Annotated in this window: 56 protein-coding genes (1 of these 56 only partly in view); 23 read left to right on the forward strand and 33 right to left on the reverse strand. The window is 61.6% G+C overall.

Features of this window, described 5'->3' with window-relative positions; all coding sequences use genetic code 11:
- From VFO93_RS13385 to VFO93_RS13410, 6 genes are all read right to left on the reverse strand, one after another.
- The coding region (locus VFO93_RS13385; RefSeq protein WP_325134883.1) for a DUF4249 family protein at positions 1-240 on the reverse strand (240 nt) is incomplete at its 3' end.
- Positions 241-242: 2 nt separating this feature from the next.
- Positions 243-3,014 carry a TonB-dependent receptor gene (locus tag VFO93_RS13390; protein ID WP_325134884.1) on the reverse strand — a complete coding sequence of 924 codons (2,772 nt, stop codon included), beginning with the start codon at positions 3,012-3,014 and terminating at the stop codon, positions 243-245.
- Positions 3,015-3,064: 50 nt separating this feature from the next.
- Positions 3,065-3,814, reverse strand: coding sequence for a hypothetical protein (locus tag VFO93_RS13395; RefSeq protein ID WP_325134885.1), 750 nt, complete (start codon positions 3,812-3,814; stop codon positions 3,065-3,067).
- 142 nt (positions 3,815-3,956) lie between these two features.
- Positions 3,957-4,664, reverse strand: coding sequence for an endonuclease III (nth, locus tag VFO93_RS13400; RefSeq protein ID WP_325134886.1), 708 nt, complete (start codon positions 4,662-4,664; stop codon positions 3,957-3,959).
- Between the two features lie 110 nt (positions 4,665-4,774).
- A complete protein-coding gene (locus VFO93_RS13405; protein WP_325134887.1) occupies positions 4,775-4,999 on the reverse strand; it encodes a hypothetical protein in 225 nt (74 codons plus the stop codon).
- Positions 4,938-5,573, reverse strand: coding sequence for an RNA polymerase sigma factor (locus VFO93_RS13410; RefSeq protein WP_325134888.1), 636 nt, complete (start codon positions 5,571-5,573; stop codon positions 4,938-4,940). Before VFO93_RS13410 ends, VFO93_RS13405 begins: the two co-directional genes overlap by 62 nt.
- Before the next feature lie 477 nt (positions 5,574-6,050).
- Here VFO93_RS13410 and VFO93_RS13415 point away from each other — a divergent pair, with 477 nt between their 5' ends.
- Together VFO93_RS13415 and VFO93_RS13420 are read left to right on the forward strand one after the other, a co-directional pair.
- Positions 6,051-6,767 (forward strand): alpha/beta hydrolase, encoded by a 717-nt coding sequence (locus VFO93_RS13415; protein ID WP_325134889.1) that lies wholly within the window; start codon positions 6,051-6,053, stop codon positions 6,765-6,767.
- A gap of 52 nt (positions 6,768-6,819) precedes the next feature.
- The gene (locus VFO93_RS13420; RefSeq protein WP_325134890.1) at positions 6,820-7,761 is read left to right on the forward strand and encodes a glycoside hydrolase family 43 protein; all 942 of its coding nucleotides are present in this window, start codon (positions 6,820-6,822) and stop codon (positions 7,759-7,761) included.
- Positions 7,762-7,858: 97 nt separating this feature from the next.
- On the opposite strand, the gene VFO93_RS13425 is transcribed toward VFO93_RS13420, so the two are convergent.
- Positions 7,859-10,171: a patatin-like phospholipase family protein gene (locus VFO93_RS13425; protein ID WP_325134891.1), complete on the reverse strand. Its 2,313-nt coding sequence runs from the start codon at positions 10,169-10,171 to the stop codon at positions 7,859-7,861.
- A gap of 226 nt (positions 10,172-10,397) precedes the next feature.
- Between VFO93_RS13425 and VFO93_RS13430 the strand changes: the two genes are divergently transcribed.
- Complete coding sequence (locus VFO93_RS13430) at positions 10,398-10,706, forward strand: hypothetical protein (RefSeq protein WP_325134892.1); 309 nt, start codon at positions 10,398-10,400, stop codon at positions 10,704-10,706.
- Positions 10,707-10,797: 91 nt separating this feature from the next.
- Here the strand turns inward: VFO93_RS13430 and VFO93_RS13435 are convergent, their stop codons facing one another.
- The 6 genes from VFO93_RS13435 to VFO93_RS13460 form a co-directional block, all read right to left on the reverse strand.
- Complete coding sequence (locus VFO93_RS13435; protein ID WP_325134893.1) at positions 10,798-12,066, reverse strand: NAD(P)/FAD-dependent oxidoreductase; 1,269 nt, start codon at positions 12,064-12,066, stop codon at positions 10,798-10,800.
- Between the two features lie 10 nt (positions 12,067-12,076).
- On the reverse strand, positions 12,077-12,769 hold the full coding sequence (locus VFO93_RS13440) for a c-type heme family protein (protein ID WP_325134894.1): 693 nt from the start codon (positions 12,767-12,769) through the stop codon (positions 12,077-12,079).
- Positions 12,770-12,828: 59 nt separating this feature from the next.
- A complete protein-coding gene (gene thrC / locus VFO93_RS13445; protein WP_325134895.1) occupies positions 12,829-14,121 on the reverse strand; it encodes a threonine synthase in 1,293 nt (430 codons plus the stop codon).
- Between the two features lie 81 nt (positions 14,122-14,202).
- Positions 14,203-15,138 carry a homoserine kinase gene (locus tag VFO93_RS13450; protein ID WP_325134896.1) on the reverse strand — a complete coding sequence of 312 codons (936 nt, stop codon included), beginning with the start codon at positions 15,136-15,138 and terminating at the stop codon, positions 14,203-14,205.
- 383 nt (positions 15,139-15,521) lie between these two features.
- Positions 15,522-16,706 carry an argininosuccinate synthase gene (gene argG, locus VFO93_RS13455; RefSeq protein WP_325134897.1) on the reverse strand — a complete coding sequence of 395 codons (1,185 nt, stop codon included), beginning with the start codon at positions 16,704-16,706 and terminating at the stop codon, positions 15,522-15,524.
- 120 nt (positions 16,707-16,826) lie between these two features.
- Positions 16,827-17,405: a GNAT family N-acetyltransferase gene (locus VFO93_RS13460; RefSeq protein ID WP_325134898.1), complete on the reverse strand. Its 579-nt coding sequence runs from the start codon at positions 17,403-17,405 to the stop codon at positions 16,827-16,829.
- 428 nt (positions 17,406-17,833) lie between these two features.
- On the opposite strand from VFO93_RS13460, the gene argB reads away from it, so the two are divergent.
- From argB to argH, 3 genes are all read left to right on the forward strand, one after another.
- Positions 17,834-18,619, forward strand: coding sequence for an acetylglutamate kinase (argB, locus tag VFO93_RS13465; RefSeq protein WP_325134899.1), 786 nt, complete (start codon positions 17,834-17,836; stop codon positions 18,617-18,619).
- Entirely contained in the window at positions 18,607-19,671 is a 1,065-nt protein-coding gene (locus VFO93_RS13470) for a M20 family metallo-hydrolase (RefSeq protein ID WP_325134900.1), read from the forward strand. Before argB ends, VFO93_RS13470 begins: the two co-directional genes overlap by 13 nt.
- Positions 19,672-19,756: 85 nt before the next feature.
- Positions 19,757-21,058: an argininosuccinate lyase gene (gene argH / locus VFO93_RS13475; RefSeq protein ID WP_325134901.1), complete on the forward strand. Its 1,302-nt coding sequence runs from the start codon at positions 19,757-19,759 to the stop codon at positions 21,056-21,058.
- A 244-nt stretch (positions 21,059-21,302) separates the two neighbouring features.
- Here argH and VFO93_RS13480 read toward each other — a convergent pair whose 3' ends face one another.
- The 6 genes from VFO93_RS13480 to VFO93_RS13505 all read right to left on the reverse strand — a co-directional run bounded on the left by VFO93_RS13480 (position 21,303) and on the right by VFO93_RS13505 (position 26,825).
- On the reverse strand, positions 21,303-21,779 hold the full coding sequence (locus VFO93_RS13480) for an META domain-containing protein (RefSeq protein WP_325134902.1): 477 nt from the start codon (positions 21,777-21,779) through the stop codon (positions 21,303-21,305).
- A 222-nt stretch (positions 21,780-22,001) separates the two neighbouring features.
- Positions 22,002-22,850, reverse strand: a complete 849-nt coding sequence (locus VFO93_RS13485) for a transporter (RefSeq protein WP_325134903.1) — start codon at positions 22,848-22,850, stop codon at positions 22,002-22,004.
- Positions 22,851-23,103: 253 nt separating this feature from the next.
- Positions 23,104-25,608, reverse strand: a complete 2,505-nt coding sequence (locus VFO93_RS13490) for a M1 family aminopeptidase (RefSeq protein WP_325134904.1) — start codon at positions 25,606-25,608, stop codon at positions 23,104-23,106.
- A 147-nt stretch (positions 25,609-25,755) separates the two neighbouring features.
- Positions 25,756-26,199, reverse strand: coding sequence for a CHRD domain-containing protein (locus tag VFO93_RS13495; protein ID WP_325134905.1), 444 nt, complete (start codon positions 26,197-26,199; stop codon positions 25,756-25,758).
- 198 nt (positions 26,200-26,397) lie between these two features.
- Complete coding sequence (locus tag VFO93_RS13500) at positions 26,398-26,640, reverse strand: CHRD domain-containing protein (protein ID WP_414653580.1); 243 nt, start codon at positions 26,638-26,640, stop codon at positions 26,398-26,400.
- A gap of 14 nt (positions 26,641-26,654) precedes the next feature.
- Positions 26,655-26,825 carry a hypothetical protein gene (locus VFO93_RS13505; protein WP_325134906.1) on the reverse strand — a complete coding sequence of 57 codons (171 nt, stop codon included), beginning with the start codon at positions 26,823-26,825 and terminating at the stop codon, positions 26,655-26,657.
- A 296-nt stretch (positions 26,826-27,121) separates the two neighbouring features.
- On the opposite strand from VFO93_RS13505, the gene dnaK reads away from it, so the two are divergent.
- Positions 27,122-29,056, forward strand: a complete 1,935-nt coding sequence (gene dnaK / locus VFO93_RS13510; protein WP_325134907.1) for a molecular chaperone DnaK — start codon at positions 27,122-27,124, stop codon at positions 29,054-29,056.
- Here the strand turns inward: dnaK and VFO93_RS13515 are convergent.
- The gene (locus VFO93_RS13515) at positions 29,032-29,331 is read right to left on the reverse strand and encodes a hypothetical protein (protein WP_325134908.1); all 300 of its coding nucleotides are present in this window, start codon (positions 29,329-29,331) and stop codon (positions 29,032-29,034) included. The two genes, dnaK and VFO93_RS13515, sit on opposite strands and share 25 nt — an antisense overlap.
- Positions 29,332-29,365: 34 nt before the next feature.
- Here VFO93_RS13515 and VFO93_RS13520 point away from each other — a divergent pair, with 34 nt between their 5' ends.
- On the forward strand, positions 29,366-29,968 hold the full coding sequence (locus VFO93_RS13520) for a hypothetical protein (RefSeq protein ID WP_325134909.1): 603 nt from the start codon (positions 29,366-29,368) through the stop codon (positions 29,966-29,968).
- Between the two features lie 136 nt (positions 29,969-30,104).
- Positions 30,105-30,755 (forward strand): LEA type 2 family protein, encoded by a 651-nt coding sequence (locus VFO93_RS13525; protein ID WP_325134910.1) that lies wholly within the window; start codon positions 30,105-30,107, stop codon positions 30,753-30,755.
- Between the two features lie 100 nt (positions 30,756-30,855).
- Here VFO93_RS13525 and VFO93_RS13530 read toward each other — a convergent pair whose 3' ends face one another.
- Complete coding sequence (locus VFO93_RS13530; protein ID WP_325134911.1) at positions 30,856-31,899, reverse strand: endonuclease/exonuclease/phosphatase family protein; 1,044 nt, start codon at positions 31,897-31,899, stop codon at positions 30,856-30,858.
- Positions 31,900-32,083: 184 nt separating this feature from the next.
- Here VFO93_RS13530 and VFO93_RS13535 point away from each other — a divergent pair, with 184 nt between their 5' ends.
- From VFO93_RS13535 to VFO93_RS13560, 6 genes are read left to right on the forward strand one after another with little or no spacing between them, the layout of a single operon-like run.
- On the forward strand, positions 32,084-32,704 hold the full coding sequence (locus tag VFO93_RS13535) for a MarC family protein (protein WP_325134912.1): 621 nt from the start codon (positions 32,084-32,086) through the stop codon (positions 32,702-32,704).
- A 33-nt stretch (positions 32,705-32,737) separates the two neighbouring features.
- Positions 32,738-33,763: a uroporphyrinogen decarboxylase gene (hemE, locus tag VFO93_RS13540; protein ID WP_325134913.1), complete on the forward strand. Its 1,026-nt coding sequence runs from the start codon at positions 32,738-32,740 to the stop codon at positions 33,761-33,763.
- A gap of 31 nt (positions 33,764-33,794) precedes the next feature.
- Positions 33,795-34,448: a class I SAM-dependent methyltransferase gene (locus tag VFO93_RS13545; protein ID WP_325134914.1), complete on the forward strand. Its 654-nt coding sequence runs from the start codon at positions 33,795-33,797 to the stop codon at positions 34,446-34,448.
- A 30-nt stretch (positions 34,449-34,478) separates the two neighbouring features.
- A complete protein-coding gene (locus VFO93_RS13550) occupies positions 34,479-34,688 on the forward strand; it encodes a zinc ribbon domain-containing protein YjdM (RefSeq protein WP_325134915.1) in 210 nt (69 codons plus the stop codon).
- A gap of 5 nt (positions 34,689-34,693) precedes the next feature.
- Entirely contained in the window at positions 34,694-34,906 is a 213-nt protein-coding gene (locus VFO93_RS13555) for a hypothetical protein (protein ID WP_325134916.1), read from the forward strand.
- Positions 34,907-34,921: 15 nt separating this feature from the next.
- Entirely contained in the window at positions 34,922-35,476 is a 555-nt protein-coding gene (locus VFO93_RS13560) for a sugar O-acetyltransferase (protein ID WP_325134917.1), read from the forward strand.
- 104 nt (positions 35,477-35,580) lie between these two features.
- Here the strand turns inward: VFO93_RS13560 and VFO93_RS13565 are convergent, their stop codons facing one another.
- From VFO93_RS13565 to VFO93_RS13590, 6 genes are all read right to left on the reverse strand, one after another.
- Positions 35,581-36,579: a bifunctional ADP-heptose synthase gene (locus tag VFO93_RS13565; RefSeq protein WP_325134918.1), complete on the reverse strand. Its 999-nt coding sequence runs from the start codon at positions 36,577-36,579 to the stop codon at positions 35,581-35,583.
- 63 nt (positions 36,580-36,642) lie between these two features.
- Positions 36,643-36,972, reverse strand: coding sequence for a hypothetical protein (locus VFO93_RS13570; protein ID WP_325134919.1), 330 nt, complete (start codon positions 36,970-36,972; stop codon positions 36,643-36,645).
- On the reverse strand, positions 36,956-37,195 hold the full coding sequence (locus tag VFO93_RS13575) for a DUF433 domain-containing protein (protein WP_325134920.1): 240 nt from the start codon (positions 37,193-37,195) through the stop codon (positions 36,956-36,958). The genes VFO93_RS13570 and VFO93_RS13575 overlap by 17 nt, the downstream gene beginning before the upstream one ends.
- A 63-nt stretch (positions 37,196-37,258) precedes the next feature.
- Positions 37,259-37,636, reverse strand: a complete 378-nt coding sequence (locus tag VFO93_RS13580; RefSeq protein WP_325134921.1) for a hypothetical protein — start codon at positions 37,634-37,636, stop codon at positions 37,259-37,261.
- A 99-nt stretch (positions 37,637-37,735) separates the two neighbouring features.
- A complete protein-coding gene (locus tag VFO93_RS13585; RefSeq protein WP_325134922.1) occupies positions 37,736-40,273 on the reverse strand; it encodes an ABC transporter permease in 2,538 nt (845 codons plus the stop codon).
- Positions 40,270-40,641: a hypothetical protein gene (locus VFO93_RS13590; protein ID WP_325134923.1), complete on the reverse strand. Its 372-nt coding sequence runs from the start codon at positions 40,639-40,641 to the stop codon at positions 40,270-40,272. The genes VFO93_RS13585 and VFO93_RS13590 overlap by 4 nt, the downstream gene beginning before the upstream one ends.
- Before the next feature lie 191 nt (positions 40,642-40,832).
- Between VFO93_RS13590 and VFO93_RS13595 the strand changes: the two genes are divergently transcribed.
- Positions 40,833-41,321 carry a hypothetical protein gene (locus tag VFO93_RS13595; protein ID WP_325134924.1) on the forward strand — a complete coding sequence of 163 codons (489 nt, stop codon included), beginning with the start codon at positions 40,833-40,835 and terminating at the stop codon, positions 41,319-41,321.
- Positions 41,322-41,464: 143 nt separating this feature from the next.
- Here the strand turns inward: VFO93_RS13595 and VFO93_RS13600 are convergent, their stop codons facing one another.
- Positions 41,465-42,157, reverse strand: a complete 693-nt coding sequence (locus VFO93_RS13600; protein WP_325134925.1) for an ABC transporter ATP-binding protein — start codon at positions 42,155-42,157, stop codon at positions 41,465-41,467.
- Positions 42,158-42,362: 205 nt separating this feature from the next.
- Between VFO93_RS13600 and VFO93_RS13605 the strand changes: the two genes are divergently transcribed.
- The 4 genes from VFO93_RS13605 (at position 42,363) to VFO93_RS13620 (ending at position 47,778) form a co-directional block, all read left to right on the forward strand.
- Positions 42,363-43,040, forward strand: coding sequence for an arylesterase (locus VFO93_RS13605; RefSeq protein WP_325134926.1), 678 nt, complete (start codon positions 42,363-42,365; stop codon positions 43,038-43,040).
- Positions 43,041-43,049: 9 nt separating this feature from the next.
- Positions 43,050-43,580: a GNAT family N-acetyltransferase gene (locus VFO93_RS13610; RefSeq protein ID WP_325134927.1), complete on the forward strand. Its 531-nt coding sequence runs from the start codon at positions 43,050-43,052 to the stop codon at positions 43,578-43,580.
- Positions 43,581-43,680: 100 nt separating this feature from the next.
- A complete protein-coding gene (murI, locus tag VFO93_RS13615; RefSeq protein WP_325134929.1) occupies positions 43,681-44,511 on the forward strand; it encodes a glutamate racemase in 831 nt (276 codons plus the stop codon).
- A gap of 396 nt (positions 44,512-44,907) precedes the next feature.
- Positions 44,908-47,778 (forward strand): T9SS type A sorting domain-containing protein, encoded by a 2,871-nt coding sequence (locus tag VFO93_RS13620; RefSeq protein WP_325134930.1) that lies wholly within the window; start codon positions 44,908-44,910, stop codon positions 47,776-47,778.
- Between the two features lie 150 nt (positions 47,779-47,928).
- Here the strand turns inward: VFO93_RS13620 and VFO93_RS13625 are convergent, their stop codons facing one another.
- From VFO93_RS13625 to VFO93_RS13635, 3 genes are all read right to left on the reverse strand, one after another.
- Positions 47,929-48,255: an iron-sulfur cluster assembly accessory protein gene (locus VFO93_RS13625; protein WP_325134931.1), complete on the reverse strand. Its 327-nt coding sequence runs from the start codon at positions 48,253-48,255 to the stop codon at positions 47,929-47,931.
- Positions 48,256-48,476: 221 nt separating this feature from the next.
- Positions 48,477-48,893, reverse strand: coding sequence for a Fe-S cluster assembly scaffold IscU (gene iscU, locus VFO93_RS13630; RefSeq protein WP_144845427.1), 417 nt, complete (start codon positions 48,891-48,893; stop codon positions 48,477-48,479).
- 109 nt (positions 48,894-49,002) lie between these two features.
- Positions 49,003-50,217, reverse strand: coding sequence for an IscS subfamily cysteine desulfurase (locus VFO93_RS13635; RefSeq protein ID WP_325134933.1), 1,215 nt, complete (start codon positions 50,215-50,217; stop codon positions 49,003-49,005).
- A 185-nt stretch (positions 50,218-50,402) separates the two neighbouring features.
- Here VFO93_RS13635 and mce point away from each other — a divergent pair, with 185 nt between their 5' ends.
- Both mce and VFO93_RS13645 read left to right on the forward strand, forming a co-directional pair.
- A complete protein-coding gene (mce, locus tag VFO93_RS13640) occupies positions 50,403-50,822 on the forward strand; it encodes a methylmalonyl-CoA epimerase (RefSeq protein ID WP_325134934.1) in 420 nt (139 codons plus the stop codon).
- A 156-nt stretch (positions 50,823-50,978) separates the two neighbouring features.
- On the forward strand, positions 50,979-51,557 hold the full coding sequence (locus VFO93_RS13645) for an L-threonylcarbamoyladenylate synthase (protein WP_325134935.1): 579 nt from the start codon (positions 50,979-50,981) through the stop codon (positions 51,555-51,557).
- A gap of 29 nt (positions 51,558-51,586) precedes the next feature.
- Here the strand turns inward: VFO93_RS13645 and VFO93_RS13650 are convergent, their stop codons facing one another.
- On the reverse strand, positions 51,587-52,291 hold the full coding sequence (locus tag VFO93_RS13650) for a VIT1/CCC1 transporter family protein (protein WP_325134936.1): 705 nt from the start codon (positions 52,289-52,291) through the stop codon (positions 51,587-51,589).
- Positions 52,292-52,403: 112 nt separating this feature from the next.
- On the reverse strand, positions 52,404-54,596 hold the full coding sequence (locus VFO93_RS13655; RefSeq protein ID WP_325134937.1) for a catalase: 2,193 nt from the start codon (positions 54,594-54,596) through the stop codon (positions 52,404-52,406).
- A gap of 270 nt (positions 54,597-54,866) precedes the next feature.
- On the opposite strand from VFO93_RS13655, the gene VFO93_RS13660 reads away from it, so the two are divergent.
- Positions 54,867-55,188, forward strand: partial view of a CCA tRNA nucleotidyltransferase gene (locus VFO93_RS13660; RefSeq protein ID WP_325134938.1) — the 5' end (the start) only. 1,139 nt of this gene lie beyond the right edge of the window; only the first 322 of its 1,461 coding nucleotides appear in the window; it begins with the start codon at positions 54,867-54,869; its stop codon lies off the right edge, out of view.

Genomic DNA, 55,188 nt, shown 5'->3' on the forward strand with positions numbered 1-55,188 from the left:
GTCCACGATAGTCAGCCGGGCCCCCTTCTCCGCGGGCGGGGGGCTGGTGCTGGCCGTGTTGGTGGTGCGCGAGAGCTGGATGCGCGTGCGCCCGGCCCCGTTGATAAAGCCATCCACCACCAGGTAGTTGGCGTTGGCATCCAGCACCTCGGGCATGTAGGGGTCTACGCACCCAGCCAGCGCTAGTAGCCCGCCCGATATACCCCAGCGCAGCGCTGGGGAAGCAGAAAAAGGGCGCATGGCTAAAACTTGAAATTGTACGTGAGCGTCGGAATCGGCTGCCCGAAAATTGAGAGCTGGTAGCCTTTAATCTGCCCGCTTTGCGACTGAAAATAAACCGAGTACGGGTTGCGCCGCCCGGTCAGGTTGTACACGGCCAGCGTCCACGAGCTGTGGGCCAGCTTCTTGACTTTATGGCTGCCCTCAAAGTTGACGGCCAAGTCGACGCGGTAGTAGTCGGGCACCCGGTAGGCGTTGCGGTCCGAGTAGTACACCCGGTAGGCGTTGTCGATGTAGTACTTGGCCAGCGGCAGCGTGATGGGCCGGCCGGTGCTGTAGTTGAAGTTCAGCGCCGCGTTGAAGCGCTTCGAGAAGCGGTAGTTGCCCACCAGCGTCACGTCGTGGGGCTTGTCGTAGTTGCTGGGGTACCAGCTGCCGCCGTTCACCACATCGGTAGCCGTATTCACCTGCACCAGCGAGCGGGCGTAAGTGTAGCTCAGCCAGCCGTTTATCTTGCCCACGTTTTTGCGCAGCAGCACCTCCACGCCGTAGGCGCGGCCCTCGGCGTTCACCACGTCGGTTTCGAGGTTGGGGTTGAGCAGCAGCACCGCGCCGCTCTTGTAGTCCAGAAAGTCGTGGATGCGCTTGTAGTAGCCTTCCACCGAAAACTCGACGGTGTTCTGCTTGAAATTGTGGTAGTAGCCCAGCGCGTACTGGTCGCCCACCTGCGGGCGGATGTATTTGTCGCTCAGCTTCCAGCTGTCGGTGGGTGACACTACCGTAGTGTTGGTGAGCTGGTGAATGTACTGGCGCGTGCGGTTGTAGCTGGCCTTCACCGACGAGTTGGCCGTGAGCTCGTACTTGGCGCTCAGCCGCCATTCGGGGCCACCGTAGTTGGCGATAACCTGCCCGCCCGAGTAGTCGGTAGTGCCCGTAGCGGTGCTGGCGCTGCGCGAAATACCCGGCAAATACTCCGTAACCTGGCGCGGCCCCAGCGCCTGAAAAAACGAGTAGCGCAGCCCCAGCACCACCGCCAGGCGCGGGCTGATGTCGATGCGGTCGGCCAGGTACACGGCGCTTTCCACGGCCCGCTCGTGCTGAATGAGTGTAGGCAGCAGCAGCGACTTGTCACCCAGCGGCTGCTGGTTGCCGGGCGCGGTGTTGTACAGCAGCGAGCTGGCCCCGAAGTCGAGCGTGTGCTTATTGTTCAGCAGGTAGTTACCATCGGCCTGCAACGCCGCCTGGCTGATGCTGTAGTCGAAGGTCGAGGCCGAAAACTCGTTGCGCGTCGTTTTCAGGTTGAAGCCGTAGCGGCTGTAGGTGCCCGTGAGCGAGCCGGCCAGCTTCTGGCCGAAGGTGTGCTTCCAGCGCAGGCTGGCCGCCGCGTTGCGGTACTCGTAAATGGTATCGCTGGCCAGCCGGAAGCGGTCGTGGCTAAGGTAGCCGGTGGCAGCCAGCGAGTTATTAGGACTTAGGTCGTAGGTAAGGTAAGCGCTGAGGTCATAGAACGAGGCCGCGCTGTTTTTGAGCGTGGGGCTGGGCACTTTGTGCAGCAGCCAGTCGGAGTACGAGGTGCGCCCGCTCACCAAGTACGAGCCCTTGCCGCCGGGCAGCGGCCCCTCCAGCGCCAGCCGGCTCGTGAGCAGCCCGATGCCGCCCGAGCCACCAAATTTCTTGCGGCTGCCCTCGCGCCCCTCTATCTCCAGCACCGAGGCCAGCCGCCCGCCATAGCGCACCGGAATGGCGCTCTTGTAAAGCTCCACCGACTGCACCGCGTCGGGGTTAAAGGCCGAAAAGAAGCCGAACAAGTGGGCCGGGTTATAAATCGTGGCCCCGTTGAAGAGCACCAGGTTTTGGTCGGTGCCGCCGCCGCGCACGCTAAAGCCCGTGCTGCCCTCGCCGATGGTTTTCACGCCCGGCAGGGCCGTGACCACCCGCAGCAAGTCAGCCTCGCCAAACACGGTCGGCACCTGCTTGATAAGCTTGATATCCAGCTTCTGCACGCCCATCTGCATGCCGCGCACGTTGCTTTGCTTATCACCCTTCACCACTACCTCGCGCAGCGAAGTCACGTCGGACAGCACTTCCAAATCGAGGCGGCCGTTGCCGCGCACCCACAGCTGCCGCCGTGTGGCCCGCACGCCCAGGCCCCGCACGTTGAGGTTGTAGCGCCCCACCGGCAAGGTCAACGAGTAGGCGCCCTGCTTATCAGTAGTAGTGCCGATGTTGGGCGACTGCACAAACACGGCCACCCCCACGGCCGGCTCCTGGCCCACGCGCACCACCCCCGACAGCGTGGCCCGGCCGCCGGCCGGCACCGCCTGCCGCGCCCCAATCTCGTAGAGCCGAAACTCGGAAGTGCCCACCAGCGTCGGTTGGCTTAGCGGGTTGCCGCCCGCAGCTGGCTCGTCGGGCGGCGCGGCCCCGCCAGCCGGCGCATCGGCAAACAGGCCGCCTGGCAGCTGCGTTTGCAGCGGGTATTCATAGGTAATAAAAACGTGGTAGCTAGCCTCATCCACGGCGTAGCGCAGCGGCGAGTGCTCAAATACCTGCCGCAGCACCGCCACCAGCGGCTGGCCGCTGGGCTGCACGCGCACCGTCACGCTGTCGAGCAGGGCCGGGCTGAAAAAGAAGCGGTAGGGCGTCTGGGCCTCCACGCGCCGCGCAAATTCCTCAAAGCGCAGGTTGCGAAAATCGCCGCTGATGGGGGGGGCGGGGGCTTGCTGCGCCCAGGCAGGCGCACTGCCCACCAGCAGCCCGGCCAGCAGCCAGGTAAACGGGTAGAAACGAGGCATAAAAAGGCGGAAAAGGCAGAGGCAGAAACAGCCAGCCCGGCACAGCCGGGCTACTGGGGTAGCGTGTAGTAGTAGCGCAGGGCGCTCAGGGCCGAGGCCGCGCGCTGGTCGGCCCCGAAGCGCAGTTTTTGCTCGCGGGCGTAGCGCTGCACTTCGGCCTGGTGGGCGGGCAGCAGGGCCAGCAGGGTTTTTAGGTTGGTTACTTCGCTGGCCGCGCCGGCGGTGCGTATCAGTAGCCGGTCGACCTGGTCGAGCCGGACGCGCAGGTTTTGCTGCACGGTCGTTTGCTGGGCGCGCTTGCGGTGGTGGGCCAGCAGGCGCACCGGGCCGGGTTGCAGTAGCTCATAAAAGCCGGTGGGCAGCACGCCGCGCGTGGCCGAGTCGGCCACTACCCGCACAAACTGGTGGCTGCCCAGCGAAAAAGCCGCGAGCTTTTCCGGCACTAGCACGATGGTAACGGCCTGGTTGGGGTAAGTCATCACGACCTGGTCGAGCACCAGGTCGTAGCTCAGCGGCACGCCCTCAAAATGCGCGCCCTGGTACGTGACGGCGCCCAGCTGCGGCTCGGCCTGCTCAAAAAACGGGTGCCCAATGGTGCCCGGCGTCGTGCGGTTCACGTATTCCGGTCCGTTGAAGAGCAGCGACTCGGGGCGCACGTCCTTGTCATACTGATGCGTGGCTACGGCCACGGCGGTGGCTACGGCGGCCGAGTCGGCGCGGGCCGAGGCCTGGGCCGCCGCCGGGCGAGGCAAGAGTAGTACCAGCCCAAGCGCCAGCCCACCGAGTAGTTGTTGCACCATTACGAAAGCCGAAAAGAACTAGTGGTACCGCGCCAAACGTGCTGATTGGTAGCGGGTACGGGAGCATTAGCGCCAGCCGCCGCGCAATATATTCACGAAGTGCCCAGCTACCATATTCGGGCGGCCGGCGGTGGCCAACTTTCTACTGGGTCGGCTTTGTGCGCTTAGCCCCGAGCTTGGGCGTGGCCACGCTCGCAATGGCCGGGTTGGCCGCTATTTTTTCATAGTAAGCGCAAAAGCCCGTGAGCGGGCACGCGCTGCACTTGGGCGTGCGCGCCACGCAGATGTAGCGCCCGTGCAAAATCAGCCAGTGGTGGGCTTTCGGAATCAGCTCCTGCGGCGTGTATTTCACCAGCGCCTTTTCCACGGCCAGCGGGGTAGTGGCCGTTTTGGGCACCAGCCCCAGCCGGTGCGACACCCGAAATACGTGCGTGTCCACGGCCATCGCAGGCTGATTATAAATGACCGACACCACCACGTTGGCCGTTTTGCGGCCCACGCCGGGCAGGCGTTGCAGCTCCTCGATGGTACTCGGCACCTCGCCCCCAAACTCGCTGAGTAGCAGGCGGCCCAGGCCGGCCAGGTGCTTGGCCTTATTGTTAGGATACGATACGCTGCGGATAAACGGAAAAATATCCTCGGCCGAGGCCGCGCCCAGCTCGGCAGCGGTCGGAAACTGCGCCAGCAGCGCGGGCATCACCTGGTTTACGCGCTTGTCGGTGCACTGCGCGCTCAGCACCACGGCCACGATTAGCTCGTAGGGGTTGCGGTAGGCGAGCTCGGTGCGCGGCTCGGGGTAGTTATCGAGGAAGTAGGCCAGAAACTGGCGAAACCGTTCGGGGCGGGTCATAAAAATAAGCTGTTAGCCACTGGCTATCAGCTGTTAGCTTTTTGAAGTCAAAACCAGAGCGTAAACTCTCCTCTTTCAAAGCTAGCAGCTAGTAGCCAATGGCTAACAGCTTATTTCATAAACGTGCGCGAGTATTGCAAGATATTGGCCGTGGTGCGGGCGCTGGGGCCGGCCACCAGGCCATCGAGGGTGCGCTGGGCCAGTAGTAGGTCGGCACAGGCGGCGGCTAGCTCGGGGTCGTGTAGCAGGGCGTCTTCTACGTCGTGTTGTTCGTCAGCTGGCAATTCGTTGTACACGTAGCGCAGCAGCGTTGGGTAGGGTAACGTTTGTATCATACAAAAGCGAATGTGCGGCCATTTTCTTCCGCAAGTTGATGAGCGCGTAGCGCATCCGGCCCAGGGCCGTGTTGATGCTGACGCCGGTTGCGTCGGCTATTTCCTGGAAGCTCATATCGCCGTAGTGGCGCATGAGCAGCACTTCTTTTTGGGCCGCCGGCAGCTCCTGGATGAGCAGGCGCAGCTGGGCGTGGCTTTCCTCGCGGCCGAGGGCATCGTCCGCAGGTTCTTCCGAAAGGTGTAACGAGTTGGCCAGCCCGATGTTGTCATCGAGGCTGGTTTGGGGAGCCCTTTTTGCGCGCCGAAAGGCGTCGATGGCCAGGTTGTGGGCAATGCGGCACAGCCACGAGGCAAACTTGCCTTCGTCCTGGTAGCGCCCGCTCTGGAGGGTGTGGATGGCCTTGATGAAGGTATCCTGGGTGAGGTCGTCGGCCAGGTCCTGGTCGCGCACCACGAGGTGAATAGTCGTAAACACCCGCGCCTGGTGGCGCTGGAGCAGCTGGGCAAATGCCGACTCGTGGCCGGCCAGGTAAAGGGCGATGAGCGCGGAATCGCTCGGCTGCAAGGGTTCCATAAAAGGACTACGGGTTAAGGAAACGTAGAGCTTTAATCGATAGTATGCAGCTTAAAGTAAAAAAGTTGAGAGCGAATGTGCGGCAGATGAACTTTTCTGGCTCGGGGCCAAATGTAGCGGGCGGCCTGCGGGTTATGCAAGGCTTAGTACCTGTTAATAGAAATTATTATTTCTACCATGTTTGGCTTGCGGGGCGGGCGGCCATTTTCTGGCCCCGCGCAGAGTCAAACGGCCGGCCAATGGTTGCACGCCGCCAAACAGGTTTTGGCGCAAGCCAAAAATAAAGTTTGCCCGCGGGGCAATACCACAGCAAGATAAGCAGCCGGCCCCGGATTATGGCTAGCGCGTGAGGCCAAAATTATATACGCTGCCCTTCGCCCTGGCCGCCCCGGCACGGCCGGGCTTAGCCAACCTCGGCGGTAGCGCGTATAAGCTGGCCAGCAGCGCGGCACTAAGGCCGGCGCTAGCCCGCCGATTTTGCTTACCTACCTCGCGCTACACTACTGGGCCGGTGCCGGCCACGAATACGACACCTTGCGCAGCCGGCTGCCCGCCGGCACGCAGCTGCTGGCGCCCGACCTGCCGGGCTTTGGCAACGAGCCCGTTCCGGCGGGCTTCGACTACTCGGTGGATAGCTACGCCGACTGGGTAGCCGCCTACGGCCGCGAGCACCAAGTGGAAGAGTATGTGCTGGTGGGCCACAGCATGGGCGGCAAAATCGCCTTGGCCCTGGCCGCCCGGCAGCCCACCGGGCTGCGCGGGCTGGTGCTGCTGTCGCCCTCGCCGCCCTCGCCCGAGCCCATCAGCGACGAAGACCGCGCGAACTGCCTGGCCGCCTATGGCAAACTCGAAGAAGCCGAAAAAACGCTGGCCAACATCACCGACCGCCCGCTGCGGCCCGAGGTGTGCGCCCAGATAGTAGCCGACAACCTGCGCACCACCCAGGCCGCCTGGGATGCCTGGCTAAAGCATGGCTCGAAAGAAGACATTTCGAGCCGGATGCCCGCCATCGCAGTGCCGTGCCGGCTGCTGGTGGGCGAGGCCGACATGGCCATCTCGCCCGAGGCTCAGCGCCGCCAAACGCTGTCGCTGCTGCCGGGCGGCACGCCCTTCACGGTGGTGCCCGGTGCCGGGCATCTGCTACCCTACGAAGCGGTAGAGGAGTGTAGGGTAAGCTTTAGCTTGCCTTTCTAAGCGCAGAATCCGTAGCATACGACGGGCAAGCTCAAGCTTACCCTACACTCCTATGCTCGTTCTCGATTCCGACTTTCCCGACCCCAGCGTGCTGCTGGCTCCCGATGGCTACTACTACGCCTACGCCACCCAAACCAAGCGCAACGGCCAAGTACTCAACTTCCAGGTAGCACGCTCGCACAACCTGAAAAGCTGGGAGCACCTCGGCGAGGCCCTCCCCGACAAGCCGGCCTGGGCGGCCACCAGTCAGCGCTTTTGGGCGCCCGATGTGAGCCGCCACCCCGACGGCCGCTACCTCATGTACTACTCGGCGCAGCCCAACGACCCCACCGCCGGCCTGTGTCTGGGCGTGGCCGTGGCCGAGCGCCCCGAAGGCCCCTTCCGCGACAGCGGGCAGCCGCTGCTGGCCGGCGGCCCCGGCTTCGAAAACATCGACCCCATGCGCTTCGTGGACCCCGCCGACGGGCGGCCGTGGCTCTTTTGGGGCTCGGGCTTCGGGCCGCTGCGGGTGCGCGAGCTGGCAGCCGACGGGCTGGGCTTTGCCGAAGGCTCGGAGGCAAAAATCATCGTCGAAACCCGGCAGGCCGGCGACCCCGCGCCCTACGGCCACCTCATCGAGGGTAGCTGGGTGCACTACCGCCGGGGCTGGTACTACCTCTTTTACTCGGGCGACAACTGCTGCGGCCCCGATGCCCGCTACGCCGTGCTGGTGGCCCGCGCCCGCCACGCCACCGGCCCCTACCAAACGCTGGCCCAGGCCACTGGCACGGCCGGCACCATCCTTACCGAAACCGCCCGCTGGCAGGCCCCCGGCCACAACAGCCTCATCACCGACGCCCACGGCCAGGACTGGCTGCTCTACCACGCCATCGACCGCCAGCAGCCCACCTTCAACGCCATCAACGACGAGCAGAGCTACTCGCGCCGCGTGCTGCTGCTGAGTAAGGTAGACTATAATGAGGAGGGCTGGCCGGTAGTATCCATTGGTGAATGAATGAGGTGTAAAGAAAGTGTTTGGCAGCGCGAGTAAGGCAATCGTATCTGTTCAGCCGTGCCGCTCGGATGCGATTGCCTCGCGCGCTCATTCACCGCTACTCCAGCGCCCGGCTCCGAAACAAAATGTACCCCAGGTGCCCGTACACCGCGAAGCGGTGCTGCGGGTCGTCGTAGTAGGTAGCGTGCACGGCCAGCGGCCCCACGGGTGTGGTAAAGATGAGCCCCGTCGAGCCCGTGAGGTAGGGCCGGCTGAGCTTGGCCGTGATGGCGGCCAGCTGGTTTTCTTCGCGCAGGGGGTTAAAATTCAGATGGGTATAAATTTCTGAGCGCCACTCGAAGCTGCCAAATACCTGCTGCGTGTAGCGCAAGCCCACGGCCGCGTAGCGCGGCGCGCGGTAGTGGTCGAGAAAGAGCGTGCGCGAATCGACGAGCGGCGCGAACACCGGCGCGCTCGTGAGCGACGAGCGGTAGTTGAAAAACTGGCCCTGCCCGCTCAGCACCAGCTCGCCAAAGTAGCCCCAGGCCTGCTTGTCTTTTTTGAGGGGCACGAAGCGCTCGTAGGCCGCCCGCAGCTGCAGCCACTGGTGGTGGCGGCTGGCCGCATCGCGCAGCAGCGAGGTAGTGCCGGGCGTGTAGGCCTCGGTGCCCACCACGCCGCGCAAGCTCAGCACGTAGCGCCGGCCGTTGGTGGCGTACTGCTTGCGGTTGAGCGAGTTGCGGGCAAAGCGAATGGCCGCCGTGCCGCCCTTGAAGGAGGTGCGCGCCAGCAGGTCGGCCGAGTTTATCTCCGACGTGTTAGAGTAGTTGTCCAGGTTATAAAACGCGCCCAAATCGAGCACTACGCGGGCGCGGTAGCGGGGCGAAATCCCGATTTGGCCGCCGATTTTGGTGTCCTGCTGCCGCACCTGCGTGTTCAGCACGTCGCGCCCTAGCACGCCGCCCGTGTTCTGGTAGTCCCACTGGTTGTATGTAATCTGGGGCTGAATGAAAAACGGCACCCGCCCCGGCACATTCACCCGGAAGCTGCCCTGCGCGCCGTTGTAGAAGCGGCCCAGGCTCACGTTGGCCTCCACGGTGTAGAGCAGGCTGCGCAGGTAGCGGTATTCGAGGCCAACGTACAGGTTATCAATGGGCCGCGAGCTGAGCGCGAAGCCTACCTCGGCCGCCACGTTGTTGTTTTGCTGGGCATCCACCGTGAACACGTAGCCCTGCTGCGCCGCGTCGTAGCGAATGCGCGGGTAAATGTTGCGGAAGTAGTCGTCGGCCGCCAGGCGGTAGTAGCCTTCCTCCAGGTCGCCGAGGTTGTAGGTTTTGCCATCGCGCCGAAAAAAGCTCTCGGCGTAGGCGTTCTGGTCTTGGCGCAGGCCCTGCACCCGCACCTGCACAAAGCGCGGCGTGGGCGCGGCCTGCTGAAACGCCAGCCGCCGCCGCTGCAAATCCAGCGTATCGACGCGCCGCCCGATGCGCTGCCGAATGAGCGCCATTTTGCGCTGCGTGGCCGTGTCGCCCTGCCCGATTAGCTGGCGCACCTTGTCGAAGTCGGCCGCCCCCAGGCCCTGCAAGTTGGGCTGGATGTAGATGCCCTTTTGGGCAATGGTGACGGTATCGGCCACGCTGGTGCCCAGAAAGGCCAGCGTGCTGGTCATCAGCTCGTCAGCCTTTTTGTACGGGTATTTCTGAAAGGCCACGTCGCCTACGTTCACCCCGATAATGATATCGGGATTGAACTCGCGGCGCATGACATCGACCGGAAAATTATTGAATACCGCTCCGTCGAAGAGGTAGCGCCCGTCGGGGTTGCGGATGGGCCGGAACGCCAGCGGAAACGTCATGGAATTGCGCACCGCGTCGGCCAGGTTGCCCGCCTTCTGCGTGACCTCGGTGCGCGTAAACACCTCGGCCGCCATGCACCGGAAGGGCACAAAGAGGCGGTTGAAATCGCCGCCCGCGATGGCCCCGGCCGGGGCCAGCAGCCGGGCCAGCGCCAGGTTCAGGTTCAGGTCATTCACGAGCTTGGGTGATACCCGTGCCCGAAACGAGGAGTCGAGGGCCACGCCCAGGCGCAGGGCCGAGGGGTCGGGCTCGGCCGTGAGGTAGTTGAAGGTCTTGTCTTGCAGCTGCTTGCCCGAAGCCCAGTACTGAAATTCCTCCGAGAGCACAATCTGCTCAATCTCGCGGGGCGAGTAGCCCGCCGAATACATGGCCCCGATAATGGCCCCCATGCTGGTGCCGATGATGTAGTCGATGGGGATGCGGTTGGCTTCCAGCTGCTTGAGCACGCCCACGTGGGCCAGGCCCTTGGCCCCGCCGCCGCTGAGCACAACGCCTACCTTCTGGGCCTGGGCCGGCCGCAAAAGACCAAGGGCCAGTAGCCCCAGCAGCAGGCGGTAAAGTAATTTTTTTTGCATAAGGTGATAAAGGAGGTAATAAGTACAGCTATTGCGCGCCATACGCGGGTTAGCGGCTGGCAGTTATGGCAGGTGCAATAGGTTGTGAAAGGTGGCTGCCGGGTGAAGTTATTTGTTTAATGAATTGACTACTAATGTTGAACAAGCTGAAAATAAAATTCAATTGGGTGCAACCGTATTGTTTTTTTTGTGTTGCTTTGCTGTCCTACTAACATGGCCTCCCCTGATGAAGACTATAATTCCTGCCGACGACGCCAGTAGCACTCCTACCCGAAAACGGACCAAGACCCGCCCCGCCGCCCGTCGTCGCACCCTCGAAAATACGTACTCGGACCCCGCCATGCGCGAGCGTCTGAAAAATGAAATCCGCGCCGCTGCCAAAGGTGGCGAGCCCGGCACCTGGAGCGCCCGCAAGTCGCAGCTGCTCACGCTGGCCTACCAAAAGGCCGGCGGTGGCTACATCAACAGCCACCCCAACTCCAAGCAGAAGGGCTCGAAAGACGTTGCCAAGCCGTCGCGCAAGAAAGCAGAGTAAGTATTCAGCGCCGTGCGCCAGTGCCCCATCGCCCCGGCGAAGTAGCTGCTAGGCTACCTCGCCGGGCCTTGGCGTTTAGCCTGCTAATCAGCTATTTGCCTAGCAGCAACTCGGCTACCTGGCGGCCGGTGCCCAGCGCCGCGTTCAGCGACGGGTACGCTACCCAGTCGCCGCAGCGAAATAGGGCGTCGCCCACTTGCAGCGGCTGCTGCACCGGCTGGCCCGGCCCATACACCGGCAGCGCCTGCGCAATGCGGTAGGTGCGCAGATGCCACCACTGCGCCACCGCCGGCCCAAACCACGCTGCCAGCTCGGGGCGCAGGCGCTCCGTCAGGGCGTCGTCGGTGAGGCTGTGCGCGCCGTGCGTGCTCACCGATATCAGCCCCTGCCCGGCCGGGGCCACCGCCGCGCTCACCTCGGCCGGGAAAGCGACATTGTGCGCAAAGGCCTCGGGTTGGGCGTTGAGGTGCAGCAGCTTATGGCCGTGGCTGGGTGCCGCGCCGGGCGTGGCAAAATAGGTGCAGGTAGTGGGCCGCGCCGCCAAATTGGCCGTAGTAGCCGCCTCGGCCCCGAGCAAGCGAGCGGCGGCCGGGCCGTCGGTAGCCACCACGGTAGCGGCGGCGGCCAGCGTTTCGCCGGAGGCCAGGCGCACGGTGCGGCCGGCGTCGAGCACGGCCGCCACGGGCGTGTTCAGCCTGATGCTGCCAGCGGGCAGCCGCGCGGCTATCTGCTCGGGTAGCTGCTGCATACCAAGGGCCGGCACGGCGGCATCGCCCTTAATAAACTGCTGAAAAACAAATTGGAAGAAATTACTGGCCGTGCTCAACTCTCGGTCGAGGTACACGCCGCCGAAAAACGGGCGGAAGAAATTAGTGATAATCTGCTCGCTCCAGCCGTAGCGCCGCAGGTAGGCCAGCGTGGTTTCGGCGGGTTGCGCCAGTAGCGTCTCCGGGGCTTGACCTTGCAGCTCGGTCGCTAGCCTGGCAATCAGTAGCTTATCCTTGAGCGTGCCGATGGGCGAGGCCAGCGCCGAAAACGCGGCCAGCGGCTGCTGCAAGGGGTTTTCGAGGGTGGTTTCGCGCCCGTCGGGCAGTTGCACCACCGCGCCCGACTGGTATTTCTTCAAATCCAGCGCGCCGTAGTCGAACATGCGCCGCGCCTCGGGGTAGTCGGTGAGCAGTATCTGAAAGCCCCGGTCGAGCCGGAAGCCCTCGGGCGTGATGTCGGTGCGCACGCGGCCGCCCACGGCGTCGGCGGCATCGAGCACCAGCACGGGGCGGCCGGCGCGGTGCAGCCAGTTGGCGCACGCCAGCCCGGCCATGCCCGCGCCGATGATGATAATGGGTTGTTGCTGGCTCATTAGTAGGGGGTTAAAATAGCTTGGGCATCTTGTGCTCCTTCCACTTCTTGCGCGTTTTCAGGGTGTAAAACTCGGCCACCCCGTCGCGCTCCAGCGTCAGCTGCCACGCGCCCAGCACCTGCCCGCGCTGCCGCCCCACGGCTTGCAACTGTGGGTGCTGCGCTTGCAGCAGCTGGGCCTCGGCGGCCGTGAGGTCGCGCCCCGGCTGGCCGTGGCAGCGCAAACACAGGCTATTGCGCAGCACGATGGGCCGCTGATAATAAAACGTGTCGGCGGCCGGCCGGCCGATGAGGCGCACGGTGTCGGGCTGCAAGCCAGCGGCCGTGATGGCGGCCGTAGCGCCGCTGCCCGCCGGCCGCCACTCCACGCGGCGCGGGCGCAGGTGCCACTTGCGGGCCATCGAGTCGGTGGCGGGGTAGGTTTGGGGGCGGCAAAAATTAGCCGCGTTGGCGAGCCCGCCTTTGGCCAGCTCGCGGGCCAGCGTGCGGCGCAGCAGCGTGTCGGCGTAGGCGGTGAGCGAGTCGCCGGCCCAGCGCGTAGCGTGCAGCAAGTCGTTGGGCGTTATGTGCTTGACCTCCCAGTTGGCGGTTTCTTCGGCTATTTGCTTGGTACCCGGTAAGTGCTTGATTTGGTCGGGGCGGCAGGCGGCTAGCGCTAGTAGCGCCGCCAGGGCGTGTGTGGGCTTGAGAGAAGGCAAAAGCATAGTGCGGCAACTGGTTTACGGCTACGAAGGTTGCAGTAGCGCCAAGCCGGAGCTTGGCGCTACGCCAGCAGCCACGCCCGTAGCGCCTCGTAGCTCGGGGCCAGCGGCACGCTGTGCTTAGGCTTTGCCAATAGATAATGTAGCGCGGCCGGCAGCTCCACCGGGCGGCCTATGAGCGGCTCAACTACTTCGGGAAACTTGACCGGGTGGGCCGTGGCCAGCAAAAAGCCCGCTGCGGCCGGGTTATCGGCCATGTACTTTTCCAGCGCAAAAAACGCCACCGCCCCGTGCGGGTCGAGCAAATACCCGCGCTCGGCGTCCACGCGCCGGATGGTGGCGCTGGTGTCGGCGTCGCTCACCGAGTAGCCGCTCAGCAGCTGGCTGATGGTGGCGTGCTCGTGCTTGAAGAGCTCCAGGATGCGAACGAAGTTGCTCGGGTGGCCCACGTCCATCGCATTAGAGATGGTGGCCACCGCCGTTTTAGGCGCGAAAATGGCCGTGCGCAAATACTCCGCGCCCGCGTCGTTGGCGTTGCAGGCCGCGAGGAAATGGCCCACCGGCAGCCCCGAGGCGTGGGCCAGCAGCCCGGCGCAGAGGTTGCCAAAGTTGCCGCTGGGCACCGAAATGACGGGCGGCGCGGCCCCGCGCCACTGTTGCAGGGCAAACAGGTAGTAGAGCTGCTGCGGCAGCCACCGCGCCACGTTGATGCTGTTGGCCGAGGTGAGCGTGCGGCGGCTGGTCAGGCTCTCGTCTTTAAAGGCCTGCTTTACCAAAGCCTGGCAATCATCGAAGTTGCCCTGCACTTCGAGCGCCGTGATGTTCTGGCCCAGCGTGGTGAGCTGCAATTCCTGCAACGGGCTCACCTTGCCCGAGGGGTAGAGAATGACTACCTCCACGCCCGGCACGCCCAAAAAGCCGTGCGCCACCGCCCCGCCCGTATCGCCGGAAGTGGCCACCAGCACCGTCACGGGCGCGGTTTCACCCTGCGAAAAATACCCCAGGCAGCGGCTCATAAAGCGCGCCCCCACGTCCTTAAACGCCAGCGTCGGCCCGTGAAACAGCTCCAGCGCACTTATCCGCTCGGTCACGGGCACTAGCGGAAACGGGAAATCCACCGTTTCGGCGCAGATGCGGCGTAGCTCGGCCGCCGGGATGGTGTCGCCCACGTAGGGCTGCATTACCTGGTAGGCAATGTCGGCCGGCGCGAGGTTGGGTAGGTTTTTTAGAAACTCGTCCGAAAACTGCGGAATGCTTTCGGGGAAGTACAAGCCGCCATCGGGCGCTTGCCCGGCAATGGTGGCGGCGCGAAAATCGACGGGCGGCGACTGGTGATTGAGACTGTAGTACTGCATTTTTTAGCTGTTAGCTTTTGGCTGCTAGCTGTTAGCTTTCAAACGGGCGGTAGCTAGTAGCTAGCAGCCAAAAGCTAACAGCTAAGAATGAATTACCCGCGCCCCTTGCGTCGCAATCGGCCCCACATGCAGGTGAAAAGCAATGCCCATTTTTCGGTACACCGCCCCCATGGCCTCTGCGGCGGCGTAGGCCGTGGCCTCGTCTTTATTGAGCATAAAAATCGACGGCCCTGAGCCCGAAATGCCGCCGCCCAGCGCCCCGGCCGCCAGCGCCCGCTGCCTGGCATCGGCGAGGCCGGGGAGGAGAGCGGCGCGGGCCGGCTCCACGATGTAATCGTCCAGGGCGCGGCCGATTAACTCCAAATCCTGGGTCAGAAAGCCGGCGACCAGGCCGCCCACATTGGCCCACTGGCGCACGGCCAGCGACAGCGGCACCTGGGTCGGCAGCACGGCGCGGGCCTCCTTGGTTTTCACCTCAAACTGCGGGTGCACCACCGCCACCCACAGCGCCGGGGCGGGTAGGGCCACCACATCGAGCACCGGTTGCACGGCCCGCACCAGCGTGAAGCCCCCGCAAATGGCCGGTGCAATGTTGTCGGCGTGGCGCACGCCCGACGCCACCGCCTCGCCGTGCATGGCCATGTCGATGAGCTGCTTGTTGTCAAACCGATTTCCCAGCAGCGCATTGGCCGCCACCACCGCGCCCGCCGCGCTAGCCGCGCTGCTGCCAATGCCGCTGCCCGGCCGGATGCCCTTCGTGATTTCGACCTCAAAGCCCAGGGTCTCGGGCACCTCGCGCAGTAGGGCTAGCAGGGCCGCGCCGGCCACGTTGTGGTAGGGGTCAGTGGGCAGGTTGTAGTCGTCGAGGTGCGTGATGGTGAGGCCCGCCTGCTCGCGGCGGCGCAGCGTTATCGTATCGTAAGGGGCTGTTAAGCAGAGGCCCAGCACGTCGAAGCCGCAGCCGACGTTGGCAATGGTGGCGGGCGCGTGAACAGTGACGGAGGAAGGGAGAGGCATGGCTAACGTAAGCGCCTCACCCCCCGGCCCCCTCTCCGAAAAGGAGAGGGGGAGCCAGATGGCTAGTTTCAATGCTAGCCCGGGATACGACGAGAAATATTTTATTAAATAGTAATTACCTCACCAGGTCGAGCAGCTTTAAGCTTAGCAATAAGCTCTTCGCCATGCTCATATGAATTAACAGTAACAATGAGCTTATTCGGCGCATTTTTAATGTCATTCATAACGGCGAGGTTACCTGCCATCATTCTATTAATCTTTAGTGTTCCGAGAATTTTAGGCCTAGTGATTTGCATAAATTTCTTTGATACTAAAAACTAAAACTAGAAACTAGTCCCCCTCTCCTTTTCGGAGAGGGGCTAGGGGTGAGGCGCCCCGCCCCGCTAGTCCTCCAGCGAAGCGTGAATCTTCAGCTGATTGCCGAAAATCTTGATAAACCCACGCGCATCGCGCGAATCCCAGGCGTTGTTCTCCTCGCCATAGGTCGCCACCTTCGACTGCATCATGTCGTATTTCGACTCGATGCCGAGCAGCTCAAAGTGGTAAGGCCGCAGCTCCACGAACACCGTGCCCGTCACGCGCTCCTGCGACGAAGCCAAAAAGGCCTCAAAGTCGCGCATCACCGGGTCGAGGTATTGCGCCTCGTGCAGCAGCGTGCCGTACCAGGTGGCAATCGACTCCTTATTAAGCTGCTGCCAGCGTGAGAGCGTGTGCTTTTCCAGTAGGTGGTGCGCCTTGATGAGCAATAGCGCCGCCGGGGCCTCGAAGCCTACGCGGCCCTTGATGCCCAGAATCGTGTCGCCCACGTGCGTGTCGCGGCCGATAGCGTAGGCTCCGCCCAGTTCGTTGAGCTTTTGGATGAGGGCCACGGCGTCCATCTTCTCGCCGTTCAGCGCTACTGGCTCGCCTTTCTCAAAGGTGATTTCCAGTTGGCTGGGCTCGGTTTTGGAAAGCTGGGTGGGGTAGGCGCTCTCGGGTAGCGCTTGGCGCGAGGTCAGCGTTTCGACGCCGCCCACGCTGGTGCCCCAGATGCCGCGGTTAATGGAGTATTTGGCCTTTTCCCAGCTCATCTCGAAGCCCTGGCTTTGCAGGTAGTCGATTTCCTGCTGGCGCGATAGCTTCTGGTCACGGATAGGCGTGATGATTTCAACCGTGGGCGCGATTACGGCGAAGGCCACGTCGAAGCGCACTTGGTCGTTGCCGGCGCCGGTGCTGCCGTGCACGATGTACTCGGCATTTTCGCGCTTGGCGTATTCGGCAATGGCAAGCGCCTGAAACATGCGCTCGGCGCTCACGCTCAGCGGGTAAGTGTCGTTCTTCAACACGTTGCCAAACAGCAGGTAGCGCAGGCAGTCGTGGTAGTAGCGCTCGGTAATATCGATTACCTCGTGCTTCACCGAGCCCAACTCGTAGGCGCGCTTTTCAATGGACTGTAGTTCTTCGTCCGAAAAACCGCCCGAATTCACGATAACGGTATGAATTTCGAGGTCGTGCTCCCGCGAGAGGTTCACCACGCAGTACGACGTGTCGAGGCCGCCGCTGTACGCTACAATTGCCTTTTTCTTCATTACTAAAGGTGTTGCGCGGACTTTGTAGTCCGCGAATGAGCGCAGCGAATGGCTGGCGCTAAAAGTTAGTTGGATAATCGTTGCAATGCATCGCGGACTACAAAGTCCGCGCAACTGTGGCTACGGCACCACGGGCAGCCGCATTTCTTCCGGCATCTCATTCTCAGGCAAGGGCGCGTCGAGCTTGTCGAACAGCATTCCCGTACAGAGGCACATCTTGCGCTCATTTTCCATCAGGATACCGAAGTTTTTGCAACTCTTGCAGCCCTTCCAAAAGTCCTCGCTGGTCGTCAGTTCCGAGAACGTAACCGGCTCGTAGCCCAGGTCAGAGTTGATTTTCATCACCGCCAGGCTGGTGGTGATGCCGAAAATCTTGGCCGCCGGATACTTGGTGCGCGACAAGCGAAACACCTCACGCTTGATGGCGCGGCCCAGGCCGTGCTTGCGCAACTCGGTGTTCACCACGAGGCCCGAATTGGCCAAAAACTTACCGCCTTCGAAGGTTTCGATGTAGCAAAAGCCGGCCAGCTCGCCTTCCACGAAAGCGATGACGGCATTGCCCTGGCGCATTTTCTCGCGCACATATTCCGGGTCGCGCTTAGCGATGCCCGTGCCCCGCTGCTTGGCCGACTCGATGTACCACTGGCACAGCAAATCCGCGTAGTGCGTATCCGCTGCCGTTGCAACCCGAATTGTCATGATACTTAAAATGGGGGTAACTTAAAGGAAGAGACGTAGTTAACCGGCCCCCGCAATACGGCGGGTTAGCGGCAGAAAACCCGAAATCTATCGGTTAAGCGGGCGGGCTCTCTATCTGCATCAGATACGAATAGCCCGCAAAAAGGCTGACTTATGCGTCAGCATCCGGCAGTTGAAGCCGGCTAGGGTCGTCGCAGCAAGGCACACACCAGCCTACGCACGCTTCCCGAACCCAGGCGGGCCGTAGTGGAAAGCAAAAGGGTGGTGCGAACCAGGTAAGTCATTGCGAAGTGCGGCCGTGGGCCAGCAAGTGTGCTAGCAAACCAAGGGCCATAATGATGCCGCAAAGGTAAAAGTTCCTACTTTTGCTTGCAATAGTTGCAGGTGTTTTTTTCGGAAGCCAGGCAATGGCTACGAGTGAATTAGGTATGCATAACCTCGCGGTAACAGTCTATAAAATCGGCGGCGGCATCATCGACGACGCGGCCGAACTAGCTCGTTTTCTGGGCTTACTGGCCCAGGCACCCGGCCCCAAAATACTAGTCCACGGCGGCGGCAAAGGGGCCAGCGCCATGATGCGCGAGCTAGGTCTGACGCCCACGATGGTCAACGGCCGCCGCGTGACCGACGCCGCCACGCTCGACATCGTGGTGATGTTTTACGCCGGCAAAACCAACAAAGAGGTAGTCGCCACTTTGCAGCGCCTCGGCGTGAATGCGCTGGGCTTGAGTGGGGCCGATGGCAACGTAATCCGGGGTACGAAGCGGCCGGTGAAGGACGTGGATTTTGGCTTCGTGGGCGACCTCACGGCGGCCAGCGTTAACAAAGATTTAATCTTGCGCTTGCTGCAAGCCGGCATTACGCCCGTGCTGTGCCCCATCATCCACGACGGGCAGGGGCAGCTGCTCAACACCAACGCCGACACCATCGCTTCGGCCGTGGCCGTGGCGCTCGCCCCGGTGGCCGACGTGACGCTGCACTACTGCTTCGAGAAAAACGGCGTGCTGCGCGACGTAAATGATGACAATTCTGTAATCCCCGAAATCGACGCGGCGCACTACGAAACGTTAAAGGCGCAGGGCATCATCGCCGACGGGATGCTACCCAAGCTCGAAAATGCGTTTGCGGCGCTGCACCAGGGCGTGCGCCAGGTCGTAATCGGCCACGCGCTTAACATCAATTCTGAGCTGCGCACGGTACTATGTCTGAATTAGAAGAGCTGGCCGATGATGCTATTGACCTGCTAAAGCAGTTAATCAAAGCACAATCGTTTTCGCGAGAAGAGCAGGAAACAGCGTATATCCTGGAAAACTTTTTGAGCAAGCATTTTGGGGCTTTCAGTCGCAAAGGCAATAACTTGATTGTTGGAAAACCAGATTGGGACGACGCTAAGCCTACCATTCTGCTCAACTCACACCACGACACCGTGAAGCCCGGCCCGAGTTGGACGTACCCGCCCTTCGCCGCGACGCTGGAAGGCGACCGCCTCACCGGCCTGGGTAGCAACGACGCGGGCGCGTCGGCGGTGAGTTTGTTGGCCACGTTCCGCTACTTCTACAATCGGCCCACGGCGTTTAATCTCGTCTGCGCCATCACGGCCGAAGAGGAAATTTCGGGCGCAAACGGCGTCAAAAGCATCCTGCCCGCGCTGGGCAAAATCGACCTCGGCATCGTGGGCGAGCCCACCGGTATGAATGCTGCCGTGGCCGAGAAAGGCTTGCTCGTGCTCGACGGTGTAGCGCGCGGTCGCACCGGCCACGCGGCTCGCAATGAGGGCGATAACGCGCTCTATAAAGCGCTCGACGACATTAACTGGCTGCGCGCTTATCAATTCCCCAAGGTATCGGAAATGCTCGGCCCGGTGAAGATGACGGTGACGCAAATCCAAGCCGGTACGCAGCACAACGTGGTACCCGACGAGTGCCGCTACGTGGTGGACGTGCGCCCCACGGAGTGCTACTCGAACGAGGAAATTCTAGACATAATTCGGGCGAACGTGCAGGCCGAAATCACGCCGCGCTCCACGCATTTGCAGTCGTCGGGCCTGCCGCTCACGCACCCGCTGGTGCAGAAAGCGGTGGCGATGGGCAAGGCCACCTACGGCTCGCCCACGCTCTCCGACCAGGCGCTGATGCGCTTCCCGACGCTGAAAATGGGGCCGGGCGACAGTGCCCGCTCGCACGCGCCGGATGAGTACATTTTGCTCAGCGAAATTCGCGGCGGCATTGCCGATTACATCGAATTGCTGACTGATTTTGAATTGTAACACCAAGCTCCAGCTTGGTGCCGCCGTGAGAGCAAGCCTCAGGCGCTAACAACGATTCGCCAAGCTGGAGCTTGGCGTCACGAGTATGAAAATCTGGGAAAAAGGCTTTTCGGTCAACGATAAAATCGAGAAATTCACCGTCGGCCAAGACCGTGAGCTGGACATGTACCTGGCCCCCTTCGACATGCGGGCCTCTCAGGCGCAGGCCCGGATGCTGGCCAGCATCGGCCTGATTTCGCGGGAGGAGGAAAGCCAGCTGCTGCAAGGATTGGACGAACTGCTGGCGCAGGTCGAAAACGACACGTTTCAGATTGACAAAGATTTTGAGGATGTCCACTCTAAGATTGAGTACTACCTGACCGAAAAGTTCGGCGACGCAGGCAAGAAAATCCACGTGGCGCGCTCGCGCAACGACCAGGTGCTGACGGCCATTCAGCTGTTCATCAAGGACTACTGCGAGAAAATCGGAGCGAAAATTCTGGAGCTGGCCGAGCTGCTGTTGCAGCAGGGCGAGAAGTATAAAAACGATTTGCTGCCCGGCTACACGCACTTTCAGGCGGCCATGCCGAGTAGCTTCGGGCTGTGGTTTGGGGCGTATGCCGAGCATTTGTTGCTCGACCTCAATCTGCTGGAAGCCGCGCACGCCGTGGCCGACCACAACCCGCTGGGCTCGGGCGCGGGCTTCGGCAGCAGCTTCGGCATCGACCGCGAGCAAACGACGCGCGACATGGGTTTTGCCCACGTGGCCGTGAGCGCCGTGGGGGCGCAAATGCTGCGCGGTAAAACCGAAAAAACGCTGGCTTTCGCCATCGCCGGCGTGGCCGGCACGCTCAGCAAACTAGCGTATGACCTGGTGCTATATAACAGCCAGGACCTGGGCTTCGTGCTGCTGCCCAAGGAGTTTACGACGGGCTCCAGCATCATGCCGCACAAGAAAAACCCCGACGTGTTCGAGCTGGTGCGCGCGCACTGCAACCGCCTGCAAGCGCTACCCACCGATATTATCCTGACCATCAACAACCTGCCCAGCGGTTACCACCGCGACTTCCAGATTCTCAAGGAAATTCTGTTCCGGCCGATGGTGCAGTTTGCCGATATTCTGGATATTCTGCTCTTTGCTGTGCCGGCCTTGCAAGTGGTGCCCGGCGTTATCGACCAATCAAAGTACGATGCGATATTCTCGGTCGAGAATATCAATCAGCTAATCCAAAGCGGCGTGCCCTTCCGCGATGCGTATAAGCAGGTGGGGCAGGCCGTAGACAATGGCAGCTACGTGCCGCACAAGGAGTTTGCCACTACGCACCTCGGCAGCGTGCATAACCCTGGGCTGGACGTGCTGGCACAGCGCCTGCAAAGCACCCGTGAGCGCCTGACGTGGGCGAAGTAGCACGAACGGAGTGAGGTATGCGATAGCCCCGTAGGGGCGTCCCATCGGTAGAAAGCGCTCGCTAAACATGATAAAGCCCCAGCGGGGCGACCCAACCAATAGATGGGTCGCCCCGCTGGGGCTTTGGTCGATTATAACTTACCGATACTACCGACGGGTCGCCCCGCTGGGGCTGCTACACAATCACTTGTGTTTTAAAAGGTAGTTGCGTGGCGCGAACTGAAAGTCCGCACTACGGTACAACTCAATGCAAATACACCGCCTCCAGCCGGGCCAGCGGCGTGGCGTCGAGCTCGGTGGCGGCGTAGAGCCGCAGCGTGTCGCCGCTGATGCGGAAGGAGTGCGCGGCGGCCAATGCCTGTGTAAAGGCTTGCTCGGTGTCAATCGCGGGGCAGGACATGCGCGTGCTCATCAAGGGCGTGAAAACCAGGTGGCTGGCGCTATCGGTAACGGCGCTGCTGCGGAAGCGGTTGCAGCTGCCCTGGCCTTCGGCCGCGCCCGTGCGGCGTAGCAGCAGGTAGGGCTCCTGGCCGCCCTCGGGCACCTTCACGGCCTGGGTGCCCACCTGGCGCAGTACCCAGCGGGTTTCAAAAAGCGAAGCGCCCGGCGCGGGCGGCCGCGCCTCGGTAGTAGGCGCGCTGGTAGTAGCGGGGCTGGTGGTCTGGCAGCCCAGGCAGCACAGCCCGAGCCCGGCGGCGAACGTGGCAGCAAAACGAAGCATAGGAAAGCGCCGGCCGGAAAATTCCCCGCCCAACGGCCATTAAGTACGGCAGCCGGCGTGGAAAGTATGCAACTGGTATGCTAGTGCTGCGGGCTGCCGGCTTTTCGCCGGCTGTCTGCTCTTTGCTTGGTGAGCTATTGAGCTATATTGACGAAGAGCGGACAGCCGGCGAGAAGCCGGCAGCCCGCCCGTTCTGTAGCCCGCAATCAACTAGTAAATAGGTTAATGCGTATTGCCGCCCAGCCGCAGCGCCAGCCCTACGCCCACCGTGGTAGCACCCGCGCCCAGGCCGCCGAGCACGCGGCCTACCGTGGCATCGAAGCGCAGGCCGGTCCAGGGGCGATAGTAGAGGCCGGCGTTGGCCCCGGAAGTCAGCTGCTCGCGGCCGCGGCCGTAGCCTTCCACGAAGTAGCCGGCATTATCGGAGATGGGCGCGGTGAGGGCCAGCGAGCCCAAGTACTGCCCGCGCGAGATGTCGGCCGCCGTCATGCCGTATTGGGTGAAGCCGAAGTTGCCTTCCAGCGCGGCACGGCGACCCAGCTGCTGGCTCAACAGCAGGCGGGCACCGGGGGCCCACGAGCCGAGGCGCAAGCCCGCGCTGCCGGTGTGGGGCAGGGCGGCCTCTACCAGCAACGAAGCCTGAAAGCGGCTGGCGCGGTCGGGTGTCAGCATCAGCTTGGTGCCCACCGTGAGGGGTGCCCAGCCCACCGAATCGGGGCGGAGCGTGGGCGTTTCGCCACCCAGCACGCGGCCGGCCGGCGCGCCGTACACGTAGGGCTGCGTCACCCGAAACTCCATGCTATTGAAGAAGCCGATGCGCAGCGTGGCCGTGCTGCTGCTGAGGCCCGCGCCCACGCGCGGCGAGTAGCGTTGCAGGCCGGTTTCAAGCTGAAACTCGCCGGCCCGCAGCACGCCCGCCGTGATGGTTTGGCCGGGGCGGTCGGGGCGCACGTGCTGCACGAAGGGCGCGTCGAAATTGGGGTTGTTTTCGTCGGGCGTGTTCTGGGCCAGGGCGGGGGTGAGGCGGCCCGCAAGCAGGGCGGCCAGCACCAGCGGAGTGGTCTTGCGCATATAAACCCGACGTGCAACCCGGCGCGATGGTTCAACGTAGCGTATTATCTTTTTCGGGGCAGGTAGTCATTTTATTTGAAATACAGTCGGTTGTAGAGACGCATCTTTGCGTCTCACGTTCGGCGAGCTCAACGACGTTGAGACGCAAGGATGCGTCTCTACACCGATTTTAGAAAAAAAAGGCGCGAACCCCGGAGAGTTCGCGCCTTTTCAACGCATGACACGCGCGGACCAGCAGGGCCCACGGTACTGCTTATTTAGCAGCCTGAATTGCTTTAATCGCCGCGTCGGCCGCGGCCTGGTTTTGGGCGGCGTTGGGCTTGCCTTTTTGGGCTTCGGCACCTTTTTGGATGGCCCCTACCATCGCTTTATCAATGCCATAGGCTTTGAGTTGCGGCACCATGGCCAGCTGTTGCAGGCGCGTAGTAGCTTCCGAGAAGGCCTTAGCGTCGTCGAGGCGGCCCAGCATCTGAGTCATCGGCGCGATGTAGCGGTATTTAGCCTGGCCGTTGGCCGCGTCGTAGCGGTCGCGGATGTACGCCCACTGCGCCGAGCCGCCCTGCTGGGCGTACACGCTCATCATGGCCGCGCCGAGGGCAGCCGGCGCGTCTACTTCGTAGGCTTTGGCGCGGGTCAGCGCCTCGGTGGGGTTGAGGTCGCCGAGGGCGCGCAGGGCCGCGCCCTGCACCGTCAGCGAGGGGTTGTTGGCCAACTCCTGGGTCACGAGCTTCTCGTCTTTCTTGTCCTTGAGGTCGCCGAGCGCGCCGAGCACGGCGGCCAGCACGTGCGGCTCTTTCTCGGTGGTAGCCAGCTTGCGGAGCACGGGCGCGGCGGCTTTGGCCACGTCCTTGTTATCCATTTTCAGGCCTTCGGCGGCGGCCACGCGCAGCTGGTAAAACTTGTCGCTCAGCGCCGACACCACGAGGGCGCGGGCGGCGGCATCGGTAGTTTGCTTGGCCAGCGCCGCTTCCAGCGCCTCGGCACGGTCCACAAAGCGCGGGGCCGACTTGTACTGGTACGCAAACTCGGCTAGCGGCTTGTTGTCGGTTTTCTTCCAGAGCAGGGTTTTGTCGGCGTCCACGTTCACCAGCGTGGGTTTGGCGGCCAGCGGCATGGTGAAGGTTTGGGTGGCCTCCGTCATCGTTACTTGCTGGTGTACGGCCTTGCCATTCACGTAGTAATCAATGGTAAACGGCAGCTCAAACGGTTTGCCCTCCTGCGTCTGCTTCACGGTTACGCTCTGCTTTTTGGCGGCCGCGTCCCAGGCGTAGTCGATGGTTACGACGGGGTGGCCCGCGCCGTAGTACCACTGGTTGTAAAACCAGTTCAGGTCTTTGCCCGACACGGCCTCCATCGCCAGGCGCATCTGGTGGGCTTCGCCATTGCCAAATTTGTTGTCCTGCAAGTACTTCTGCAAGCCCGCGAAGAACACGTCGTCGCCGAGGTAGGTGCGTAGCATCTGCACGATGGCCCCGCCCTTCTGGTACGTCACGAGGTCAAACATGTCCTCCTGGCTGTCGTAGTGAAAGCGCACCAGGTGCTTGCTGGCGTCGCGCTTGCTACCGAGGTAGCGCCGCATGTAGGTGTAGTTGTGGGCGTCGGCGGCGTCCTGGCCGTATTTATACTCGGCATAGAGGCCCTCCGAGAAGTCGGCCATCGACTCGTTTACCGTCAGGTTCGACCACGATTCGGCCGTCACGTAGTCGCCAAACCACTGGTGAAACAGCTCGTGCGCAATCACCGATTCGCTGCTGTACTCGCGGTCTACCAGCTCCTTGTCAGTCATTTGCACCTGCTCACCGTGCAGCGTGGCGGTGGTGTTTTCCATCGCGCCGCTCACGTAGTCGCGGGCCACGATTTGCGAATACTTATTCCACGGAAACTCGACGCCCAAGCGCTTGGAATAAAACTCCATCATGTCGGGCGTGTTGCCAAAAATCTGCTTGGCGAAGGGCGCGTACTTGGGTTCGAGGTAGTAATTAACCTCTTTGCCGCGCCAGCTGTCCTTGTAGATTTTGAAGTCGCCCACGGCCATCATAAACAGGTAGGGCGCGTGCGGCTCATCCATTTTCCAGGTGTCGGTGCGCAGGCCGGGGCCGGCGGGCGTCTGGCTCACCAGCTTGCCATTGCTGAGGGTCACGTACTTGGCCGGCACGGTCATGGCAATTTCCTCGGTCGTCTTCTGGTTGGGCCGGTCGATGGTCGGAAACCAGGCCGACGAGCTTTGCGACTCGCCCTGCGTCCAGATTTGCACCGGCTTGCCCTTCACTGTGCTGTCGGGGTTGATGAAATACAAGCCCTTGGCATCGGTGATGGCAGCCGAGCCTTTGGTTTTCAGCTCGTCGGGCTTGGCCGTGTACTCGATGTAGACGATGTACTGCTCGCCCGGCTTGAAAAGTTTGCCGAGGTTGATGCGCAGGTTTTCCTGGTCGGAGTAGTCGTACTTGAGCGGCTGCTGGGTGCTGCCGTTCATTAGGGCTACCGTCTTGATATCCATGCCCTGGGCATCGAGGCGCAGCGAGTCGGTGGCGTAGGCGTGGGGCTTCAGCGTCACCCATTCTTGGCCGTAGAGGTAGCGCTTGGCGTAGTCGAAGCGCACGGCCAGCTTGGTGTGCACCAGGTCGTTGATTTTAGTGGCCGAGGCGCGGTAGGGGCCGGGGGCCGGGGCGGCGGGTGGGGTAGGAGCCTGGGCCTGAGCCGTGGCCGACACGGCGAGCAGCAGGCAGCCCGGCAGCGCGGCGAGCAAAGCGTTTCTCATGAAAAAAGCAAAGGAGGAAATAATACCAGCGTCAAAGATGCAGGCCGCACCCCGAAAGTTGCCGCCCAACCGGCCGCCCCCACGCAAAACGAGCCCGCCGCTGTAGTAGCGACGGGCTCGGCATGATAAAGCGAAAGGTTAGGCTATTTACTTAACAGTCAAATTGGCGCGCAGCTCGCCGCCGCTGTTGGCCGAGGTGTGGATGTTGGCATAAATGCGGCCCGCCATCAGCGAGTCGGCCTGCATGGCGTTCAGCGTCACGGTGCCGCCAAAGCTGCCGCTGGTGGTGGTAGGTATGCCCGAGAAGGGCACCGTGGGCGCGGCCGTAGTGTGCTTGGGGTTGCCGTAGTGTAGGTGGGCACCGGTGGGCGCACCCGTGAGGCCGGTGTAGGTGATAGTGTAGTTCAGCACTTTGGTGCTGGGCGTGTAGGTGCCCGTAACCGAGCCCGAGCCCGAGGCCGTTACGGCGGGCACTTCGTTGCTACCGCTCAGGGTACCCGAAACCTGCATGGTCGGCACGCTTTCGTCGTCTTTTTTGCAGGCGCTCAGCAGCACCAGGCCAGCGAGGGCGGAAAGAAGAGCTTTCTTCATAAGTAAAATAAGGTTAAAGAGCAGTAATTGGTAGTGATTAAGCCGCTGCAAAGGTATTAAGCAATAGCAACTTGATGCGTTATAAGGTTTTGCTATAATTTTGCATTATTCTACTAAAGCGTATGGGGTATCGCACAAAATGCAGAGAGCCGGCCGCTGGGTAGCGGCCGGCTCAGTAAGTAGTGGTAATGGTTGCGCTTACTTGGCTACCAGGTTGGCGCGAATCTCGCCGCCGGTATTGGCAGCCGTGTGCAGGTTAGCGTACATATTGCCGGCCAGCAGGGCAGTCTCCTGAGTTGGCGTGAGTAGCGTCGAGCCCGTGATGGGTGAGTAGGCTACGTAGGGAAACGTGATGACGACCGGCCCCGCCACACCGGGCGCGCCCAGGTGGAAGTGGCCGGCCGTGGGCGTAAGGCCCGAGTAGGTTACGGTGTAGTTCAGCGTCTTCGTGTTCTTTAGGTGGCGCTCACGTTGCCGGTGGCACTGGTCGTCACGGCGGGTACCTCGTTGGCACCGCTAAACGTGCCCGTTACCTGCATGGGGGCCACCGTGGGGGATTCTTCCTCCTTTTTGCAGGCGGTAGTGAGCGTGAGGGCCGCCAGCGCGGCCAGGAGTAGGGCTTTCATAATAAGCTGAAATGTAAGGGGGTGGGGAGGTGATTGGCGGCGTAAATAAAGGTTGTAAAACCTGAACGGTTGCTGCCAGGACTCTTCTGGTGCCAGGCCGTGCCTGCTAAGAAGGCAGAATATAGCTCGTCTTATCGCGCGGAGCTTGCCGCCCTGGCAGAAAAGCGCCTGCCGCCCCGCCATTGTGGCAGAAATAACGGGCTGGTACGCGGCTTGTAACAAGGCCGCCAGCGGCTTCGTAGCTGCTTTTCTAACCCCGACATCACTTCACTTTAAATCTCAGCACCTTACCTATCATGGGCAAAATCATCGGTATAGACTTGGGCACCACCAACTCGTGCGTCGCCGTAATGGAAGGCAACGAGCCGGTTGTAATCCCCAACTCCGAAGGCCGTCGCACTACCCCTTCTATCGTCGCGTTTCTCGACGGTGGCAAGGGCGAGCGCAAGGTAGGCGACCCGGCTAAGCGCCAGGCCGTTACCAACCCCACCAACACCATTGCCAGCATCAAGCGCTTCATGGGCCGCCACTTCAATGAGGTGACCCAGGAGCAGAAATACGTGGCCTACGACGTAGTGCCCGGCCCCAACAACACGGTAGCCGTGAAAATCGGCGACCGCAATTACACGCCCCAGGAAATCTCGGCCATGGTGCTTCAGAAAATGAAGCAAACCGCTGAGGACTACCTCGGTACCAGCGTAACCGAAGCCGTTATCACGGTGCCCGCTTACTTCAACGATGCCCAGCGCCAGGCTACCAAAGAGGCCGGGGCCATCGCGGGCCTCGACGTGAAGCGCATTATCAACGAGCCTACCGCTGCGGCCCTGGCCTACGGCATGGACAAAAAGCACAGCGACCAGAAAATCGCGGTGTATGACCTTGGCGGCGGCACGTTCGACATTTCGATTTTGGAACTCGGCGACGGCGTGTTCGAAGTACTGAGCACCAACGGCGACACGCACCTCGGTGGCGACGACTTCGACCAAGTTATCATCAACTTCCTGGCCGACCAGTTTGCCAGTGACAACGAAGGCCTCGACCTGCGCAAAGACCCGCTGGCCCTCCAGCGCCTGAAAGAAGCCGCCGAGAAAGCCAAAATCGAGCTTTCGAGCAGCAGCGAAACCGAAATCAACCTGCCCTATATCACGGCTACTGCCAGCGGCCCCAAGCACCTGGTAGTGAAGCTGAGCCGCTCGAAGTTTGAGCAGCTGAGCGACGAGCTTGTGCGCCGCTCGATGGAGCCCTGCAAAAAGGCGCTGCAAGACGCCGGCCTGAGCGCTTCGCAAATCGACGAAGTAATCCTGGTAGGTGGCTCGACCCGTATCCCGCGCATCCAGGAAGAGGTAGAGAAATTCTTCGGCAAGAAGCCTTCGAAAGGCGTGAACCCCGACGAGGTAGTAGCCATTGGCGCGGCCATTCAGGGCGGCGTGCTCACCGGCGAGGTGAAAGACGTGCTGCTGCTCGACGTAACCCCGCTGAGCCTGGGCATCGAAACGATGGGTGGCGTGATGACCAAGCTCATCGAGTCGAACACCACCATCCCGACCAAGAAATCGGAAACCTTCTCTACGGCTTCGGACTCGCAGCCTTCGGTAGAAATCCACGTGCTGCAAGGCGAGCGCCCGCTGGCCAGCCAAAACCGCACCATCGGCAAGTTTCACCTCGACAGCATTCCGCCCGCACCCCGCGGCGTGCCGCAGATTGAGGTTACGTTTGACATCGACGCCAACGGCATCCTCAACGTAACGGCCAAAGACAAAGGCACCGGTAAAGAGCAGAAAATCCGCATCGAAGCCAGCTCGGGTCTCAGCGATGCCGACATCGAGCGCATGCGCAGCGAAGCCGCCGCCAACGCCGACGCCGACAAAGCCGAAACCGAGCGCATCACCAAAATCAACCAGGCTGACTCGCTGATTTTCCAGACCGAGAAGCAGCTCAAGGAGTTTGGCGACAAGCTGAGCGATGGCAACAAAACGGCCGTTGAAACGGCGCTGGCCGACCTCAAAAAGGCCCACGAAAGCAAGGACATCAACGGCATCGACGCCGGCGTGGCCGCGCTGAACAAAGCCTGGGAAACGGCTTCGCAGGAAATGTACGCGGCGGCTGGGGCCCAGGGCGGCCAGCCCGGCGCCGAGGGCTTCGGCGGTGCGCAAGGGCAGGGTGGCCAGCAGGGCCAGCCGGCCGGCGACCACGTTACCGACGTGGATTACGAAGAAGTAGACGGCAAATAGACCGCAGATTCAAACTGATTAAACAGATTTCGCAGATGCGCTTGGCTGCGCCAAGCTGACTGAGTTTTGATTCGGATTTGCTTTGATTGGTTGAGAAGGCCGGGGGCGTAAGCTTCCGGCCTTTTTGCGTTGATGTGGCATGATTTTTCCTGTGCAACAAGTTGAATTTTAAGTTGAACAAATAGTCCTCCGCTTGGGTGATACGGCTGAGCTTTAACTTTGCTGGCTGGATAAAGTAATAGCACCAGCAACGCACCGTTGTGGTAAAAGGTCAAACCTGCTGGCTGGTTGACTACGTAAGTCTTTTCGATGAAGTATTTTCCTACCCTGCTGCGCGCTGCTAGTCTGCTGGCGCTGGTACTAGTTGTGAGTTGCACCCGGCGCGAAACCAGCAGGGAAGGCGGCCCCAGCCGGGGACCCGAGTTTCGGGTGCGCGCCGTGGAAGAAGTTTCGCTCAACGGCCTCGACGTGCTACCGCTGCGCACCCCGGCCGACATGGATTTGCCCCGCCGCAACCAGATTATCGCGGGCTACGTCAACAAGCAGCTGCCCTTGCGCGCCCGCGTGCAGCTCAATGCTTACAATCCTGGCCTGGAGCCCGTTGCGCTGTCTGGGTTCGATTACACCGTGCTCGTGGATGGCCGCCCGCTGGGCAAAAACCACCAGCAAACCGACCTGGAGCTACCGGCCGGCGACTCGGTGCGCGTGCCCGTGGCGTTCGAGTTCAACACCTATAAATACCTCGGCGACGACGCCATGCCCGCCCTGCGCAACTTTGCCCTGGGCTTTGGCGATGTGCGCCGCCACCGCATCACGCTGCAAGTGCGCCCCCTGCTGCGCACCGGGCGGGGCCGCGTGAGCCGCGCCAGCCAGATAGCCCCGCCCGCCCTGGCACTGGACGCCACCCGGTAGCCGTTTTTTAGCTCGCTAGAAATGTCGTTCGGCGGGCCTGGCCAGCGGTTTGGCTAAATGGGCCGGTAGGGGCACCGGCTGCCTTGTTGGTTTGCATCGGCTTAGCGCTGAGCATCAAGAGGCGCGGGCTTTTTCCATGAAAAAGGCTACCCGGTTTTTATCCTGCACCGCGCCCCTGCTGGTGGGCTTGCTGGCCACCACTGCCAGCTGCACCCTGCGCGAAACCGGCCGCGAGCCGGTGGTCCAGCGCACGCCCCGGTTTCGGGTAGAAGCCGTGGAAGAAGTTTCGCTCAACGGCCTCGATGTGCTGCCCCTGCGCACTCCGGCCGACATGGATTTGCCTCGCCGCAACCAAGTCATCGCAGGTTATGTCAACCAGCAGTTGCCGCTGCGCGTGCGGGTGCAGGTGCGCGCCTACAACCCCAACGCAACCAAAGCTACCCTTGCTGGCTTCGACTACACCGTGCTCGTGGATGGCCGCCCGCTGGGCAGAAGCCGCCTCGTAACCGCGTTGCAACTGCCGGCCGGCGACTCGGTGCGCGTGCCCGTGGCGTTCGAGTTCAACACCTATAAATACCTCGGCGACGACGCCATGCCCGCCCTGCGCAACTTTGCCCTGGGCTTTGGCGACCCATACCGGCAGCGCATCACGTTGCAGGTGCGCCCCTTGCTGCGCGCCCCCAAAGGCGCACTCAGCAGCCCCGCAAGCCGCACCGCGCTGGCTTATCCGCAGGGCGCAGCCCAGGCCGAGGCCCTGCCCGTCAGCGCCCTCCATCTAGCGAACTAGGTTTAAATAGCAGTTACAATATCCCCCACCTTCTGCTTGCCCGGCTGGCCGAATTATTCGGCGGGCCGGGTTTTTTATTGGTCGGAGCACGCGGGGAGCGTTAGGAAGAAAGCTCCTCGGTAGCCGCTTCCTGAATTTTCTCGCTGGCCTCGAGCCGGTCTTCGGCGTCGGGCGCTTCGAGCTCATCTTCCTGGGCCTGCCAGCCCTGGGGCTCGTAGCTGAGGCGGATGTAGATAGGGTAGTGGTCGGAGCCAATGTGCGGCAGCCGCTCCAGGTGCTGCAAGCGGAAGTGCGCCGAGTGAAACACGTGGTCGAGGGGCCAGCGCAGCAGCTTGTGGTCGGCGTGGAAGGTCGGTAATAGGCCCCGGCCCACGCGCGGGTCGAGCAGCCGCGCCAAGCGCCGAAACAGCTCGGAGGTATGCGACCACGCCACATCATTGAGGTCGCCAGCCACGATGGTGGGCCCGTCGTGGTGCTGAATGGCGCGGCCCACCAGCAGCAGCTCGGCGTCGCGGCGGGTACTGGTTTTCGACTCTTGAGGTGCGGGCGGCTTGGGGTGCACAAAGTGCAGCGCTACCGATACGCCGCTCGGCAGCTCGACCCGCCCGTGAAACGACGGAATGCCGGGGTCGAGAATAAATTGAATTTCCTTTTCGCGCAGCGGCAGCCGCGAAAAAACCAGCATCCCGTAGGTATTGGGCAGCGGGGCGTGGCAGGTGTGCGGGTAGGCCGCGCCCAGCAGCGCCAGCTGGCTCAGCCACCAGTCGTCGGTTTCGACGGCCAGCACGATGTCGGGATTGTACTGCCGAATGACACCCAGGCAGCGCGAGGCATCGCGGTTGTACATCAATACGTTGGTAACCAGCAGGCTGATGTGGTTGTCGTGGTCCTCGGCCGGGCGCTCGGCATCGTGCACCTGCTTGGCGTGCAACGGCGTGTAGGGCCAGATGCGCGTGAGCTGGTAGGCCACGGCTGCCAGCACCAGCCCCGTGAGCAGGTGTGCCGGCACCCAGGGCAGCGCCAGGCCGGGCGCTTGCAGCAGCGGCAAGCTCAGTAGCAGCCCGGCTACTAGTTGCAGGCGCGGAAAGTCGCACACCCGTATCCACCACGCCGTTTGGCGCAGCAGCGGCAGTAAGGTAGCCACTAGCCCCGTTGCGGCTAAAAGCAGCCCCAGGCCGCGGCAAAACAAATAAAAACCAGACACGCAGGCAAAGGTAGAGTGGGAAAAAACAGGGAAGAGCAGGGGGTAAACACAGCTACTAACGGAGCAGCTTCAGGGCGCGTTGTGCGGGAGGCGGCGGCGCTGGTGCCGGCCCTACCTTTGCGGCATGGAAGTCCTGATTGCCACCTTCACGACCATCTTTTCGGTGGTCAATCCCTTCGGGGCGATGCCGGTCTTTCTGACCCTCACCAGCCACGACACGCCCGCCGCCCGCCGCCAAACGGCCCTGCGCGCCTGCCTCTACATGGTAGCGATTTTGAGCGTGGCCTACTTGGGCGGGCAGTACATTCTTAACTTCTTCGGCATCAGCATTCAGCACCTGCGCATTGCGGGCGGTATTTTGCTGATGCGCTCGGCCTTCGACCTGCTCACGCCCGGTGCCAACCGCGACCGCGTGGGCCCCGATACCCTCGAAGAAAGCACCCACAAAGACGACATCAGCTTTACGCCGCTGGCCATGCCCATGCTCTCGGGGCCGGGCTCGATGGCCATTTGCATCGGCCTCATCCGCCCCACGCACTTCGACCAGGCGATGACGATTCTGGGCTTCGGGCTGGTGGCGGCGGCCAGCTTTTTGGTGCTGCTGTCGTCGCTGCGGCTCACGCGGCTGCTGGGGCGGCCGGGCATGGCGGCGCTGGCCCGCATCATGGGCTTTATTACGCTGGCCATCGGGGTCAACTTTCTGGCTTCGGCTATTGGGGCGTTGTTTCCGGGCCTTAGCCGGTAGGCGGCGGGGCGGCCGTACTTTTGCGGCCACTCTATGCTACAAAACGATATCCTCCTCCGCGCCGCCCAAGGCGAAACCACCGAGCGCACGCCCGTGTGGCTCATGCGCCAGGCCGGCCGCATCCTGCCCCAATACCGTGCGTTGCGCGGCCGCCTTTCCGGCTTTAAAGAGCTGGTTGAAACGCCGGCCCTGGCGGCCGAAGTCACCATTCAGCCCGTCGATGCGCTCGACGTGGACGCGGCTATTATTTTCTCCGACATCCTGGTGGTGCCCGAGGCTATGGGCCTCACCTACGAGATGGTAGAGGCCCGCGGCCCGCTCTTTCCGGAAGTAGTGAAAACCGCCGCCGACGTGGACAAGCTGCGCGTGGCCGACCCGCACGAGCACCTCGGCTACGTGCTCGAAGCCCTGCGCATCACCAAAAAAGAGCTGGCCGGCCGCGTGCCGCTCATCGGCTTCGCCGGCGCGCCCTGGACCATTTTGGCGTACATGGTAGAGGGCCACGGCTCCAAAACCTTCAGCAAAGCCCGCCGGATGCTGTACCAAGAGCCCGCCCTGGCGCACCAGCTGCTAGAGAAAATCACGGTGACGACCATCGCCTACCTGCAAGCGCAGGTGGCGGCCGGGGCCGACATTGTGCAGATTTTCGACTCGTGGGCTGGCATTTTGCCGCCCGCGCACTACGCCGAGTTCTCGACGCGCTACATCAACCGCATCAGCGCGGCGCTCGCGCCGCTGGTGCCCGTCACGGTGTTTGCCAAGGGCGCGTGGTGGGCCGTGGAGGACTTTGCCCACTCGCCCGCCCGCACCATCGGCCTCGACTGGAACCAGTCGCCGCAGCAGGTGCGCCAGCAGGCCCCCGGCAAAACGCTGCAAGGCAACCTCGACCCCTGCGCCCTCTACGGCACGCCCGCCCAAGTAAAAGCCGCCACTGAGGCCATGCTGCGCGAGTTTGCGGGCGGCCCGCACATCGCCAACCTCGGCCACGGCGTGTACCCCGATACCAACCCCGACAACGTGAAGGTATTCGTGGAGACGGTGAAGGCGTGGCAGGGCTAGGAAAAAACGTAGCGTTTAAGAGCTTTTAAAAATGAGTTTGTTTCGTAAGCTGGCAATCCCCGCAAAATTTAGATTTATCGAGCGCTACTACGCAAACAAACCGTTTCGGCTACTGGACATCGGGGCCGGAAACCATTCGGCATCCAACACCAAAAAATGGTTTCCGGCCTGCGAGTACTACGGCGTCGATTTAGATAAAAACTACAACAACAACGAGCGGGATTTTCAGGCCATGACGGCCTTCTACGAAATGAACCTGGAGGAATTGAATTTCAGCGCAATTCCCGATGGTCATTTCGATTTCATTATGATGGCCCACGTTATTGAGCACTTGCGCAATGGCGACGCCGTGCTCGAAGGCCTGCTGCCAAAGCTACGGCCGGGCGGCCTGATTTACGTGGAGTTTCCAGGCTTTCAGTCGACTACCCTGCCTTCGATGAAAGGCACGCTCAACTACTTCGACGACGACACGCACGTGCGGATTTACGCGCTCAGCGAGCTGTATAACCTGTTTATGCGGCAGCGCTGCCAGGTGCTGGCCGGGGGCACGGTGCGGCGCTGGCAGGCCATCGCGCTCATTCCCTTCAAAATACCGCACAACCTGCTCAAGTACGGGCGCATTGTGCCGAGTATCTTCTGGGATTTGCTGGGCTTTGCGGAGTACGTGCTGGCCAAAAAACAATAGCTTTTCTTACCGCTTCTCACTACCAGCAACATGGATGTAAAAGACAGCAACGGCAACCTGCTCGCCGAAGGCGACTCCGTCACCCTCATCAAAGACCTCAAAGTGCGCGGCTCGTCGCAGACGCTCAAGCGCGGCACGGTGGTCAAAAATATCCGCCTCACCAACTCGCCCGCCGAGATTGAGGGCCGCGCCGGGGGTAGCACAATGGTGCTGAAAACGGAGTTTTTAAAGAAAGCCTAAGCGCGATGGGACTAGTATCCGTAGAGTTCGGGTCGGTATGGTTTTCGGTGTTGTCGCTGGTCGTGTCGGGCGGGTTGTTTCTGCTGTGGCGGCGGCTGTTTCGGCGGCTTTTCCGCTCCGAGGCGGTAGTGCTCATCGGCACCGCGATGGCGGCCATCATCATGACGCCGGTAGTGATGCTGGGCGCGCTGTGGCTCTGGGCGCTGGTAACTAAATAGCCGGCAAGTAGCCCCATGCCCACCGAAGAAGAAAAAATGCTGGCCGGCGAGCTCTACGCCGCTTTCGACCCCGCGCTGGTGGCCGCCCGCACCCGCGCCAAGCGCCTGCTGCACCGCCTCAACGTGACGGACTACGTGGTGGGCGACGCCGCCCGCGCCACCCTGGCCGAGCTAGTGCCCCACGCCGGCGAAAACCTGTGGATTGAGCCGCCCTTTCACTGCGACTACGGCCACCACATCCACTGTGGCAGCAACGTGTATTTCAACGTGAACTGCGTGGTGCTTGACTGTGCCCGCGTCACCATCGGCTCCAACGTGCTGTTTGGCCCCGGCGTGCAGCTCTACGCCGCCACCCACCCGCTCGACGCCGTGGTGCGCCGCACGCTGGAATTTGCCCGGCCCATTACCATCGGCGACGACTGCTGGCTGGGGGGCGGGGCCATCGTGTGCCCCGGCGTCACGATAGGGGAGGGCTGCGTTATCGGGGCCGGCGCGGTGGTGACCAAGGACGTGCCCGCCTACTCGCTGGCCGTGGGCAACCCGGCGCGGGTGGTGCGCAGTCTGTTGTAACGCCAAGCTCCCGCTTGGCGAGCGAGCGCAGCGAGCATCGGCGTAAGCGAACGTTGGCAAGCGTAGCTGCTCGCTGCGCTCGCTCACCAAGCTAGAGCTTGGTGTTACAACCCCGCCGCCTCGGCTTCAGCCAGCAGCAGCGGTTTCTCTATCGGCACCACGCCCACTTGCTCGCACACCAGCCCGCCGCCCAGGTTGGCGAGCGCGGCCGTGAAGGCCGCCGGCTGCCGCAACGCCACGCAGCACGCCGCGATACTGATAACCGTATCGCCTGCGCCTGACACGTCGGAAATGGTGCGCAGGTGGGCCGGCAGGTAGGTTTTCTCCTCGCCCTGCTGCGCAAACACACCGTGCTCGGACAGCGTTACCAGCACGATTTCGGGCGTGAGGACTTCGCGCAGGCGGGCCACGGCGGCCTCGAAGCCGGCCCGGTCTACGTCGGGCGCGCCAAATTCGAGGGTGAGGCCCTCGCGCAGCTCTTTCAGATTGGGCTTGAATAGCGTGCAGTGGCGGTAAGCCAGGAAGTTCTTTTTCTTGGGGTCAACCACCGTGGGCACGCCGCGCTCGCGGGCGCGGGCAATACACTGGCTGATGATGCCTTCGCTGAGCACGCCCTTGTCATAGTCCTCGAAAATGACCACGTCGGCGCGGGGCAGCAGGTCGTCGTAGGCGGCGAGTAGCTGGGCGGCTTCCTCGGCGTTGAGGTCGGTTTCGACTTCCGAGTCGATACGCACGAGCTGCTGGCCCTGGGCCAGAATGCGCTGCTTGAAGGTGGTGGGGCGGTGCGCGCTGCGGATGAGGCCATCGGCGGGCAGGTGGTGGCGGTGCAGCAGGTGCAGCAGCTGGTCGCCGCCCTGGTCGTCGCCCACCACGGCGCACAGCAGCGGCGTGGCCCCGAGGGCCTGCACGTTGAGGGCCACGTTGGCGGCCCCGCCGAGGCGCTGCTCGGTGCGCTCCACGTTCACGACGGGCACGGGCGCTTCGGGCGAAAGGCGGCTGGCGCGGCCCCACACGTAAGCATCGACCATGACGTCGCCCACGATGAGCACGTGCAGGTTATTGAATTTCTCGAATAGCGCGGTAAGCGGGGTAGAAGCCAACATGGGCGCAAAAGTAACCCCGGCGCGAATGTGTCTGCTATTAGAAGGCCTAGCCTAAGTGCAGCGCTAGTCTTGCCTGATGACAATCGGTCCTATCAGCATATCGCCCGCCGCCAAAGAAGCTTTCACCTTGTCGGAAAGCTTGGTCAATACTTTATACTGATTAATCTCCGCGTTCAGGACGAAAACAGTCAGCGTGTACTTCTCAAAATTTTGCTGGTGTTGCAGGTTCTTATTGAACGTAAGCAGCGCGTGAAAACCGTCGGCCAGCATGAGCTTCAGTAGCTCGCCGTTTTTGATGCCATTCCAGCCTTTATCGCGCACGGTGAAAATCTCGTGCTCAGTAAAATCCTGCTTCAGCTGCTTAGACAGGTTCTCATCAAGCAGCAGCCACATATAGCTGGTCTATGTTTTTCGAGGTTACTAGTTTGTTGGCAAGGTCAAGCATCGCAATATCTTGCGCCTTGGTCACGGTAGGAAAATCGTCTAGAAATTCATCTAGCGAAACGCCGGCTTCCAAATGGTCAAATAAGGACTCTACTGGCACTCGCGTGCCGGCGAATACTGGTTGCCCGCCCAGAATATCGGGGTCGATGGTAATGAGGGTGCTAATACTCATGGCATAGAAATCAATAAAGTGGTCTTATTTCAAAATTGTCAATATACCTAGGCTTAGTTTTCCCTAGTCTTCATTGTTCCATTGCTCCAAGTCATCAACCGGCTGAGAAAGCCGTCCTTCTAACCATTTCATCAATGTTCCAGGCTTGAAATCTTTATCCTTTGTCTCAATAATCCACGATAAGAAGTCGGCTGGGCCTCCATTCAAATAAGGAGCAGGCGAAACAGGATAAAAAATAGTTGGTAACCGCTCATTTAGTGAAATATAATTGACTACACAACCAAGTTCCTGAACTGTACTCCATGCTAAATCATGGTTGATGTCAATACAAAACTTTATCCACCAAAAGCCTTCGCTATCCGCACCCGTTGCGATAGGTTTTTTGATAGCCGGAATTCTTCCTAAGAAATCAGTCAATGTCTTAAATGCTCTTTCGTCCATTCTTCGAATATAGTGTAGGTATACTCTGTAAGAAGATAGTCAAACAGAAAATATCCTTCTTGTTTTGGTAAATAATAGCATGAAAGATACTTCCTGCTGTTATCCCTCCGCCCGCAGCACCGCCAGCGGCGGCTGGCTCAGCACCGAGCGGCTGTTGAGGCCGCCGATGAGCGCCGTGAGGCCCGCAACTAGTGCCACCAGGGCCGGCAGCCACAACAGGCTGGAACCCACGAAGGGCGTTTCGAAGACCCAGAAGGCCAGCGCCCAGGCGGCCAGCGCGGCCAGCAGCACGCCGGCCAGCGCGGCCAGGGTGCCCAGCAGGGCGTATTCGAGCACCGTGATGCGCAGAATCTGGCGGCGGCTGGCACCCAGGGTGCGTAGCAGTACGCTTTCGCGGGTGCGCTGGTAGCGGCTGATGAGCACCGAGCTGGCCAGCACCAGCAGCCCGGTGAGGATGCTGAAGCCTGCCATGAAGCGAATGACAAACGAGATTTTGCTCAGAATCTCGTCTATCGTTTGCAGCACTAGGCCCAGGTCGATGGCCGACACGTTGGGGAAGTCGCGCACCAGCGCCCGCTGGGCGGCGGCGAGCTGCTGGTTGCCCGATACGCGGGTGAGGATGACGTGGAACTGCGGCGCGGCTTCGAGCACGCCGGTGGGGAAAACGACCAGAAAATTGGTTTGCACCCGCGCCCAATCGACCTCGCGGGTGCCGCCCACCACGGCGCTCAGCGGCGCGCCCTGCACGTTGAAAGTCAGCGTGTCGCCGAGCTTGAGCTGCACGCGCTGGAAGTAATTGGCATCGACCGAGATGCGGGGTAGGCCGCCGGCCACGGCGGGCTGGGGCGGGGTGCCGGCCAGCAGCTTCTCGCTGGCGCTGAGCGTGTCGCGGTACGTGACGCGGTACTCGCGGGTGAGGGCAAAGCGCGGAATGCCGTTGGCCGTGTCTTTGCGCAGCTGCCCCACCGTGCGCCGGTTAATGGCCGCGAGCCGCATCGTGACGATGGGCACGCGCTGCATAATCGGAATGCCTTGCTGCTGGAGCAGCTGCTCAACGCCGCGCTGCTGCTCGGTCTGGATGTCGAACAGCACCAGATTGGGCTGCTGGCCGCTGGCCGAGAGCTGCACCCGGCCCAGCAGCAGCGCCTGGGTCAGAAAAAGCGTCGCCAGCAAAAACGTGCCCAGCCCCAGCGACACGATGAGCGTAACCGTTTGGTTTTGGGGCCGGAAAAGATTGGCCAAACCCTGGCGGGCCACGTAGCTCCAGCCCACCGGGAAGTAGCGGCGCAGCAGGTAGCGCAGCCCCAGGCCCAGCCCGGCCAGTGTGCCCAGCGCCAGCAGCAGCCCGGCCGCGAAGCCCAGCGACTGCTTCCAGTCGCGGGTTTGGGCGTAGGCGAAGGCCACGATGAACAGCAGCACTACCGCCAGCACCAGCCCGCGCAGCGGGTCGGGCGCGGCCGTGTCCTCGTCAAACGAGGCCCGCAGCACCCGCAGCGGCGACACCCGCCGGATGCCCAGCAGCGGCAGCAGCGCAAACAGCACCGCCATCGCCAGCCCCGTGATGAGCCCGATGGCCACCGCGCCCGGCGACACCGCCACGCTCACGTCCACCGGCAAAAAGCTGCCCAGCACCTGCGGCAGCACCAGCTGCACCACCGCGCCCAGCGCCGCCCCGATTATCGCCCCCAGCAGCCCCAGCCCCGAGGTTTGAATCAAATAAATAAGTAGCGCCTGCCGCCCGCTCGCGCCCAGGCAGCGCAGCACGGCCACGGCGGCCAGCTTTTCCTGCACGTAGAGGTTCACGGCGCTGGCCACGCCCACGCAGCCCAGCAGCAGCGCCACAAAGGCCACGAGGCTCAGGAAGCTGGTGAGGTCGCGGAAGGCGCGGCCGGTTTGCTGCTGCCGGCTGGCCACGGTCTCGGAGTCGATGTTGGCTTGCTCCAGCTTGGCTTCGAGGGGCTTGAGGGTGGCGGCCACGTCGGTGCCGGGCGCAAACTGGTAGTAGGTGCGGTACTGCAAGCGGCTGCCGGGCTTGATGAGGTTGGTGCGCGGCAGCAGGTCGATGGGAATGAACACCTTGGGGGCCACGGCCGCGCTAAAGCCGGTTTGGCCCGGCGTGCCCAGCACCCGGCCCACGATGGGCAGCGTGAGCGTGCCCACCTTCACCGAGTCGCCCACGCGGGCGTCGAACTGCGCCAGCAGCACGTCATCGACCAGCGCGCCCCGCGCCTGCCCGCCCCGAAACTGCGCGGCCGCCGTGGCTGGCTGTGTTTCCCACGCGCCGTAGTAGGGGAAGCCCGCGCCCAGCGCCCGCACCTGCGCCAGCCGCACGCCCTGCGTGCGCGGAAACGAAACCAGCGAGGCAAACGAAACCTCGTCGCTGCGCGTGCGGCCCAGCTTGGCCAGCGCGGGCGCTACCTTGGCATCGAAGGGCTGGGTCGACGACAGCACCAAATCGGCCCCCAGCAGTTCGCGCGCCTGCTCGCGGATGCTGCGCGCCAGGTTGTCGCCAAACGAATTGATGCCCACCAGCGCCGCGATGCCCAGCACGATGCTCGACATAAATAGCGCCAGGCGCGAGCGGCTGCGGCGCGAGTCGCGCCAGGCCATGCGAAAAAGCCAAGAAGCATTATTCATCGAATTACTTCCCCTTCGTTAGAGCTCGGATTATAAAATCCTATGCCGTGTTTTTGAGCTAATGCTAAGACAGTTTCATAAGCATCTTCAGCCACTGACCAGGCAAAAGCCATATAAACGCTGTTCCGGCCAATACTGTAGTCAGTCACATGGTCGTCGTCTACATCTTCAGATGCAAGAGAGCCATTCATTGGAGGGAATAGCTTAATTATTTCCATAAACCAATTTCTTAATTCAGGCACAGCATTGTCAGGGTCATTATAATCAAGGTCGCTGTTCCAATCAGTTTCCTGCTCGAACCAAGTTGTAAACTCAGATTTGGTTGAAGGAGCAACTTCTTTACTGAACACCATTAAATGGAAACCCATAGCTACTTATCGTTTGATTACGTTTCTGTATTCTTTTCCGGCAGTCTGCTAAACCGCCCTCGTCTGTCGGCGGGCAGTGACCGCGCTCCTTGCTAAGACTGCCGCCAGCGCCAGCCGCGATAAGCTGGCCTTAGATTTGCGAGGCCGCGGCCGGCCCATTATGTACCGGGCTAGTTAAACCACCTTTTTTGATGAAAGCTTACTCCTGGCTGCTCGCCCTGGCCCTGCCCTTTGCCCTGACCAGCGCCGTCCCCAACGCGGGCCCCGGCCTGCTCTGCCGCGACGGCGAAACCAACCTGCTCTCGTTTACGACGAAAAATGGCAAGTCGGTGTCGCTCTGCGTGGGCGCGGCCAACAAATACCTGGTGTACCGCTACGGCACGCCCGCCCAAACCGAGCTGCAATACCCGCCCGCGCTCGACGCCAGCAGCTGGGACAAATTCACCGTCACCAACTACCGCAAGCCCGCCGCCGACAAGCCCAACTCGGCCGAAGACCTGCACCGCCTGGTATTCAAAAACGGCAGCGTGACCTACACCATCTACGACGACACCTCCGATGCCAACGGCCACGTGTGCGGCATTGGCATCACGATGCCCGGTAAGAAAGAAGTGTTTATGCAAGGCAATTTGAAATCGGTAACGGGCCAACTGGCTGATTTTTCCAACTATCACCGCTGATACTTGCGAAGGCTAGCCGCCGTTTAGCGCGCAGCGCGCAACGGTAGGCTGAGGAGTGGGGCGAGTCTCCCGACTCGCGCTATACGGTACGCGAGTCGGGAGACTCGCCCCACTTCCCGGCGGGCAGTCGCGCCGCTGCGCGGCTAAAGACTGCCGCCAGCGCCGGCGGTTTCTTCTACCACCCGGCCGCCCTTCATCCGCATTACGCGCTGGGTTTTGGCGGCCAGTTCCAGGTCGTGGGTAACGAGCACCAGCGTGGTGCCGGCTTCTTTATTTAAGTCGAATAGCAGCCCTTGCACCGTTTCGCCAGTGTCGGGGTCGAGGTTGCCGGTAGGCTCGTCGGCGAAGAGAATGGCCGGGCGGTTGGCAAAGGCGCGGGCCAGACTCACGCGCTGCTGTTCGCCGCCTGAGAGCTGGGCGGGGTAGTGGTGCCCGCGCTCGCCGAGGCCCACGCGCTCCAGCAGGCCCTGTGCCACCTTCGCCACATTGCGCTCGCCGCGCAGCTCTAGCGGCACCTGCACGTTTTCGAGGGCCGTGAGGGTGGGCAGCAGCTGAAAGTTCTGGAAGATGAAGCCTACGTGCTGGTTGCGCACCGCCGCCCGCTGGTCTTCGTTGAGCGCGTCGAGCTTGATGCCTTGCAGCGTCACGCTACCGCTGCTGGCCCGGTCGAGGCCCGCGCAGAGGCCCAGCAGCGTGGTTTTGCCGCTGCCCGAGGGGCCCACGATGGCAAACGTATCGGCCGGCTGGAGGCTGAAGCTGACTTCGTGCAGCACCGTGAGCTGGCGGCCAGCACTGGTGTAGGTTTTAGTGAGGTTTTCGACTTGGAGGCTGGTCATAGAAACAGGTAACACCAAGCTCCAGCTTGGTGAGTCGTGAGGGCAGTCTGCGGACGATGCCGCCAGCCACGCCGCGCGGGCGCATCGCCAAGCTGGAGCTTGGCGTTACAATCTTTCGGGAAGAAAAACGTCTCCCCAAAGGTTATAGGCTACGTAGGACGCGCGAGCGCGGCCTATACTTTCGCCTGATTTCGCTTTTCATCTTATGAAGTACCTCCCAGGCAGCGCCCTGCTGCTGGCCTTGCTGGCCGCCGGCTGCCACTCCGACGCCCCCACTACCCAGGCCACCACTGCCGCGCCGGCCACCGCCGAAGCCCCGGCCGCCAAGCAGCAGCCGGCTATTCTGTTCTTCGGCGATAGCATCACGGCTGGCCTCGGCGTGGAGCCCGACGAAGCCTATCCGGCGTTGATTGGCGACAAAATAGATTCTTTGAAACTGCCCTACACCGTGGTCAATGCCGGCCTCAGCGGCGAAACCAGCGCGGGCGGTAAGTCGCGCCTCAAGTGGGTGCTGAGCCGCCAGCCGGTGGGCGTATTCGTGCTGGAGCTGGGCGGCAACGACGGCCTGCGCGGCCTGCCTCTGGCCGACACTCGCCAGAACCTGCAAGCCATCATCGACACCGTGCGCCAGCTGGCCCCGCAGGCCAAAATCGTGCTGGCCGGGATGCAGATTCCACCCAACATGGGCCCCGACTACGCCGCCGAGTTCAAGCAGCTCTACGCCGACCTTGCCGCCAAAAACAAGCTCACGCTCATTCCGTTCCTGCTTGAAAACGTGGGCGGCATCGCTAAGCTCAACCAGCCCGACGGCATTCACCCCACGCCCAAAGGCCACAAGCTAGTGGCCCGCACGGTGTGGCGCACCGTGCAGCCGTTGCTGTAATATAGCGGCATGAATATCCCGGTACTCGAAACGGCCCGCCTGCGGCTGCGCGGCCACTACCCCAGCGACTTGGCTCCGGCGGTGGCCATGTTTCAGGAGCCGCAGTTTTACCAATACCTATCGGGCCACCCGCTGCCCGAAGAAGAGGTGTGGACCAAGCTGCTGCGCCACATGGGTGTGTGGTACATCTGCGGCTACGGCTTCTGGGCCATCGAGGAAAAGGCTACTGGCCAGTACATTGGGGCCGTGGGCTTTGGCGAGTGGCAGCGCGCCATTACGCCTTCGCTCAAGGGCTTTCCAGAAGTAGGCTGGGTGCTGGCTCCGCACACGCACGGCCAAGGCTACGCCCTGGAAGCGGCGCAGGCGGCTCTGGCCTGGGGCGACGCCCACCTGCCGGTAGCGCGCACGGTCTGCCTCATCGACGTGGCTAATGAGCCTTCGCAGCGCCTGGCGGCGAAGGTAGGCTACCAGGAAATTGACCGTATCCTGTACAAAAACATTCCCGTGGTGCTACTGGAGCGATTTGCGCCCCGGCCGTAGCGCGGGCTTTAGCCCGCAACCGATAGCAGTGCGAACATGCGGACTGAAAGTCCGCGCTACGCCGAATGACGCGCCCAACTGCCGACCTTTGCCGCAGCTTATGACTACCTCAACCTCCGACCCGGCCTCCCGGCCCATCGGCATTTTCGACTCTGGTATCGGCGGGCTCACGGTAGCCCGTGCCGTGGCCCAGCGCCTGCCCCACGAGCGGCTGGTGTACTTCGGCGACACAGCCCACCTACCTTACGGCGAGAAGAGTACGGCCGCTATTCAGGCCTATTCCGTTAAGATTTGCGACGTGCTCTTGCGCCAGCACTGCAAGCTCATTCTCATTGCCTGCAACTCGGCCAGCGCCGCCGCCTACGAGCTGGTGCGCGAGTATGTGGGCTCTAAAGCGCAGGTAGTGGGGATGATAGACCCCGTGGCCCAGCACATCGGCCGGCACTACGGCGGCCGCCCGGTGGGCCTCATCGGCACCAAGCAAACGGTGGGCTCCAACGCCTACCGCAAAAAAATCGACCAGCTCGACCAGGGTGTGGAGCTGCACGCCCTGGCCACGCCGCTGCTCATCCCGATGATAGAAGAAGGCTTCTCAGAAGGTCGCGTGTCGGAAGAAATTATCCGGGCCTACCTCGCCCATCCCACCCTGCAAGGCATCGACGCGCTGCTGCTGGCCTGCACGCACTTCCCCCTCATCCGCCCCCAAATAGAGGCCTACTACCAGGGCCAGGTGGCCGTGCTCGACCCCTCCGACGTGGTGGCCGCCACCGTGGCCGAGGCCCTGGCCGCCCGGCAGCTGCTGGCCGCACCCGCCGAAGCCGCGCCCGCGCACCACTTCTACGTCAGCGACTTCACGCGCTCGTTTGAGGAAAGCACGCGCCTGTTTTTCGGGCAGCAAGTGCAGCTAGAGCACTACCCGCTCTGGGAGTAGCAGGAATTATTGCCGGTCAGCTTTCAAAAAGACAAGCAAAACCCATGAGTCAAGAAATTGATTACCAATTTTTTGACTCATGGATTTTGCTTGTTGTAATGTGTTTGTCAATTGCTGACTAAAGTAACGCAGTCAGTAGCGCTCTGCTACCAGCCGGCGGTTTGCGTTTGCTGACGCACTACTGGCCTTGCGGCATTGAACAGGGCTAAGGCTACAAATAGATTGAGATTTAAGTGATAAGCCCTGAAAGTATCACCGGCAGTTTTTAGCTTTGTCGCTAGCATTGCTAGTCTTGGCATCGCACCACTTTGCTACCTGAGTTTTCCTATCCTGCTTCTTGCCTAACGGCACTCTTTGAAAACGGCCTAGTCATTTTTTCTTCTCTTCCCCACTTTCATGGTTACACGTTCTACCCTCTACTTCTCGCTGAAGCGGGCCAGCTGGCTATGCGCCTTACTTTGCTGGTTGCCCCTGCTGAGTTGGGCACAAACGACGCTCGTCAACTACGATTTCAACACGCTCACGTCGACTTCCAACTACCCGGTGGACCCGTTAACTACGGCCCCTGGCATTACTTCGGAGGCCACAGGTAGCGACCCCATCGTTTTCTATGGCGGCACGTCTACTGGCAACGCTGCCTTCGTGGCCAATACTGCTGGGCTGGCCCTGAGTATGAATAATTCGAGCGGCAACGTCCGCTACTTCCAGTTTTCACTTGCCGGGGCCGCGTTGCCCAAATACGCGGCGTTTAAAATCTATTTGCAAGGATACCGTTCTGCCACCGGGGCTACTACGCTCACCTTGCAGTACAGCGTGAGCGGAGGGGCGTTTCAGACGTTCGGCTCTACTTACGCGCCCGGCAATGCAGTTTTTACCGAAGGCGGCTTCGACCTATCGGGCCTCCCAACGCTGAACACACCCAGCAGCCTGACCTTTCGGCTGGTGGCTAGCGGGGCCTCGGCCACTGGCTCGCTGCGCATCGACAACTTTCAGGTGCAGGCTATCAACACCGTTGACCCATTTATCAATAGCTTGTCGCCAAGTACGGTAGCGGCTGGCGGCCCCAACCTGCCGCTGACTATAACGGGTAGCAACTTCGCGGCCGGGGCCGTGGTGAGCTTTAACGGCCAAAACGTAGCTACGACATATAATTCGGCTACGTCGCTGACGGCCCTCGTGCCAGCGGCGGCCACGGCCGCGCCCGGCAGCTACCCGGTAGTGGTGGCTAATCCGAGCGGCACCAGCTCGGCGGCTGTTTCTTTCGTGGTTACCAACGTGGTGCCGCGCTGGACCGGCGCGGCGGGCACTACTAGCTGGTTCGATGCCCCGAACTGGAGCACCGGCACCGTGCCCGGCACCGCCGATGACGTGCTACTCGACCACAGCTTCGTGGCCGCTGGCTACACCGTGAGCTTCGACCAAAGCACGGCCGTCAGCATCCGGTCGCTGGTCGTCAACCCGGGTGCGGGCGACTCCATCTTCGTGGTGGTGCCGGCTACTAATACGGCTGCTACCGCCTTGACGCTCAGCAACACGGGTGCTGGCGCTACGGCGCTGGCTATTTATAATAAAGGCGTGGTTACCAATGCCAGCGGCGCAAGTTCGGGCGATGGTATTGATGCTACGGGTAGCAGTGCGACTGTTTTCATTTATAACGGAGGTAGCTACCGGCATGCCAGTGGCCGCAGCCATGCGGCACTGGTTGAAAACCTAAGCGCAGCGATAGGCACTGAACAAGGGGTGTTTGATTTTCGGCTGCCAGCCAGCGCAATTAGCTCCTATGCTATTTCGGTGTCGAACCGTACTTATGGAACCCTGATTTTGCGCAATCGCCTCAACCAGCCCTCTACCAGTTACCCCGCAGCGGGTAACACGTTGACCATTCAAGGTGATTTAGTGATTGGGCCGGGCGTTACGTTTACGCCTACCATCACCAATGATTTGCGCGTAGCTGGCAATGTGCGCGTGCAAGGCTTATTACAATTGAAAAATACTACGGCTGGGTCGACTACCAGCCAGTTAGTGTTTGGTGGCAGTAAAGTGCAGACTATCAGTGGTCTTATTTCCTTCGAGCCAGGAATAGGACTAGCCGTAAACAACCCGGCGGGCGTAGTACTCGCTACGCCGCTAACCCTCGGCGGCCCGCTTGCGCTACGCAGCGGCAACCTCACTACTACGGCCACTAATTTGCTGACTCTCAGCAGCGCCGCTGCCCTGGCTACTACTAGCAGCACGAGCTTTGTCAACGGCCCGCTGGCGCGCCAAACGTCGGCGGGCGCGGTCAGCAACCTGGTTTTTCCAACGGGCAGCGGGGCAAGCTACCGCCCGGTAATTCTCAACGCCACGGCGCAGGACGCTACTACCTACCTCGTTACGCAGAAGGAGGGGATGCCCACCAACGCAGCCAGCTTCGTGGCGGGCACGTCGGCGCTGCCCACGCTCACGCGCGTGTCGCGGGTGCGTTCCTACACTATCATGCCCACGCCGGCAGCCAATAATTTCAGCGGCACCGTTACCCTCAGTTTCGGTCCCGACGACGGTGTGAGCCAACCCGCCGACGCTAGCTTCACGGTGGGCAAAAACAGTAATGGCGCTGGCTGGCAGAATATTGGCAACGGCGGCGTGAATGTTACGACGGCGGCTACGGCTACTACCGGGGCGGTGGGTGCGATTACTTCGCAGCCCTTCACCACTTTTTCTGATTTTGCGCTGGCCAGCACTAGTACTAACCAGGATGTCAACCCCTTGCCAGTGGTGCTCACTAGCTTCGGGGCAGTGCGGCAGGCCGACGGTGCGGTGCAGGTGGCCTGGGCCACAGCCTCCGAAAAGCGCAGTGCCTATTTTGAAGTGCAGCGCAGCCTCGACGGTACCATCTACGCTACCATCGAAAAGCAGGCGGCCCAGGGCACTACTACCCAAGCGCATCTTTACACCAGCCTCGACCAAACGGCCCCGGCCTGCCGGCTCTACTACCGTCTGCGCCAGGTTGATACCGACGGTACCGAAAACTTTTCGCCGGTGGTGACGCTGGCTGCTACCGCCGACGCGACTACCCTAATGCTCTATCCTAATCCGGCCCATGACGAGCTAACGTTACCTGCCGCCGGCGAGCAAGCCCAGGTTCTTGACCTCACCGGCCGTGTGCGGCAAACCTCCACGCTACCCGCCTCGGGCAAGCTCAGCATAGCTGCGCTGCCCCCCGGTACCTACCTGCTGCGCGTAGCGCTAAACGGCCAGACCCACGTGCTACGCTTCACCAAAGAATAAAAACCGGGTATAACAAAAATGCCCCGTGCGACAAGCACGGGGCATTTTTGTTGCTTTTCGAAAGGAAAAGAGAGGCTAAAAAGGACTCTGCCAACTAGCAGTCAGCCCGGCGTAGCCGTTAAATCCTAAAAATCCGTTTGAATCTGCGGCCTAGACGGAGAAGCTCTCGCCGCAGCCACACGAGCGCGAGGCGTTTGGGTTATGAAACTGGAAGCCCTTACCATTCAGCCCGTCCGAGAAATCAAGCTCTGTGCCAGCGAGGTACAGAAAGCTCTTCATATCGACTACCACGCGCACGCCCTTATCTTCAAATTCCTGGTCCATGGGGCGGGTTTCATTATCAAAGTCCAGCTTGTAGCTCAGGCCCGAGCAGCCGCCGCCGGCCACCGAGGCGCGCAGGCGGAAGGTGCTGTCGAGCTCGGCGTCGCGCATCAGGTGCTCTACTTTTTCCTTGGCTTTGTCCGAAACGGTTATCATATCGCTAATTGGCAGGAGTACTTGAAAGAATAGCAGCCGGGCGCGCAGGTGCGGCGGGCGGCGCTGAGATAACAAAGATACCGCTAAGAAGGATTCTAAATAGCGTAAAAAAGTGAGGAAGTGAAAGGTAATGAGGTGAAAAGGTAAAAGGTGAGGGGGTGACGAGGGCCGATTATCCGGTTGCCTCATCACCCCCTCACCTTTTACCTTCTCACTAAAGCCTAATGGTGCGACTTTTCCAGCTCCAGAGCCGGCAGGCCGTTTTTCACGCGGTAGTCGTTGATGGCCATTTTGATGGCATCCTCAGCCAGTACCGAGCAGTGGATTTTTACGGGCGGCAACGCCAGCTCTTCCACGATTTCCATGTTGTCGATGGCCAGGGCCTCATCCACGGTCTTGCCCTTCAGCCACTCGGTAGCCAGGCTCGACGAAGCGATAGCCGAGCCGCAGCCGAAGGTCTTGAACTTGGCGTCGGTGATGGTATTGGTGGTTTCGTCCACCTCGATTTGCAGGCGCATTACGTCGCCGCACTCGGGGGCCCCGACGAGGCCGGTGCCTACTGTTTTCTTGCTTTTGTCCAGCGTGCCCACGTTGCGGGGGTTGCTGTAATGGTCGATTACCTTATCGGAGTAAGCCACGGTGTTAAGTTTTGAGTTTTAAGTTAAAAGTTTTGAGTTGAATAAGTTAAAAGCCTTGAGTTGCGAAGCCAAATAGACTCATAACTCAAAACTTAGAACTCATAACTCCCTAGTGTTCCGCCCACTCGATGGTATTGAGGTCGATGCCTTCTTTGTGCATCTCCCACAGCGGCGACATTTCGCGGAGCTTGGTGACGGCCTCTTTTACGTGGTTGATGGCGTAGTCGATTTGCTCGTCGGTGGTGAAGCGGCTCAGGCCGAAGCGCAGGCTGCTGTGGGCCAGGTCGTCGCTGAGGCCCAGGGCCTTGAGTACGTAGCTAGGCTCGAGCGAAGCGCTGGTGCAGGCCGAGCCGGAGGACACGGCTAGGTCTTTCACGCCCATCATCAGGCCTTCGCCTTCCACATATTTGAAGCTAATGTTGGCCACGTGCGGCAGGCGATGTTCTACCGAGCCATTCACATAGCTTTCTTCCAGCGTCAGGAGCTCCTGCTCCAGCTTGTCGCGCAGTTTGCTGAGGCGCTCGGCATCGGCCGCCATTTCGAGGCGGGCCAGCTCACACGCCTTGCCGAAGCCCACGATGCCGGGCACGTTGAGTGTGCCCGAGCGCATACCGCGCTCGTGGCCACCGCCGTCCATCTGGGCCGTAACCTTTACGCGCGGGTTTTTGCGACGCACGTAGAGCGCGCCCACGCCTTTGGGGCCGTACATTTTGTGGGCCGTGAAAGCCATCAGGTCGATGCCGTCGGCGAGCACGTCGACCGGGATTTTGCCCACGGCCTGGGTGCCATCGGTCATGAACAACGCGCCGTGCTTGTGGGCGATGGCGGCAATTTCGCGGATGGGCTGAATGGTGCCCGTCTCATTGTTGCCGTACATGATGGTCACCAGAATGGTCTGGGGCGTCATGGCAGCTTCGAGTTCTTCAAGGCTAATCAGGCCTTTGTCGTCCACGGGCAGGTAGGTAACCTTGCCGCCGAGCTTTTCGATGTGCTTACACGTGTCGAGCACGGCTTTGTGCTCGGTCGTGGTGGTGATGATGTGGTTGCCGCGCTGGCTGTACATCTCAAACACCCCTTTAATGCCCAGGTTGTCGCCCTCGGTGGCACCGCTGGTAAAGATAATCTCCTTGGGGTCGCAGTTGATAAGCTGCGCGATTTGGGTGCGGGCGTAGTCTACGCCTTCTTCGGCGGCCCAGCCAAAAGGGTGGTTGCGCGAGGCAGCGTTGCCGAATACGTCGGTCAGGTAGGGCATCATGGCTTCCAGCACGCGCGGGTCGAGCGGTGTAGTAGCGTTGTTGTCCAGGTAGATAGGTAGCTTAAGCATGGTGCTGGGCTGGATTAGTCTCGTTAAAGCTAGTAGTTCAGGTGTTGACTGCGAATGAAACAGAATTATGGCCTAAACAGTTTTTCTAGCTTGCAAAAATAGCGGAATTATACCCAACAATGTTGCACCCGCCCGCCGTGCCCGATTAGCACCAATAAATTTGCATTTCACCCCTTTGCCCACCCATGCTCACCAACCTCGAACACCTCGGCCTGGCCGTGCGCGACCTCGACGCGGCCACCGCCCTTTACACCCGTCTGCTGGGCCAAGCGCCCTACAAAACCGAACATGTGGCCAGCGAAGCGGTGGATACGGTTTTCTTCCAGGTTGGCGGCTCCAAAATAGAGCTGCTGGCCGGCACCAGCCCCGACAGCGCCATCACCAAATTTTTGGAAAAGAAGCCCGAAGGTATCCATCACGTGGCTTTTGAGGTCGATGACATCGTGGCCGAAATGGCGCGCTTGCGCGCCGAGGGCTTCACGCTACTGAATGAAATTCCAAAGCGCGGGGCTGATAATAAGCTGGTTTGCTTCGTGCATCCGAAGAGTGCGGGCGGGGTATTGGTCGAACTTTGCCAGACTGCAGATTCAAACGGATTAAACTGATTTCGCAGATACGCCCGGCTACGCCGGGCTGATTATGCTAGCGAGTTTTTGTGGCTATTACCTGTGCGTGTATTCCTTACGTATGCCCACTTCCAATGAGCCAGCTCACTAGCGGTAGATTTATCTATCAAAAGGCCGCCCAATCTACTCTACCTTATGTCCACTAGTTTTTTCCGCCAGGAAGTCGATTCTGCCGTTGATGTGCTGCTCGCGCAGCAAATTATTCTCTACCCCACCGATACCGTGTGGGGCCTGGGCTGCGATGCCGAAGTGCCCCGCGCCGTCGAAAAAATCTACAAGCTGAAAGGCCGCCCTGAGGGCAAGCCCAGTATCGTGCTGGTGGCCGACCTGGCCATGCTGGCCCGCTACACCACCGAGGTGCCCGCCGAGCTGGAAGCTGCGATAGCCGCCCAAACGCGCCCGACTACTTACATCCTGCCCGCTAGCAAGCTACTGGCCCCCAATTTGGTAGCGCCCGACGGTACGGTGGGTTTGCGCATCACGCAGGATGAGTTTTGCCATAAAATGGTATTGCGCCTGGGCCACGGCCTAGTGAGCACCTCGGCCAATAAGAGCGGCGAGCCTACGCCCGCCATCTTCTCCGAAGTTGCCCCGGCCATCGCGCGCGGTGTCGACTACGTGGTTAGCTGGCGGCAAAGTGACGAAACCCGCGTGGCTCCCTCGCGGGTGGTGCGCCTCGGGGTCGGTGGTGCGCTCGAAGTGGTGCGCGAGTAAGGGCATGTAAAACGGAGTGCCACTCCGTTTTACAGCTGCACCAGCCGCGCCACATAAAAGGCAGCTGCCGCCGCCGCCGCGCCCGTAGCCGCCATTTTGAGCGCGCCCGCCACGGGCGCTTGCCCAGTCATCCGGCTCTTGAAAAACCCAAATACCAGCAGGCACGCCAGCGTGATAACGCCCGACCACAGCAGGCCCTGTTGCGGCGTGGCCGTGAGAAAATACGCGCTCAGCGGGATGAGGCCGCCCACGGCGTAGGCCCCGGCTATGGTAAAGGCGCTTTTGAAGGCTTGGCGCGGGTCGGGCTCTTCGAGGCCCAGCTCGTATTTCATCATAAACCTGACCCACTGCGTGGGGTCTTGCACGAGTTCGGCGGTGGCCTGGGCGGCAGTGGCTTCGGAAAGGCCCATCTCGCGCAGCAACTCTTCCACTTCCTGTCGCTCGGTGTCGGGCACGGTGCGGACTTCTTCGTGCTCGCGGGCCAGCTCGGCGGCGTAGTGGTCGACCTCGGTGCGGCCGGCCAGGTAGCCGCCCAGCCCCATTGCGATAGAGCCCGCCACGATTTCGGCCAGCCCCGCCGTAATGACTAGCCCCGACGACTGCACCGCCCCGCTCAGGCCCGCCGCCAGCGCGAAGGGCACCGTGAGGCCATCCGACAAGCCAATAACAATGTCCTGCAACATAGCCGAGCTGGTGAGGTGCTGCTCGGGTGGCGCGGTGGTTTTAGGAGTCATAGCAACAGTATTTTAGTGAAGCGCGCATTATAGCGAACAGTATCTGCTTCAACCAATCAGCCCGGCACCGCTGACGCAGTACCGGGCTGATTAACAAGTAGCAAGCTGGTGTTTACGCGGGCATAGCTTTCAGCTCGCGGCCCCAGAAGCGGTGCTTGGCGATGGCTTGCAGAAACTGCGCGGCCAACTGGTCGGCCTGGCCGGATTGGCCCACTACCACGCCCTCGGCCCCGATAATGTCGGTGGCGCCGGGGTAGGCGGCGGCTTGCAGCAGCTCCTCGCCTTCGGCCGCGGCCGCGATGGGCTTGCAGTGGCGGTAGGCCTCGTTTACGAAGCGCACGGCGTCGGCATCCTGCTTGAGCTTGGCCACGCTGCCCGCGCCGCCGGCCACGTACACGGCATCGAACAGGGCCGATGATGTGCTTTGGAACGTCCAGTTAATCAAGATACCCTGGCCATCTGAACCCTTTAGCGTGCCCAGGTGAGTGGCGATAATGGCGCTTTGGGCACCGGCGTTGTTGAGCGTTTTCATCAGCTCGCCGATGGCGGCTACATCGGCCCCGTCGGTAGCCAGAATGGCGATTTGGCGGGTTTTGGCGCTGCCCTTGCCTTGGTTGATGGGGCTGTCGGCGGCGATGCTCAGGTGCGGCGAGCTGCCCGCGTCGGCCGTGGCGGGAGCCGACTGAAAATCGGCGGGGTTGTCGTCGGCCCCGATGGCGCCGTAGTTGAGCTGCACGCCCTCGGCGCTGGGCACTTCCGCGCCCAGGCCTTCGGCCACGCGGCGGGCCAGGTCGGGGTCTACCTGCGAGAGCTGCACCAGCGTGCGCTCCCGAATCCACTCCAGCTGCACGTGGCTGAGCTCGAAGCGCAGGGCCTTGACGATATGCATCTGCTCAGCGTCGCTCTGGCTGTTCCAGAACAGGCGCGCTTGGCTGTAAAAATCGATAAAGCTTTTGCTGCGGCGACGGATTTTGGGGCCTTCCACGCGCTCGTACACCGTGTTGAAGCCGCCTTCGCTCTGCGGCGCCTGCTTGGGGTATTGGTCGTTGATGAGGTTGGGGCCGTAGGCTACCTGGCCTTTGTTAATGGTCTGGCGCATGTGGCCGTCGCGCTGGTTGTTGCGCACCGGGGCCAGCGAGCGGTTAATCGGAATCTCGTGAAAGTTCGGGCCGCCCAGGCGCTTGAGCTGAGTGTCGAGGTACGAAAACAGGCGGCCTTGCAGCAGCGGGTCGTTCGAGAAATCGATGCCCGGCACGATGTGGCTCAGGCAAAAAGCTACCTGCTCGGTTTCGGCGAAGTAGTTGTCTACGTTGCGGTTGAGGGTCATTTTGCCGATGGCCTGCACCGGCACCAGCTCCTCCGGGATGAGCTTGGTCGAGTCCAGAATGTCGAAGCCGAACTTGTGCTCATCCTCGGCCTCTACCACTTGCACGCCCAGTTCCCACTCGGGGTAGTTGCCCATCTCGATGTTGGCCCACAGGTCGCGGCGGTGGAAGTCGGGGTCTTTGCCCGAAATCTGCTGCGCCTCCTCCCAGGCTACCGAGTGCGTGCCGAGCAGCGGCTTCCAGTGAAACTTTACGAAGCGCCACTTGCCGTCGGCATCGACCAGCCGGAAGGTGTGCACGCCGAAGCCCTCCATCATGCGCAGGCTGCGCGGCAGGGCGCGGTCGCTCATGGCCCACAGCAGCATGTGGGTGCTTTCGGGATTGGCCGAAATGAAGTCGTAGAACGTATCGTGCGCCGACGCACCCTGCGGAATCTCGTTGTGCGGCTCGGGTTTTACGGCGTGCACGAAGTCAGGAAACTTAATCGAATCCTGAATAAAGAACACCGGCATGTTATTGCCTACCAGGTCGTAAACGCCTTCCTGGGTGTAAAACTTCACCGCGAAGCCGCGCACGTCGCGAGACAGGTCGCTGGCTCCGCGCGAGCCGGCCACCGTCGAAAAACGCGTGAAAACCGGCGTCTTCACGCCGGGCTGCAAGAAGTGTGCTTTGGAGAGCGCGGCCGCGTTGTCGTAGGCCACAAACTCGCCGTGCGCCGCTACGCCGCGGGCGTGCACCACGCGCTCGGGAATGCGCTCGTGGTCGAAATGCGTCATTTTCTCGCGGAAGAGAAAATCTTCGAGCAGCGTGGGGCCGCGCTCGCCGGCTTTCAGCGAGTTCTGGTCGTCGTTGATGCGCAGGCCCTGGTTGCTGGTCAGGTAGTGGCCGGTGCCATCGGTAGTATGCTGGGCCAGCTCGGCGGTTTTGTCGGTATTTACCACATCGTTGTGGGTTTGCTTGGCGAGGGGTTTGTCAGACATCAGGGGATAGGAAAGGAATAGCCAGGTATACGGAAAGCTGGGCCGGAGCGGCTGCTTTTTCTGGCTATTTCAATTCCTTTTGTCATTAGCTACTTAGCTCAAAAAAAGCTAACCTCGACGGCGGATTTTGCGCAACTGGTTAGCAGCCTGGCTACCCTGGGCGCTGGGGCCGCGTGCCGCGCCAAAGGCGAACTAGCGCGAACTTTGTAGTTCGCGTTCGTTAGCGTACACCCTGATGAACGCGAACTACAAAGTCCGCGCTACCCTATTATGACTACGCCCACGCTGCCCGACCTACCCATCTTTCGCACCATCGCCGAAGCCGCCCACGAGCTAAGCCAGCCCGCCTACGTTATCGGCGGCTACGTGCGCGACTTGGCCTTGCAAAGGGATAGCAAGGACATCGACGTGGTGACGGTGGGCGACGGCATCAAGCTGGCGCAGGCCGTGGGCCGCAAGCTACCGGGCCGCGGCCGCGTGTCGGTGTTCAAGAACTTCGGCACGGCCATGCTGCCCACGCAGGAGGCCGGCGAAATCGAATTTGTGGGGGCGCGCAAGGAAAGCTACCGCGCCGACAGCCGCAAGCCCGAGG

Origin of the sequence: Hymenobacter sp. (assembly GCF_035709525.1) — a bacterium.
GTDB lineage: Bacteria > Bacteroidota > Bacteroidia > Cytophagales > Hymenobacteraceae > Hymenobacter.

Bases quoted from the DNA above. Each gene is read 5' to 3' on its own strand.
- argG (WP_325134897.1), bottom strand. From the start codon at position 16,706: ATGAAGAAAAAGGCAATTGTAGCGTACAGCGGCGGCCTCGACACGTCG.
- murI (WP_325134929.1), top strand. From the start codon at position 43,681: ATGACTACCTCAACCTCCGACCCGGCCTCCCGGCCCATCGGCATTTTC.
- VFO93_RS13555 (WP_325134916.1), top strand. From the start codon at position 34,694: ATGGGACTAGTATCCGTAGAGTTCGGGTCGGTATGGTTTTCGGTGTTG.
- VFO93_RS13450 (WP_325134896.1), bottom strand. From the start codon at position 15,138: ATGCCTCTCCCTTCCTCCGTCACTGTTCACGCGCCCGCCACCATTGCC.
- VFO93_RS13420 (WP_325134890.1), top strand. From the start codon at position 6,820: ATGCTCGTTCTCGATTCCGACTTTCCCGACCCCAGCGTGCTGCTGGCT.
- mce (WP_325134934.1), top strand. From the start codon at position 50,403: ATGCTCACCAACCTCGAACACCTCGGCCTGGCCGTGCGCGACCTCGAC.
- VFO93_RS13470 (WP_325134900.1), top strand. From the start codon at position 18,607: ATGTCTGAATTAGAAGAGCTGGCCGATGATGCTATTGACCTGCTAAAG.
- VFO93_RS13650 (WP_325134936.1), bottom strand. From the start codon at position 52,291: ATGACTCCTAAAACCACCGCGCCACCCGAGCAGCACCTCACCAGCTCG.
- VFO93_RS13655 (WP_325134937.1), bottom strand. From the start codon at position 54,596: ATGTCTGACAAACCCCTCGCCAAGCAAACCCACAACGATGTGGTAAAT.
- VFO93_RS13430 (WP_325134892.1), top strand. From the start codon at position 10,398: ATGAAGACTATAATTCCTGCCGACGACGCCAGTAGCACTCCTACCCGA.
- VFO93_RS13610 (WP_325134927.1), top strand. From the start codon at position 43,050: ATGAATATCCCGGTACTCGAAACGGCCCGCCTGCGGCTGCGCGGCCAC.
- argH (WP_325134901.1), top strand. From the start codon at position 19,757: ATGAAAATCTGGGAAAAAGGCTTTTCGGTCAACGATAAAATCGAGAAA.
- VFO93_RS13565 (WP_325134918.1), bottom strand. From the start codon at position 36,579: ATGTTGGCTTCTACCCCGCTTACCGCGCTATTCGAGAAATTCAATAAC.
- VFO93_RS13625 (WP_325134931.1), bottom strand. From the start codon at position 48,255: ATGATAACCGTTTCGGACAAAGCCAAGGAAAAAGTAGAGCACCTGATG.
- VFO93_RS13620 (WP_325134930.1), top strand. From the start codon at position 44,908: ATGGTTACACGTTCTACCCTCTACTTCTCGCTGAAGCGGGCCAGCTGG.
- VFO93_RS13590 (WP_325134923.1), bottom strand. From the start codon at position 40,641: ATGGGTTTCCATTTAATGGTGTTCAGTAAAGAAGTTGCTCCTTCAACC.
- VFO93_RS13440 (WP_325134894.1), bottom strand. From the start codon at position 12,769: ATGCTTTTGCCTTCTCTCAAGCCCACACACGCCCTGGCGGCGCTACTA.
- VFO93_RS13520 (WP_325134909.1), top strand. From the start codon at position 29,366: ATGAAGTATTTTCCTACCCTGCTGCGCGCTGCTAGTCTGCTGGCGCTG.
- VFO93_RS13525 (WP_325134910.1), top strand. From the start codon at position 30,105: ATGAAAAAGGCTACCCGGTTTTTATCCTGCACCGCGCCCCTGCTGGTG.
- VFO93_RS13410 (WP_325134888.1), bottom strand. From the start codon at position 5,573: ATGGAACCCTTGCAGCCGAGCGATTCCGCGCTCATCGCCCTTTACCTG.
- VFO93_RS13560 (WP_325134917.1), top strand. From the start codon at position 34,922: ATGCCCACCGAAGAAGAAAAAATGCTGGCCGGCGAGCTCTACGCCGCT.
- VFO93_RS13580 (WP_325134921.1), bottom strand. From the start codon at position 37,636: ATGGACGAAAGAGCATTTAAGACATTGACTGATTTCTTAGGAAGAATT.
- VFO93_RS13570 (WP_325134919.1), bottom strand. From the start codon at position 36,972: ATGTGGCTGCTGCTTGATGAGAACCTGTCTAAGCAGCTGAAGCAGGAT.
- VFO93_RS13405 (WP_325134887.1), bottom strand. From the start codon at position 4,999: ATGATACAAACGTTACCCTACCCAACGCTGCTGCGCTACGTGTACAAC.
- hemE (WP_325134913.1), top strand. From the start codon at position 32,738: ATGCTACAAAACGATATCCTCCTCCGCGCCGCCCAAGGCGAAACCACC.
- argB (WP_325134899.1), top strand. From the start codon at position 17,834: ATGCATAACCTCGCGGTAACAGTCTATAAAATCGGCGGCGGCATCATC.
- VFO93_RS13435 (WP_325134893.1), bottom strand. From the start codon at position 12,066: ATGAGCCAGCAACAACCCATTATCATCATCGGCGCGGGCATGGCCGGG.
- VFO93_RS13495 (WP_325134905.1), bottom strand. From the start codon at position 26,199: ATGAAGAAAGCTCTTCTTTCCGCCCTCGCTGGCCTGGTGCTGCTGAGC.
- VFO93_RS13545 (WP_325134914.1), top strand. From the start codon at position 33,795: ATGAGTTTGTTTCGTAAGCTGGCAATCCCCGCAAAATTTAGATTTATC.
- VFO93_RS13550 (WP_325134915.1), top strand. From the start codon at position 34,479: ATGGATGTAAAAGACAGCAACGGCAACCTGCTCGCCGAAGGCGACTCC.
- VFO93_RS13490 (WP_325134904.1), bottom strand. From the start codon at position 25,608: ATGAGAAACGCTTTGCTCGCCGCGCTGCCGGGCTGCCTGCTGCTCGCC.
- VFO93_RS13600 (WP_325134925.1), bottom strand. From the start codon at position 42,157: ATGACCAGCCTCCAAGTCGAAAACCTCACTAAAACCTACACCAGTGCT.
- VFO93_RS13480 (WP_325134902.1), bottom strand. From the start codon at position 21,779: ATGCTTCGTTTTGCTGCCACGTTCGCCGCCGGGCTCGGGCTGTGCTGC.
- VFO93_RS13535 (WP_325134912.1), top strand. From the start codon at position 32,084: ATGGAAGTCCTGATTGCCACCTTCACGACCATCTTTTCGGTGGTCAAT.
- VFO93_RS13585 (WP_325134922.1), bottom strand. From the start codon at position 40,273: ATGAATAATGCTTCTTGGCTTTTTCGCATGGCCTGGCGCGACTCGCGC.
- VFO93_RS13425 (WP_325134891.1), bottom strand. From the start codon at position 10,171: ATGCAAAAAAAATTACTTTACCGCCTGCTGCTGGGGCTACTGGCCCTT.
- dnaK (WP_325134907.1), top strand. From the start codon at position 27,122: ATGGGCAAAATCATCGGTATAGACTTGGGCACCACCAACTCGTGCGTC.
- VFO93_RS13485 (WP_325134903.1), bottom strand. From the start codon at position 22,850: ATGCGCAAGACCACTCCGCTGGTGCTGGCCGCCCTGCTTGCGGGCCGC.
- thrC (WP_325134895.1), bottom strand. From the start codon at position 14,121: ATGCAGTACTACAGTCTCAATCACCAGTCGCCGCCCGTCGATTTTCGC.
- VFO93_RS13605 (WP_325134926.1), top strand. From the start codon at position 42,363: ATGAAGTACCTCCCAGGCAGCGCCCTGCTGCTGGCCTTGCTGGCCGCC.
- nth (WP_325134886.1), bottom strand. From the start codon at position 4,664: ATGACCCGCCCCGAACGGTTTCGCCAGTTTCTGGCCTACTTCCTCGAT.
- VFO93_RS13395 (WP_325134885.1), bottom strand. From the start codon at position 3,814: ATGGTGCAACAACTACTCGGTGGGCTGGCGCTTGGGCTGGTACTACTC.
- VFO93_RS13645 (WP_325134935.1), top strand. From the start codon at position 50,979: ATGTCCACTAGTTTTTTCCGCCAGGAAGTCGATTCTGCCGTTGATGTG.
- VFO93_RS13390 (WP_325134884.1), bottom strand. From the start codon at position 3,014: ATGCCTCGTTTCTACCCGTTTACCTGGCTGCTGGCCGGGCTGCTGGTG.
- VFO93_RS13505 (WP_325134906.1), bottom strand. From the start codon at position 26,825: ATGAAAGCCCTACTCCTGGCCGCGCTGGCGGCCCTCACGCTCACTACC.
- VFO93_RS13635 (WP_325134933.1), bottom strand. From the start codon at position 50,217: ATGCTTAAGCTACCTATCTACCTGGACAACAACGCTACTACACCGCTC.
- VFO93_RS13575 (WP_325134920.1), bottom strand. From the start codon at position 37,195: ATGAGTATTAGCACCCTCATTACCATCGACCCCGATATTCTGGGCGGG.
- VFO93_RS13595 (WP_325134924.1), top strand. From the start codon at position 40,833: ATGAAAGCTTACTCCTGGCTGCTCGCCCTGGCCCTGCCCTTTGCCCTG.
- VFO93_RS13460 (WP_325134898.1), bottom strand. From the start codon at position 17,405: ATGACAATTCGGGTTGCAACGGCAGCGGATACGCACTACGCGGATTTG.